General features: G+C 66.4%; 53 protein-coding genes and 1 tRNA gene (2 of these 54 running past the window's edge). 31 read left to right on the forward strand and 23 right to left on the reverse strand.

Annotated features, from left to right (window positions below; translation table 11 throughout):
• Positions 1-34, reverse strand: partial view of an ABC transporter permease gene (locus LH390_RS00770; RefSeq protein ID WP_227281063.1) — the start only. It extends 728 nt beyond the left edge of the window; the window shows 34 of its 762 coding nt (coding positions 1-34); it begins with the start codon at positions 32-34; its stop codon lies off the left edge, out of view.
• A complete protein-coding gene (locus tag LH390_RS00775) occupies positions 31-1,098 on the reverse strand; it encodes an ATP-binding cassette domain-containing protein (protein WP_227324336.1) in 1,068 nt (355 codons plus the stop codon). The genes LH390_RS00770 and LH390_RS00775 overlap by 4 nt, the downstream gene beginning before the upstream one ends.
• A gap of 335 nt (positions 1,099-1,433) precedes the next feature.
• Here LH390_RS00775 and LH390_RS00780 point away from each other — a divergent pair, with 335 nt between their 5' ends.
• Complete coding sequence (locus tag LH390_RS00780) at positions 1,434-3,203, forward strand: ABC transporter ATP-binding protein (protein WP_227281061.1); 1,770 nt, start codon at positions 1,434-1,436, stop codon at positions 3,201-3,203.
• Positions 3,204-3,277: 74 nt separating this feature from the next.
• Entirely contained in the window at positions 3,278-4,927 is a 1,650-nt protein-coding gene (locus tag LH390_RS00785; RefSeq protein WP_227281060.1) for an ABC transporter ATP-binding protein, read from the forward strand.
• Here the strand turns inward: LH390_RS00785 and LH390_RS00790 are convergent, their stop codons facing one another.
• The 4 genes from LH390_RS00790 to leuA all read right to left on the reverse strand — a co-directional run bounded on the left by LH390_RS00790 (position 4,928) and on the right by leuA (position 9,902).
• A complete protein-coding gene (locus LH390_RS00790) occupies positions 4,928-6,406 on the reverse strand; it encodes an ABC transporter ATP-binding protein (protein ID WP_227281059.1) in 1,479 nt (492 codons plus the stop codon).
• Positions 6,403-7,149, reverse strand: coding sequence for an energy-coupling factor transporter transmembrane component T (locus LH390_RS00795; RefSeq protein WP_227281058.1), 747 nt, complete (start codon positions 7,147-7,149; stop codon positions 6,403-6,405). The genes LH390_RS00790 and LH390_RS00795 overlap by 4 nt, the downstream gene beginning before the upstream one ends.
• Positions 7,149-7,775 (reverse strand): MptD family putative ECF transporter S component, encoded by a 627-nt coding sequence (locus tag LH390_RS00800; RefSeq protein ID WP_227281057.1) that lies wholly within the window; start codon positions 7,773-7,775, stop codon positions 7,149-7,151. Before LH390_RS00800 ends, LH390_RS00795 begins: the two co-directional genes overlap by 1 nt.
• A gap of 285 nt (positions 7,776-8,060) precedes the next feature.
• Complete coding sequence (gene leuA, locus LH390_RS00805) at positions 8,061-9,902, reverse strand: 2-isopropylmalate synthase (RefSeq protein ID WP_227337379.1); 1,842 nt, start codon at positions 9,900-9,902, stop codon at positions 8,061-8,063.
• A gap of 241 nt (positions 9,903-10,143) precedes the next feature.
• On the opposite strand from leuA, the gene LH390_RS00810 reads away from it, so the two are divergent.
• A complete protein-coding gene (locus tag LH390_RS00810) occupies positions 10,144-11,340 on the forward strand; it encodes a hypothetical protein (RefSeq protein WP_227288244.1) in 1,197 nt (398 codons plus the stop codon).
• Positions 11,341-11,409: 69 nt separating this feature from the next.
• Here LH390_RS00810 and LH390_RS00815 read toward each other — a convergent pair whose 3' ends face one another.
• Positions 11,410-12,264 (reverse strand): DMT family transporter, encoded by an 855-nt coding sequence (locus LH390_RS00815; RefSeq protein ID WP_227281054.1) that lies wholly within the window; start codon positions 12,262-12,264, stop codon positions 11,410-11,412.
• Between the two features lie 238 nt (positions 12,265-12,502).
• Between LH390_RS00815 and LH390_RS00820 the strand changes: the two genes are divergently transcribed.
• A complete protein-coding gene (locus LH390_RS00820; RefSeq protein ID WP_227281053.1) occupies positions 12,503-13,768 on the forward strand; it encodes an aspartate kinase in 1,266 nt (421 codons plus the stop codon).
• Positions 13,769-13,828: 60 nt separating this feature from the next.
• Positions 13,829-14,860 carry an aspartate-semialdehyde dehydrogenase gene (locus LH390_RS00825; RefSeq protein WP_227281052.1) on the forward strand — a complete coding sequence of 344 codons (1,032 nt, stop codon included), beginning with the start codon at positions 13,829-13,831 and terminating at the stop codon, positions 14,858-14,860.
• A gap of 18 nt (positions 14,861-14,878) precedes the next feature.
• On the opposite strand, the gene LH390_RS00830 is transcribed toward LH390_RS00825, so the two are convergent.
• Positions 14,879-15,424 carry an RNA polymerase sigma factor gene (locus LH390_RS00830; RefSeq protein WP_227281051.1) on the reverse strand — a complete coding sequence of 182 codons (546 nt, stop codon included), beginning with the start codon at positions 15,422-15,424 and terminating at the stop codon, positions 14,879-14,881.
• A gap of 171 nt (positions 15,425-15,595) precedes the next feature.
• Here LH390_RS00830 and LH390_RS00835 point away from each other — a divergent pair, with 171 nt between their 5' ends.
• The 4 genes from LH390_RS00835 (at position 15,596) to LH390_RS00850 (ending at position 18,945) form a co-directional block, all read left to right on the forward strand.
• Entirely contained in the window at positions 15,596-17,152 is a 1,557-nt protein-coding gene (locus tag LH390_RS00835) for a catalase (protein ID WP_227281050.1), read from the forward strand.
• Positions 17,153-17,317: 165 nt separating this feature from the next.
• Positions 17,318-17,734, forward strand: a complete 417-nt coding sequence (locus LH390_RS00840; protein ID WP_227281049.1) for an Ohr family peroxiredoxin — start codon at positions 17,318-17,320, stop codon at positions 17,732-17,734.
• Positions 17,735-18,109: 375 nt separating this feature from the next.
• Positions 18,110-18,664 carry a hypothetical protein gene (locus tag LH390_RS00845; RefSeq protein ID WP_227288245.1) on the forward strand — a complete coding sequence of 185 codons (555 nt, stop codon included), beginning with the start codon at positions 18,110-18,112 and terminating at the stop codon, positions 18,662-18,664.
• A complete protein-coding gene (locus tag LH390_RS00850) occupies positions 18,664-18,945 on the forward strand; it encodes a hypothetical protein (protein ID WP_227281047.1) in 282 nt (93 codons plus the stop codon). Before LH390_RS00845 ends, LH390_RS00850 begins: the two co-directional genes overlap by 1 nt.
• 36 nt (positions 18,946-18,981) lie before the next feature.
• Here the strand turns inward: LH390_RS00850 and LH390_RS00855 are convergent, their stop codons facing one another.
• Genes LH390_RS00855 through LH390_RS00880 form a run of 6 tightly spaced genes read right to left on the reverse strand, consistent with a single transcriptional unit; the run spans position 18,982 to position 25,177 of the window.
• On the reverse strand, positions 18,982-19,296 hold the full coding sequence (locus tag LH390_RS00855; RefSeq protein ID WP_227281046.1) for a Na+/H+ antiporter subunit G: 315 nt from the start codon (positions 19,294-19,296) through the stop codon (positions 18,982-18,984).
• A 5-nt stretch (positions 19,297-19,301) separates the two neighbouring features.
• On the reverse strand, positions 19,302-19,574 hold the full coding sequence (locus LH390_RS00860) for a cation:proton antiporter (protein WP_227281045.1): 273 nt from the start codon (positions 19,572-19,574) through the stop codon (positions 19,302-19,304).
• Positions 19,575-19,580: 6 nt separating this feature from the next.
• Positions 19,581-19,997: a monovalent cation/H+ antiporter subunit E gene (locus LH390_RS00865; RefSeq protein WP_227281044.1), complete on the reverse strand. Its 417-nt coding sequence runs from the start codon at positions 19,995-19,997 to the stop codon at positions 19,581-19,583.
• Between the two features lie 4 nt (positions 19,998-20,001).
• Positions 20,002-21,525, reverse strand: a complete 1,524-nt coding sequence (locus LH390_RS00870) for a monovalent cation/H+ antiporter subunit D family protein (protein ID WP_227281043.1) — start codon at positions 21,523-21,525, stop codon at positions 20,002-20,004.
• Complete coding sequence (locus LH390_RS00875; protein ID WP_227281042.1) at positions 21,525-21,995, reverse strand: cation:proton antiporter subunit C; 471 nt, start codon at positions 21,993-21,995, stop codon at positions 21,525-21,527. Before LH390_RS00875 ends, LH390_RS00870 begins: the two co-directional genes overlap by 1 nt.
• A complete protein-coding gene (locus tag LH390_RS00880) occupies positions 21,992-25,177 on the reverse strand; it encodes a DUF4040 family protein (RefSeq protein ID WP_227281041.1) in 3,186 nt (1,061 codons plus the stop codon). The genes LH390_RS00875 and LH390_RS00880 overlap by 4 nt, the downstream gene beginning before the upstream one ends.
• A 133-nt stretch (positions 25,178-25,310) precedes the next feature.
• Here LH390_RS00880 and LH390_RS00885 point away from each other — a divergent pair, with 133 nt between their 5' ends.
• A complete protein-coding gene (locus LH390_RS00885) occupies positions 25,311-26,852 on the forward strand; it encodes a YhgE/Pip domain-containing protein (RefSeq protein ID WP_227281040.1) in 1,542 nt (513 codons plus the stop codon).
• A 53-nt stretch (positions 26,853-26,905) separates the two neighbouring features.
• Here LH390_RS00885 and LH390_RS00890 read toward each other — a convergent pair.
• A tRNA-Pro gene (locus LH390_RS00890) sits at positions 26,906-26,982 on the reverse strand.
• A 64-nt stretch (positions 26,983-27,046) separates the two neighbouring features.
• Positions 27,047-27,943, reverse strand: coding sequence for a metallophosphoesterase (locus tag LH390_RS00895; protein ID WP_274709836.1), 897 nt, complete (start codon positions 27,941-27,943; stop codon positions 27,047-27,049).
• 80 nt (positions 27,944-28,023) lie between these two features.
• Between LH390_RS00895 and LH390_RS00900 the strand changes: the two genes are divergently transcribed.
• Complete coding sequence (locus LH390_RS00900; protein WP_227281039.1) at positions 28,024-28,491, forward strand: GatB/YqeY domain-containing protein; 468 nt, start codon at positions 28,024-28,026, stop codon at positions 28,489-28,491.
• On the opposite strand, the gene LH390_RS00905 is transcribed toward LH390_RS00900, so the two are convergent.
• Complete coding sequence (locus LH390_RS00905; RefSeq protein ID WP_227337380.1) at positions 28,488-31,451, reverse strand: FAD-binding and (Fe-S)-binding domain-containing protein; 2,964 nt, start codon at positions 31,449-31,451, stop codon at positions 28,488-28,490. The genes LH390_RS00900 and LH390_RS00905 overlap by 4 nt on opposite strands.
• 663 nt (positions 31,452-32,114) lie before the next feature.
• Here LH390_RS00905 and LH390_RS11700 point away from each other — a divergent pair.
• Both LH390_RS11700 and LH390_RS00910 read left to right on the forward strand, forming a co-directional pair.
• On the forward strand, positions 32,115-32,354 hold the full coding sequence (locus LH390_RS11700; RefSeq protein ID WP_487249689.1) for a hypothetical protein: 240 nt from the start codon (positions 32,115-32,117) through the stop codon (positions 32,352-32,354).
• A gap of 327 nt (positions 32,355-32,681) precedes the next feature.
• Positions 32,682-33,110, forward strand: coding sequence for a hypothetical protein (locus tag LH390_RS00910; protein ID WP_227281037.1), 429 nt, complete (start codon positions 32,682-32,684; stop codon positions 33,108-33,110).
• Between the two features lie 595 nt (positions 33,111-33,705).
• Here LH390_RS00910 and LH390_RS00915 read toward each other — a convergent pair.
• A complete protein-coding gene (locus tag LH390_RS00915) occupies positions 33,706-36,096 on the reverse strand; it encodes a transglycosylase domain-containing protein (RefSeq protein ID WP_227281036.1) in 2,391 nt (796 codons plus the stop codon).
• A gap of 294 nt (positions 36,097-36,390) precedes the next feature.
• On the opposite strand from LH390_RS00915, the gene LH390_RS00920 reads away from it, so the two are divergent.
• The 4 genes from LH390_RS00920 to LH390_RS00935 all read left to right on the forward strand — a co-directional run bounded on the left by LH390_RS00920 (position 36,391) and on the right by LH390_RS00935 (position 38,323).
• Entirely contained in the window at positions 36,391-36,744 is a 354-nt protein-coding gene (locus LH390_RS00920) for a WhiB family transcriptional regulator (RefSeq protein WP_269961697.1), read from the forward strand.
• A 43-nt stretch (positions 36,745-36,787) separates the two neighbouring features.
• Positions 36,788-36,949 (forward strand): Sp36 family protein, encoded by a 162-nt coding sequence (gene sp36, locus LH390_RS00925; protein ID WP_227281035.1) that lies wholly within the window; start codon positions 36,788-36,790, stop codon positions 36,947-36,949.
• Complete coding sequence (locus LH390_RS00930) at positions 36,946-37,416, forward strand: RidA family protein (RefSeq protein WP_227281034.1); 471 nt, start codon at positions 36,946-36,948, stop codon at positions 37,414-37,416. The genes sp36 and LH390_RS00930 overlap by 4 nt, the downstream gene beginning before the upstream one ends.
• Positions 37,417-37,480: 64 nt before the next feature.
• On the forward strand, positions 37,481-38,323 hold the full coding sequence (locus LH390_RS00935) for an MBL fold metallo-hydrolase (protein ID WP_227281033.1): 843 nt from the start codon (positions 37,481-37,483) through the stop codon (positions 38,321-38,323).
• Between the two features lie 93 nt (positions 38,324-38,416).
• On the opposite strand, the gene glxR is transcribed toward LH390_RS00935, so the two are convergent.
• Positions 38,417-39,100 (reverse strand): CRP-like cAMP-activated global transcriptional regulator GlxR, encoded by a 684-nt coding sequence (gene glxR / locus LH390_RS00940; RefSeq protein ID WP_227281032.1) that lies wholly within the window; start codon positions 39,098-39,100, stop codon positions 38,417-38,419.
• Positions 39,101-39,424: 324 nt separating this feature from the next.
• Between glxR and nth the strand changes: the two genes are divergently transcribed.
• The 4 genes from nth (at position 39,425) to LH390_RS00960 (ending at position 42,975) form a co-directional block, all read left to right on the forward strand.
• Positions 39,425-40,165 (forward strand): endonuclease III, encoded by a 741-nt coding sequence (gene nth, locus LH390_RS00945; protein ID WP_227281031.1) that lies wholly within the window; start codon positions 39,425-39,427, stop codon positions 40,163-40,165.
• On the forward strand, positions 40,165-40,869 hold the full coding sequence (locus tag LH390_RS00950) for a TlpA family protein disulfide reductase (RefSeq protein ID WP_227281030.1): 705 nt from the start codon (positions 40,165-40,167) through the stop codon (positions 40,867-40,869). Before nth ends, LH390_RS00950 begins: the two co-directional genes overlap by 1 nt.
• The gene (locus LH390_RS00955) at positions 40,869-41,639 is read left to right on the forward strand and encodes an NUDIX hydrolase (protein WP_399524761.1); all 771 of its coding nucleotides are present in this window, start codon (positions 40,869-40,871) and stop codon (positions 41,637-41,639) included. The genes LH390_RS00950 and LH390_RS00955 overlap by 1 nt, the downstream gene beginning before the upstream one ends.
• Positions 41,640-41,787: 148 nt before the next feature.
• Positions 41,788-42,975, forward strand: a complete 1,188-nt coding sequence (locus LH390_RS00960) for a MarP family serine protease (protein ID WP_227281028.1) — start codon at positions 41,788-41,790, stop codon at positions 42,973-42,975.
• Positions 42,976-43,071: 96 nt separating this feature from the next.
• Here the strand turns inward: LH390_RS00960 and LH390_RS00965 are convergent, their stop codons facing one another.
• Together LH390_RS00965 and LH390_RS00970 are read right to left on the reverse strand one after the other, a co-directional pair.
• Positions 43,072-44,043, reverse strand: coding sequence for an alpha/beta fold hydrolase (locus tag LH390_RS00965; RefSeq protein ID WP_227281027.1), 972 nt, complete (start codon positions 44,041-44,043; stop codon positions 43,072-43,074).
• Between the two features lie 177 nt (positions 44,044-44,220).
• Complete coding sequence (locus LH390_RS00970; protein ID WP_399524714.1) at positions 44,221-44,742, reverse strand: phage holin family protein; 522 nt, start codon at positions 44,740-44,742, stop codon at positions 44,221-44,223.
• A gap of 129 nt (positions 44,743-44,871) precedes the next feature.
• Between LH390_RS00970 and LH390_RS00975 the strand changes: the two genes are divergently transcribed.
• The 8 genes from LH390_RS00975 (at position 44,872) to LH390_RS01010 (ending at position 50,685) form a co-directional block, all read left to right on the forward strand.
• Positions 44,872-45,576: a hypothetical protein gene (locus LH390_RS00975; protein ID WP_227281025.1), complete on the forward strand. Its 705-nt coding sequence runs from the start codon at positions 44,872-44,874 to the stop codon at positions 45,574-45,576.
• A 423-nt stretch (positions 45,577-45,999) separates the two neighbouring features.
• Positions 46,000-47,175, forward strand: coding sequence for a septum site-determining protein Ssd (ssd, locus tag LH390_RS00980; RefSeq protein ID WP_227281024.1), 1,176 nt, complete (start codon positions 46,000-46,002; stop codon positions 47,173-47,175).
• Positions 47,172-48,398 carry a TadA family conjugal transfer-associated ATPase gene (locus tag LH390_RS00985; protein ID WP_227281023.1) on the forward strand — a complete coding sequence of 409 codons (1,227 nt, stop codon included), beginning with the start codon at positions 47,172-47,174 and terminating at the stop codon, positions 48,396-48,398. Before ssd ends, LH390_RS00985 begins: the two co-directional genes overlap by 4 nt.
• A complete protein-coding gene (locus LH390_RS00990) occupies positions 48,395-49,174 on the forward strand; it encodes a type II secretion protein F (protein ID WP_227281022.1) in 780 nt (259 codons plus the stop codon). Before LH390_RS00985 ends, LH390_RS00990 begins: the two co-directional genes overlap by 4 nt.
• Positions 49,171-49,752, forward strand: coding sequence for a type II secretion system F family protein (locus LH390_RS00995; RefSeq protein WP_227281021.1), 582 nt, complete (start codon positions 49,171-49,173; stop codon positions 49,750-49,752). The genes LH390_RS00990 and LH390_RS00995 overlap by 4 nt, the downstream gene beginning before the upstream one ends.
• Positions 49,753-49,842: 90 nt before the next feature.
• Positions 49,843-50,073, forward strand: coding sequence for a DUF4244 domain-containing protein (locus LH390_RS01000; RefSeq protein WP_227281020.1), 231 nt, complete (start codon positions 49,843-49,845; stop codon positions 50,071-50,073).
• Entirely contained in the window at positions 50,048-50,368 is a 321-nt protein-coding gene (locus LH390_RS01005; RefSeq protein ID WP_227288246.1) for a hypothetical protein, read from the forward strand. Before LH390_RS01000 ends, LH390_RS01005 begins: the two co-directional genes overlap by 26 nt.
• Positions 50,365-50,685 carry an Rv3654c family TadE-like protein gene (locus tag LH390_RS01010; protein WP_227281018.1) on the forward strand — a complete coding sequence of 107 codons (321 nt, stop codon included), beginning with the start codon at positions 50,365-50,367 and terminating at the stop codon, positions 50,683-50,685. The genes LH390_RS01005 and LH390_RS01010 overlap by 4 nt, the downstream gene beginning before the upstream one ends.
• Here LH390_RS01010 and LH390_RS01015 read toward each other — a convergent pair.
• The gene (locus LH390_RS01015; RefSeq protein WP_227281017.1) at positions 50,682-53,177 is read right to left on the reverse strand and encodes a DEAD/DEAH box helicase; all 2,496 of its coding nucleotides are present in this window, start codon (positions 53,175-53,177) and stop codon (positions 50,682-50,684) included. The two genes, LH390_RS01010 and LH390_RS01015, sit on opposite strands and share 4 nt — an antisense overlap.
• 229 nt (positions 53,178-53,406) lie before the next feature.
• Between LH390_RS01015 and LH390_RS01020 the strand changes: the two genes are divergently transcribed.
• The gene (locus LH390_RS01020) at positions 53,407-53,610 is read left to right on the forward strand and encodes a cold-shock protein (protein ID WP_227281016.1); all 204 of its coding nucleotides are present in this window, start codon (positions 53,407-53,409) and stop codon (positions 53,608-53,610) included.
• 139 nt (positions 53,611-53,749) lie between these two features.
• Here LH390_RS01020 and LH390_RS01025 read toward each other — a convergent pair whose 3' ends face one another.
• Positions 53,750-54,376, reverse strand: a complete 627-nt coding sequence (locus tag LH390_RS01025; RefSeq protein WP_227281015.1) for a DedA family protein — start codon at positions 54,374-54,376, stop codon at positions 53,750-53,752.
• Between the two features lie 537 nt (positions 54,377-54,913).
• On the opposite strand from LH390_RS01025, the gene topA reads away from it, so the two are divergent.
• Positions 54,914-57,092, forward strand: the 5' portion of a protein-coding gene (topA, locus tag LH390_RS01030; protein ID WP_227326835.1) for a type I DNA topoisomerase. 803 nt of this gene lie beyond the right edge of the window; the window shows 2,179 of its 2,982 coding nt (coding positions 1-2,179); its start codon is at positions 54,914-54,916; its stop codon lies off the right edge, out of view.

Genomic DNA, 57,092 nt, shown 5'->3' on the forward strand with positions numbered 1-57,092 from the left:
GCCAGGCGGCAGCGACGGCGCTCCACGGGCTCACCGGGAGCCCCCAGCGTCGGCAGGCGAATTGCCACCTGCGGCGGCGATGTCCCCGCTGCCAGCGATGGCAAAGTAGACGTCGTCAAGCGTGGGCGGGACAAGCGAGACATCGGTGATGGCATCATCCTCGCCGTCCCACAGCTCGAGGGCGCGCACGAGGGTGCGGTGGCCGTCGGGAGCATCCACCCGCACAGCGACGCCCTCGCGGCGCGCCGCCATGCCGTGCTCACCCGCCATGGCCTCTAGGCGCTCGGCGTCTTCTGGGGAGGCCATGGTGATCAGGCACACCGTGGTGCCGTAGCGCTCCTTGAGCTCGCCCGGGGTGCCCTCGTCGAGGACCCGGCCGCCGGCGAGCACGGCGACGCGGTCGGCGAGCTGGTCGGCTTCATCCAGATACTGGGTGGTCAGCAGGATCGATGTGCCATCAGCCGCGAGGTTGCGCACCGTGTCCCACACGGAGTTGCGGGCCGCAGGATCCAGGCCGGTCGTCGGCTCATCAAGAAACAGCAGGGCAGGAGGCACGGTCAGCGACGCGGCGATGTCCAGGCGCCGGCGCATGCCGCCGGAGTATTCAGACACCAGGCGCCCGCCGGCCGCGACGAGGTCGAACCGCTCCAACAGGGCATCGGCGCGCGCCCCCGCGTCGCGGGCCCGCAGCCCAGCAAGACGGCCGAAGTACACGAGGTTTTCCTGCCCGGTCAGCTCCTCATCGACCGCCGCATACTGGCCGGTCAGCGCGATGGCGGAGCGCACTCCGGCAGGCTCATCGGCCAGGTTGTGGCCGTCCACGATCACGGTGCCGTCGGAGGCGGGCAGCAGGGTAGAAAGCACGTTGACCAGCGTGGTCTTGCCGGCGCCATTAGCGCCGAGTACCGCGAGGATCCCGCCGCGGGGGATATCTAGATCAACGCCGCGCAGGATCTCTGCGCGCGTCTTTTTCTTCCCCAGGTGGCACCGCAGTCCCCGGACCGTGAGGACCAGGTTGGGTTCGTCGTCGGTGGCCGGTACCGGCGCGACGCTGCTCGTGGGGGCGTCTCTGTGTGTGAGATGTCGTGCGTCTTTCATCTTTTACCTCTGGTAGCCAGTCAGCACTATGCACGGGAAAATGTGCACCGCCGCCCGCCCGTCCGCCAGAGGAGCTCACCTGCGACAGGACAGGAGCACGGTCGCGCGCATCTGGTGGCAGCAATGGCGTCGGTGGCGTCGGGGCTGCGGTCAACAAATCCTATCATGATTAAGTAATACGGGTTAGTAGAACCTAAAAGAGGCGTAGGCTTGCCTCGGAATCATCGTGGTGGACAGCACCCGGAACGGGGGCTGTCCTGCATCCGCGCAATCCGTGCTCGCAGATCGAGTTAGGGATCCGACCCAGCCGATTGTTGTACCCCACCGAGGACCCCATGGCCGACACACAACAACGCCCCACATCCTTCTGGCAGATCTCGCAGCCTGCCCACGCACAGATCGCCCTGTCAATAGTGCTCGCGATTCTTGCGGCCGTGCTTTCGCTTGCCCCGGTCGTGGTGCTGGTGGAACTGGTGCGCACCGTCATGCCCGCCCTCGACGGGCAGCCTATTAACGCCCAGCGGCTGTGGCTGCTCGTTGCGGCACTGGCGCTTGCCACTGTTGTGCACGGCGAGGCCACCGTGACAAGCCTCCAGATCAGCCATAAGGCCGACGGCCTGCTGGGCCAGCACCTGCGCCAGCGGCAGATCACCACGCTGGGACGCCTGCCGCTGTCCTGGTTTACCCGCACCCCCTCGGGCACGGTCAAGACCTATGTGGAAGATGACGTCACCAAGATCCACCAGCTCATCGCCCACGCGCCGCATGACTATTCCGCCGGAATCCTCGTGCCGCTGCTCAGCTTGGGCTACATGTTTTTCGTGGACTGGCGCATCGGCCTGCTCGGCCTGATCCCGCTGCTGCTGGCCGTGGCAACGATGCCGCTGATGATGCGCCAGTTTGAACAAAAGGCGGAGAAGTTCACCACCAGCCAGAAGCAACTCGATGCTGCGGTGGTGGAACTCGTGCGCGGCATCCCGGTGATCAAGGTGTTCGTGCCGCAGGGCTTTGACCAAAGCATGTTTCTTGAACGCTCGAGGCGCTTTGGCCGGTTCTACCGCGATTGGGTGCGCTCCACGGTCCACCCCACCGCGTTGATGAAGATCTTTACCTCCACCGGCTTTGGGCTGCTCGTGGTGGCGGTGGCCAGCCCTTGGCTGATCACGTCGGTAGGGCTCCCGGTGTCTGACGTGTTGGCGGCGTTCCTGCTGATCAACAACATTGCCGCGCCGCTTGTGATGCTCTCGCGCACGAACATCATGTTCAGCGAGGCCAAGGCCGCCGCCGCGGAGCTGACCGAGTTCTTTAATATCCCGGTCCTGCCGCCGGCAGCGGGTGACACTGAACCCGCCGACGCCGGAATTGAGCTAGAGCAGGTGGGCTTTTCTTATGTGCCGGGCATCCCGGTGCTCAGGGGCATCAGTGAAAAGCTCACGCCCGGCAGTATTACTGCGGTGGTGGGACCATCTGGCTCTGGCAAGTCCACGCTGGCGTCCCTGATTCCTCGGCTGCTTGATCCCACGGAGGGGGCGGTGCGCATTGGTGGCGTTCCCAGTACCCAGCTGCGGCCCGATCAGCTCTATGGCCGGGTCGGATTTGTTTTCCAGGACGCCTATGTGATGCGCATGAGCGTGCGCGACAACATTCGGCTGGCGCACCCGCAGGCCTCCGATGAGGACGTTATCCGTGCGGCGCGTGCCGCCCAGATCCATGAGCGCATCATGCATCTGCCGCGCGGCTATGACTCCGTGGTGGGCGAGGACGCGCAGCTGTCCGGCGGTGAGCAGCAACGCCTGGCCATCGCCCGATCCATCCTGCTCGACGCGCCGATTCTGGTGTTGGACGAGGCCACCGCCTTCGCCGACCCGGATTCTGAGGCCGCGATCCAACAGGCCATCACCCAACTTGTGGAGGGGCGCACCCTGGTGGTGATCGCCCACCGGCTGCATACCATCACCGGAGCGGACACAATACTCATGTTGGAACGCGGTGAAGTCACCGAATCGGGCACCCACGATCAGCTGGTTGCCGCAGGTCAGGGCTATGCCACGATGTGGGCGCGCTACCAAGCGGCGCAGGCGGGCATCCGCGGGGAGGAAGACTAGTGATTCGCACACTCTATGCACTCGGTAGTCCCGCTAATCGACGCCGCCTAATTCTGGTTCTCACTCTCATTGCGGTGTCAGCTCTCGCCCTGGCCATCGGACTGATCCTCATCGCCTTGTTCCTGGATACGTTGTTTAGCGCGGGGCCGGCGCAGGCGGCGGGGTGGCTGCCGTGGATCGTGGCGGCGGTGCTCATCTACGCTGCCGTTGATTGGCCCACCGAGGTCATCGCCCAGGATCTGGGCCATGATTACGTGCTGCGCATCCATGAGCTCATCGCCGAGCGCACCGTGGAGCTGCCCCTGGGCTTTTTTGATGAGGATCGCTCCGGGCAGATCGGCGTCACGGCGACCAGTGGCGCGCTCTTTGCCGCGAACGCGCCGGCGATGATGCTGCGGCCGATGATGCACGGCGCCGCGGCGGCGGGCCTGGCCAGTGTGTTCCTCATCGCCGTGGACTGGCGGTTGGGCCTGGCAGCCGTGGGGGTGGCCGCCGTGGTGTGGGTGACCTACCACCGGCTGATGGCGCAGTACCGCATCGCGGAACGGCACAAGGGTGAGCGCAACGAACACGGTGCTGCCCAGGTGTTGGAGTTCGCGCAAGTGCAGCCGGTGCTGCGTGCGGCGGGGCCAGATTCCTTGGGTGAGCGTGCCATCCGCGCCGCCATCCGCGAGCAGTTCACCGCGCAGCGCCATACCCAAAAGACAGGCGAGATGATCATGGGCCGACTGGCCACGATCATCATGATCGGCACCGTGGTTATCGACGCGCTGGCCACCGTCTTGCTCTTGCACCACTGGTTGGAGGTGGGCACCTACATCGGCGTCATCGTGCTGGTGTTCATCCTCGCCCGCGTCGCCATGGCCGGCCTGCCCTATGGCGAAGGGCTCCAGGCGGCCCGCAATACGCTCGCTGAGATCCAAAAGATCCTCGACGCGCACGTGCTGCCGGAGCCGCACACCCCGCAGCACCCCAAGGACAACGGCATTGAGCTAGACGGCGTGGGCTTTGGCTACGCGCCCGATACCCCGGTGGTCGGGGGCGTGAGCTTCACGGTTCCACCCGGTACCACCACCGCGCTGGTTGGACCCAGCGGCTGCGGCAAAACCACGCTGCTTAAGCTGGTCGCCCGCTTCTACGACGTGGACCGCGGCGCCGTGCGCATCGGTGGGGTAGACGTGCGTGACCTGGGCACCCGTGCGGTTCTTGACTCGCTGGCCATGGTGTTCCAGGACGTCTACCTCTTTGAAGCCACGCTCTATGAGAACATCCGCTTAGGCCGCCACGATGCCACCCGTCAGGAGGTGCTTCGGGCCGCGGAGCTGGCCGGCGTCACCGAGATTGCCGCTGGCCTGCCCGACGGCTTTGACACGCTGATCAGCGAAGGCGGATCCAACCTGTCTGGCGGTGAGCGCCAGCGCGTGTCCATCGCCCGCGCGCTGCTCAAGGACGCGCCGATCGTGCTGCTTGACGAGGCCACCAGTTCCCTCGACGTCAACAACGAACACCTGGTGATGCGCGGTATGCAGGCGCTATCCCACAAGCGCACCACCATTGTCATCGCCCATCGGCTGCACACCATCCGGGATGCGGACCAGATCGTGGTGATGAGCCCGAACGGCAGCGTCGAGGCGATCGGTAGCCACGACGAGCTGATGGAAAGCTCGCCGCGCTACCGGGGCTTTTGGGGAGAAAAGACCGACGCCAACAGCTGGAGGCTGTAGCTACTCGTCTTGGCCGCGCAAGAACCGCACCGTGCGTTCGAGCGCCGCGCTGGTGCAGGTCTCGGCAGCGGCCAGCTTGCCTGCCGTCACGTGCAGGAGGCAGTCGCAGCAGCGGGCCAAAAGCTCCACGTCGTGGGTGACCACCAGGACGGAGGCGCCCTGGTTAGCCAAGGTAGCTAAGAGCTGGGCTACCTGATCCATGCGGCGCAGGTCGAGCCCGCTGGTGGGTTCGTCGAAAACGATCACCTCGCGCTGGCTGAGTACCGCGGAGGCAATGGCGACGCGCTGGCGCTCACCGCCAGACAGGGACATTGGGTGCCGATCGCGCTGATCGGCCAGGTCTAGCGCGCCAAGTACCTCGGCCAGTCGAGCATCATCTGCCGCAGGCTTCCCACCGGTACCGATCATCACGTCCGCGTCGACGCTCTCCCCGAACAGCTGGTGGTTGACATCCTGCATCACCAGGTAGGAGTGGCGCAGCCGGTGCCGCGGCGAGGCCAGGGTCTGTTCCCCGATCCGCACGGTGCCCCGTGCTCGTGGCTCGATACCCGTCAGTGCGCGAACAAAGGTGGACTTACCGGCGCCATTGCGCCCAACCACCCCGATCACCTGGCCCCGTGGTAGCTGCGCATGTCTGATGTCCAGGGCAGGAGCACTGGCCTGTGGGTACGTCAGGCGCAGGTTGTTCAGCGTCAGGGTGTCCTCCACGGCCCGGGGTTGACGATGGACCTCGGGCACCACCCGTGTGGAGCGCAGCCCCAGGTGGTGCAGCTCATCGTCGCTCAGGGCCCGGAACTGCTCGCCGGTGAGGTCGTGGGCGATGGCACCGTGGCTTAAGACCAGGACCCGGTCGGCCAGATCCGCCAGGTACGAGAGCCGATGCTCAGCCACCAGGATGGTCCGGCCCTGGGCCTTCCACCGGGCGATAACCTCGTGGAGCTCATCGACGGCCGCCAGGTCGAGGTTTGCCGATGGCTCGTCGAGCAGCAGCACATCAGGGTGCATCGCCGCCACGGAGGCGCACGCCACCTTCTGCTTCTGCCCGCCCGAGAGCGCAAACAGGCTCCGGTCGAGCAGGTCCGTCATGTGGAAGTCCGCGCTCACCGCGCCGATTCGCCGCCGGATCTCCGTAGGCGCTACGCCCAGGTTCTCGCAGCCAAACGCCAGCTCGCTGCTGACCTCCAGGGTGAAGAACTGTGACTTGGGGTTTTGGAAAACCGAACCGACGCGCTCGGCGATCTGTTGTGGGGGAGCGTGCGTGATGGGGGCGTCGTTAAGCAGAACCTCCCCAGAGATGTGGGCCTGACCGAAAGCGAAAGCCACCCCATTGATCAGGCGAAGCATGCTGGATTTTCCGCAGCCGGACTCGCCGCACACCACCACCAGCTGCCCCGCGGCAATAGACACAGACAGATCGCGGAGCACCGGCTCGGCGTCGTCCTCGCCGTAGCGCATCGACACGTCGCGCAACTCAATCATAAGTGCATCACCCCACCGGCGATCAGCAGGATCACGGCCACAGCCAGAACCACGATGACTACCGCATCACCTGCGCGGAAGCCGATGTCGCACAGCGTAGTGCGCCGGTGCGCCGAGCCCAGCCCACGGGTGACCGCAGACATAGCGAGCTCGTTGCCAATGCCCACCACCGAGACCAACAGCGGCACAAACCGATACTCCAGCATGGCAACGGGATTGCGCACACCAGAAATACCCCGCATCCGCATCGCGGTGCGGATATCGCGGTACTCCTCGGCGATGGTGGGGAAAAACCGGAAAATAATGGACGCAGGGATAGCCAACGCATCAGGACAGTGAATACGCTGCATCGCGGCGACGAACTCGCTGGCAGAGACCGTGCGAAGCAGGTACCAGCAGCACGTGATACCGGGGACGATCAGCGATACACCGCCGCACCACGTGGCGCAGATATCCACGATGAGCGGGCGGTCCGGCCACCCCCGCACCACCAGCACGGGAAGCCCCGCCAGCACCGCGAACGTCACCGCGTAGCGCACGGCTGGCGCAACCAGACCCGAAGCGAGGAAGAGCGCGCCGGGAACGGCGATGAGCAGCCACCGCCCAGCCTGCCCCAGCGTGCTGCCCGAGCCAAAAGAAGAAAGCAGCACCGTAGACACCGCAAGAATGACGAGCACCGTGGTGCGCGGATCCAGATGCAGCCCGACGCCGCGGTGCCCGGCCCCAGGCATCGTGGGCGACATCAGGCGATGCCCGCCCGCTGAAAGTGCTTGGTAAAGATGCGCCGGCCCAGCAGCCCGCCGAGGATGCCGCAGACGAACGTGACGCCAACGATGATCCCGAACAGCCAGCTCATCTGTCCAAGAGAACCCAGACCGTCGGCGAAGCTGGACCCGTACTTGGCCTGCATATCGCTACTGTCTAGGTACTGCTGCGTGGTGAAAAATAACGGGATGTAGGACGCGGTGGGGCTCACAGCCATGAACGCGTAGGCCAGCACGCTGTGGGCAGCGCTGCGGTAGGTGCCCGCGCGCAGCACCAACTCGGCGATGACCGCCATCACCAGGCTCATCACCAACGGCCACACGCCTAGCCCCAGCAGCAGGCTGGCAATGCCACTGAGCGCCAGAAAAATAAAGACCATGCCTGGCTTGTGCACCTTGGCCAGGAACAGCATCATCGGGATGCCCAGGACAAGCGCCTGGATGCTGGTGATCATGACGTAGGTGATGGGGGTGATTCCGATGAACGCGATGGCGACGCCGGCCACCATGTTGATGACAAAAAAGATGCCAATGGTCATCAGATCGGGGATGGTCAGCCGCTGCATCCGCGCCGCGCCGGGGGTGGTGTCAGCAGTGGTAGGCATGATGGTTCCTTTCGGCGAATGCTGCGTGCGTGCAGCCGAGCAGGCCACGCCAGGGGCGCTCCAATGAGGTTAGGGTACTCTGCGCTACGCAAGGGGACAATGGCTAGCGCTGTTCGGATAGCCCCGCTTACGCGCGGGGCGCCCCGTAGCCCCCGTCGCCCCAATCCCCCGACAAGACCCCCGACAAGACCCCCAGAACAGCCGAAAGCCCGGCGCCGCAGCGCGCCGGGCTCGGTGCTACGAGTGGGGCTCGGCGCTAGGGGGCGCGGCCGAGTCCAGGGCTGGTTAGCGCCCTTGCGGGACCCCGCTATCGGTGGCCACTGCGCGGTTGATCGCGGAGTTGACGGCGCGGATGGATGCCGCGGTGGTGGAGGAGGCAATGCCCACGCCCCACGCGGAGGTGCCGTTGACAAAGGCGCGCACGTAGCAGGCAGCGTCGGCGTCGTCGCCGGCGGTCAGGGCGTGCTGCGAGTAGTCCTGTACCTCTACGTCGACGCCCAGGGATTCCAGGGCGTTGGTGTAGGCGGCGACGGGGCCGTTTCCGGTGCCGGTGATCTGGCGAGCTTCGCCCTTGAAGGTGACCTCCACGGTGGCGGTGACGTCGCCGGAGTCTGCGGCGGGGTTGTCCACGGAGATGTGCTCCAGGTTTAAGGGGCTGTCCGGCTCCAGGTATTCCTGGGCGAAGATGTCCCACATGCTCTTGGAGCTGACTTCGCCGCCTTCGGCGTCGGTGACGGCTTGGATGGCTTGGGAGAATTCGACCTGGATCGGCCGCGGCAGGTGCATGCCGTGGTCGGTCTTCATGATGTAAGCCACGCCACCCTTGCCGGATTGGGAGTTGACGCGGATGACGGCCTCGTAGTCGCGGCCCACGTCCTTGGGGTCGATGGGCAGGTAGGGCACTTCCCAGGTGGTGTCGCGCAGGTCTTCCCAATCGACGTCGGTGTTGGTGGCGCCGGGGCGCACCTGGGCGGCCATGGCGTCGAGTCCCTTGTTGATGGCGTCTTGGTGGGATCCGGAGAATGCGGTGAAGACCAGGTCGCCGCCGTAGGGGTGGCGTTCCGGGACGCGCAGCTGGTTGCAGTATTCCACGGTGGCGCGGATGCTGGGCAGGTCGGAGAAGTCGATCTGCGGGTCGATGCCCTGGGTCAGCAGGTTGAGTCCCAAGGTGACCAGGTCGACGTTGCCGGTGCGTTCTCCGTTGCCAAACAGGCAGCCTTCGATGCGGTCGGCGCCGGCCAGGAAGCCCAGTTCGGCGGTGGCGATGCCGGTGCCGCGGTCATTGTGGGGGTGCAGGGACAGCACGATGGAGTCGCGGCGTTCCAGGTTGCGGTCCATCCATTCGATGGTGTCCGCGTAGACGTTGGGGGTGATCATCTCCACGGTGGAGGGCAGGTTGATGATCATGGGGCGCTGCGGGGTGGGCTCCATGATGGCGGTGACGGCGTCGCAGACTTCCTTGGCGTAGGCGACCTCGGTGCCGGTGTAGGACTCCGGGGAGTATTCCCAGCGCCAGTTGGTGTCCGGGTAGTCGGCGGCGATGTCCTTGATCAGGTGGGCGGCGTCGGTGGCCAGCTTCTTGATGGCTGCCTTGTCCTTGCGGAAGACCACCTTGCGTTGCAGGATCGACGTGGAGTTGTAGAAGTGGACGATGACGTTGCGCGCGCCTTCGCAGGCTTCGAAGGTCCGCCGGATCAGGTGCTCGCGCGCCTGGACCAGGACCTGGATGGTCACGTCGTCGGGGATCATGTCGCGTTCGATGATCTCGCGCACAAAGTCAAAGTCAGTTTGGGAGGCGGACGGGAAGCCGACCTCGATTTCCTTGTAGCCCATGCACACCAGCAGCTGGAACATGCGCCGCTTGCGCTCGGGGCTCATCGGGTCGATCAGTGCTTGGTTGCCGTCGCGCAGGTCGACGGCGCACCACTGGGGGGCGCGCTCGAAGCGGCGGTCGGGCCAGGTGCGGTCCGGCAGCTGGAAGTCTTCTACTTCCTGGACGTAGGAGGGGTAGCGCCCGGCGGGCATGGAGGAGGCGCGCTGGGTGTTCCAGGCGGGCTGGTCTGCCGGCGGCTGGCCTGCGGGGGTGCGGATTTCGGAGGGGGCGCTGATGTGATCAGAAGGAGACATGGGATAACCGTGAACCTTTGCGTGTGATGCGGGTATGGGGGTAGGCCTCGACCGGCGTCACAACAACCTCCGCGGCGGGGCGCCGGCCGACCGTGGGGTGTGACGGATTGTGGCCTTAAGGGTTCGGGATCCCGCCGCGGCGAAGAAGAAGGAGGTTCTCGCACGCGAACATGGTGGACAGTGTAACCCATCACACATCCGTCGCGCATGTTCTTCCCGCTTGGACCTCCCGTGGTTTAGCATGACCCAGGTGAATGCCGCACCGGAGAGCCTGCCTGCCCAGGGGGGCGTCGATACGCGCCCCGTAGCGCCCGCCATCGATGCTTATCGACGCCCCCTCCCCCCGCAATCCATCTGGCTTGCGGCAGTGCTCATCTTCCTGATCACCCTGCTCACGCGCATTATTGTGCTGGCAGTCATGGCCCACGCCAACGATGCCAGCGTGGCGCATCAGCTCACCCGCTGGGACGCCGGGCACTACGATCGCATCGCCCGGCGCGGCTACTTCGACGGCCCGGATATTTCCCAGCGCGCCCCCGAGCGCACCCTGCTGGCCTTCTTCCCCGCGCTGCCCATGATCATGCGCGCCGGGCACGCGGTGCTGGGCCTAGACACGGTCACCGTGGCGCTGCTGTTCAACGCCGTGATGACCGTGGCGCTCATCGCCGCGGCCATGGCCATCGCGGTGCGGATGGGCGCGGGCCTGCGGGGCCGACTAGCCGCCGGCATCCTCGTGTCCGCCGCGCCGATGACCCTGACCTACACCATGCCGTACACGGAGGCCGCCTTCGGTGCGATCGCCTTCTGGGCGGTGGTGGCCATGATGGACCGCCGCTGGTGGCTCGCCGGGCTGCTGACCTTTGTGTGCGGATTCTTCCGCCTGACTGCCGTGGACCTGTGGCTGGTGCTGGCGGTGGTCGTGGCGGTGACGGCGCGCCGGGATTGGCGAGCGTGGGTGGCGGTGGCGCTCTCCCCACTGTCCATCGTGGGCTTTTTGGGGTGGGCCTCTGCGCGGACCGCGGACTACGGCGGCTACTTTGGCATTCAGAAAGAGGGCTGGCATTCCGGCTTTGACCTGGGGGTGGCCACGGTGAAGTTCTGCTGGAAGACGCTGACCACGGGCAATGAGGTGGGCTATCTGCTCAGCGTGGGGGTCATGCTCCTCGCCGCCGGATCGGTGGCGCTGACCATCGGGCGGGCCCCGCTGCCGGTGTGGCTCTTCGGCGCCGCGATCACCGCCAACGTGTTGCTATCTGACGGCATCATGCATTCGCGCCCCCGGCTGCTGCTGCCCGCCGTGATTCTGCTCATCCCGCTGGCCGTGCGCCGGGTGCGCACCACCGGGTGGACGTTCTATTGGGCGTTCATGGTCGGCTGGGTGGCCTTCGGGGCGTGGTTTTCTGCCTACATGATGGTGGTGTTCAAGTGGGCGATTTAGCCTGGAGCGCCGACCGCTAGTGCACCTGCCGCGAGTGCGCCTGGCGGCTAGCGCTCCTGGCGGCTAGCGCTAGTGCACCCCGCGGCTGGACAGCACGATGGTGGACACGATCATCACCACGAGGGCGGCGCCCATGGCCAACCACCCCAGCACGGAGCTGACCTGGAAGCTCTCGCCCAGGACCACGTAGCCCAGGGAGAAGGCGACAATGGGCTCGGTGATTGTCATAGCGGGCAGGGAGTTCTTCAGCGCCCCGGCATTAAACGAATACTGCTGCACGATGGTGCCCAGCGTTGCCCCGGCGATGAGCCCGTAGGTCTCCCAGTTGGTGATCAGCCCCCAGAACCCGGCGTGCACGAACACGTCCACCACGGCCTTAGACAGCACGGCCACGTAGCCGAATAGGGCGCCGGTGACCACGCCGAGGAGCAGGGCCTTTTCTCGGCGGATCTGTAGCTGCGCGAGGCGCTCTAGGCCGATGAGCACCACGGCGCCGACGAGCAGTGCGGGCACCCAGCGCTCTAGCGGGGGGTGGGGGTTTCCGGCCTGGGGCTGGCCCACCACCACGAGCACCGCGACGGCGGCGGTGAGCAGGCCTGCCCACCGCATCTCAATGCGGGAGATGCGCCGGCCGTCGGCGTAGGCGGACAGCGGCAGGGTGAACATTAGGGAAAGCACCAGGATGGGTTGGACCACCAGCAGGGTGCCAAAGGCTAAGGCGATGACCTGGAGTCCATAGCCCAGCAGTGCGGTTCCGGTGCCGGCCCACCACAGGGGGCGGCTGATGGCGTTCCAGAAGGGTGAGCCTTTCAAGGAACCGTCGGCGGGGGCGTCTTCGGCGATGCGGTGGCGCACCACGGTTCCCCAGGCGATGGTGAGGGCCGAAGACAGTGCGAAGGCGATGGCTAGAACATTGCTGTGCACTTCCGCCACTTTACTGGCGGGGGCTACCTATTTATCGCGCGGCCCGCATCTGTGTGTGGGCGCCCGTGTGCGCGGTGCGCGGGTGTTGGTGACATACCCTGCGTGGTTCTGCATGTCGATAGGTATTGTAGAGAGGGCCGAAACGCGCCGCGTGCGCGGCGCCCGCCTCCCGCGGGGTGTGACTTCGGTACGCGCATGACCCCGCGTGAATCCCGATACGAAAGGCAGCTGGTCACCGGTGGCACTGATCGTCCAAAAATATGGCGGCTCCTCTTTGGAGACCGCAGCAAGAATCCGCAATGTCGCGGAGAGAATCGTGGCCACCAAGAAGAAGGGCAATGACGTTGTCGTCGTGTGCTCCGCTATGGGGGATACCACCGATGACCTGCTGGATCTGGCGGCCCAGGTGTCCCCGGTCCCGCCGGCCCGGGAGATGGACATGCTGTTGACCGCCGGGGAGCGGATCTCTAACGCCCTGGTGGCCATGGCCATCGATTCCTTGGGCGCCAAGGCGCAGTCTTTCACCGGCTCCCAGGCGGGGGTGCTCACCACGGAGCGCCACGGCAACGCCCGGATTGTTGATGTCACCCCGGGCCGGGTGCAGGAGGCCCTGGATAAGGGGCGGATCTGCATCGTGGCCGGCTTCCAGGGCGTGAATAAGGAGTCGCGCGATGTGACCACCCTGGGCCGCGGCGGTTCGGACACCACGGCGGTGGCCTTGGCGGCGGCGCTGGGGGCGGATGTGTGTGAAATTTATTCAGACGTGGACGGGGTGTACACCGCCGATCCGCGGATCGTTCCTAACGCGTGCAAGCTGGACAAGATCTCTTTTGAGGAGATGCTGGAGCTGGCGGCCGTTGGTTCGAAGATCTTGGTGTTGCGCAGCGTGGAGTACGCTCGGGCTTTCGATGTGCCGCTGCGCGTGCGTTCGTCTTATAGCAATGATCCCGGCACGCTGGTGGCCGGGTCGATGGAGGATATTCCTGTGGAAGAAGCAGTTCTCACTGGCGTGGCCACCGACATGTCGGAGGCGAAGATCACCGTGCTTGGTATCCCGGATAATCCGGGTGAGGCGGCGAAGGTGTTCCGGGTGCTGGCGGACGCGGAGATCAATATTGACATGGTGTTGCAGAATGTGTCCTCCCTGGAGGACAACACCACGGATATCACGTTTACGTGCCCGCGCTCTGATGGTCCGCGCGCGATGGAGATGATGAAGAAGCTCCAGGCGGAGGGCCAGTGGGCCAACGTGCTCTATGACGACCAGATTGGCAAGGTCTCCCTGGTGGGTGCGGGGATGAAGTCCCACCCCGGGGTGACTGCGGATTTCGCGGAGGCGTTGCGCGATGTGGGGATCAACATCGAATTGATCACCACCTCGGAGATTCGTATTTCTGTGCTCATCCGCGAAAGTGACATTGATAACGCGGCGCGCGCGTTGCATGAAAAGTTTGAATTGGGCGGCGATGACATCGCCACCGTCTACGCTGGTACGGGCCGCTAAGGGCGCCGTTATTCGCGCCGCTATGCGGCGGTGAAAAATCCTCTAGGAGTTGATGTTCTCATGACCACCATCGCAGTTGTCGGGGCCACCGGTCAGGTGGGCCGCGTGATGCGTTCCATCCTTGAAGAGCGTAATTTCCCGGCTGACCGGGTGCGTTTCTTCGCGTCGGCGCGGTCGGCCGGCACTCACCTTACTTTCCGCGATCAGGACGTGGAGGTGGAAGATCTGGCGGCTGTGACGCCGGAGTCCGTCGCGGACGTGGATATTGCCTTGTTCTCTGCGGGCGGGTCGACGTCGAAGCAGTGGGCGCCGGTGTTTGCGGCCGCGGGGGCCACCGTGGTGGATAACTCTTCGGCGTGGCGCAAGGATGACCAGGTGCCGCTGATTGTCAGCGAGGTCAACCCGCAGGAGGCGCGCGAGTTGCCCCGCGGGATCATCGCCAACCCGAACTGCACCACCATGGCCGCCATGCCGGTGCTGAAGGTGCTGCATGACGCGGCCGGGCTGACCCGCCTGCATGTGGCGTCTTACCAGGCGGTGTCTGGTTCTGGTCTGGCGGGCGTGGAGGCGCTGGCTAAGCAGGTGGCGGAGATCGGGGACCGCAACGTGGAGCTGGCCCATGATGGGTCCTTGCTGGCCCCGGAGGATCTGGGCCCGTACGTGGCGCCGATTGCCTACAACGCGCTGCCGATGGCGGGTGCGTATGTGGATGATGGGTCGTTGGAGACCGACGAGGAGCAGAAGCTGCGCAATGAGTCGCGCAAGATTCTGGGCATCCCGGAACTGAAGGTTGCGGGCACGTGCGTGCGGGTGCCGGTGTTTACGGGCCACACGATGGTGGTGCATGCGGAGTTTTCCGGTGAGATCACCGTGGAGCAGGCCACGGCCTTGCTTAACGACGCCCCCGGCGTCACCGTTGTTGACGTGCCCACCCCGCTGGCTGCGGCGGGCAAGGATGATTCCCTGGTGGGCCGCATCCGCCAGGACCAGTCCGTGGACGGCAACCATGGCCTGGTGTTCGTGGTGGCCAGCGATAACCTGCGCAAGGGCGCGGCGCTGAACACCATCCAGATTGCGGAGCTGCTGGTCTAGGACCAGGGCGAGCGCTCGCTATTGGGCGAGCAGATCGGCGCGGGCGCGCGCGACGCGGGAGCGGATTGTTCCCACGCGCACGCCCGCGATTTTTGCTGCTTCCTCATAGGTGTGCCCGAGGACCTGGGTGAGGATGAGTGCCTCGCGGCGTTCGGGAGGCAGGGCGTCGATACGCGAGCGCACGTCGATCCATTCGGACCAGGTGGCCTCGGTGGAGTCGGTAGAGGCGCGGGTGGCGGCGGCGTCCTCATATTCGGTGGCGGATTTGCGGGGGCGGGCCATGTCGTGGCGGATGTTGTCTACCCAGACGCGCCGGGCGATGGCCAGCAGCCAGGTGCGGGCGGGTGCGGCGGCGGCGAAGCGGGGTAGTGCGGTGATGACGCGCAGGTAGGTTTCTTGGGTGAGGTCGTCGGCGAGGTCGGGGTCGCCGAGGTGCGCGAGGAGGCGCCAGACGTCGTTTTGGGTGGCGCGGATGAACTCCGTGAGCGCGCGGCGGTCGCCACGGCCGGCCTTGAGGGCCAGGTCGGTGACGCGGGCGTCGTCGCGCTCGGAGTGGTGTTTCACGTACCGAAACGTTACCAGTAGTGCTTTTTTACGTTATTAGCTGGGAAAATACGTAGCGTACGTCGAAAGAATGAGTTGGGTGACCTTCCTTGCTGAAAATCTAGTGGGGACTTAGGCTCGTTGGCAAGAGCTATTAATCGATCCGGGCTAATTAAGGGAGGCTATCAAACCATGGCTCAGAACCAGCCCAAGACCACAGACGAGATCCTGGCGCACGGTCGCACAGACACCATCGCGGAGAACACTCGCCGCGAAAACGGCGCCCCCGTGCCCTCCGAGCACTTCTCCGTCACCGCAGGCCCGCAGGGGCCCACCATCCTCAATGACATCCAGCTCATTGAAAAGCTCGCCCACTTCAACCGCGAGCGCGTCCCGGAGCGCAACCCCCACGCCAAGGGCAACGGCGCCTTCGGCGAGCTGCACATCACCGAAGATGTGTCCAAGTACACCAAGGCGGCGCTGTTCCAAAAGGGCACCGTCACCCCCATGGCCATCCGTTTCTCCACGGTCGCCGGCGAGCAGGGCTCCCCGGACACCTGGCGCGACGTTCACGGCTTTGCCCTGCGCTTCTACACCACCGAGGGCAACTATGACATCGTGGGCAACAACACGCCCACCTTCTTCCTGCGCGATGCGATGAAGTTCCCGGACTTCATCCACTCCCAGAAGCGCCTCGGCGGCTCCGGCCTGCGCGACGCGGACATGCAGTGGGACTTCTGGACCCGCACCCCGGAGACCGCCCACCAGGTCACCTACCTCATGGGCGACCGCGGCACCCCGCGCTCCGAGCGTGAGATGAACGGCTACGGCTCCCACACCTTCCAGTGGATCAATGAGGAAGGCACCCCGTTCTGGGTGAAGTACCACTTCATCTCCCGGCAGGGCGTGCACAACTTCACCGACGCGGAGGCCGAGGAGATGGCCGGCAAGAACGCCGACCACCTGCGCGAGGACCTCTACAACGCCATCGAGGCCGGCGACTACCCCATCTGGGACGTCAAGGTGCAGATCATGCCCGTCGACGAGGCCGAGGGCTACCGCTTCAACCCCTTCGACCTGACCAAGACCTGGTCGCTGAAGGACTACCCGCGCCACGACGTCGGCTACTTTGTGCTCAACCGCAACCCGGAGAACTTCTTCGCCCAGATTGAGCAGCTAGCGCTCGACCCGGCCAACCTGGTGCCCGGCGTGGGCCTGTCGCCCGACAAGATGCTCATGGGCCGCGTCTTCGCCTACGCGGACGCCCAGCGCTACCGCATCGGGCCGAACTACCGCCACCTGCCCGTCAACCAGCCGCTGACCCCGCGCAACACCCAGCAGCACGAAGGCCCCATGGCCTACCTGTTCAACGCGCCGGATCACCCCACCTACGCGCCGAACAAGTCGCAGGTGCAGGACGGCTACCTGGACAATGGGGAGACCTCCGCGGTGCACAAGCACGGCAACGCCGATGACGTCTACATGGCCGTGGACGCCCACGGCAACGACCTCACCCGCGGCGCCTACATCCAGCACCCGGAAGATGATGACTTCGGCCAGCCCGGCACCCTCTACCGCGAGGTCTACGACGACGCGGCCAAGGCCCGCCTGGTGGACAACATCACCAACGCCATGAACGGCGTGTCCCCGGAGACCGAGGAGCGCTGCTACTGGTACTGGGGCCAGGTCGATGAAGAGCTCGGCCGCCGCGTCAAGGAAGAGTTCAAGCGCAAGCAGGCCGCCAAGTAGCACAGTGCTTATCGACGCCGCCCCTTCCGCGGCGCCGAGCGCACCGAGCGCACCGAGCGCACCGTCCTGATCCTCCCCGCCGCCGCTGTGCGCGCGGGGAGTTTTTCATGACTACGGTGGGGTGGTGTCATAAGCCCCCACAATCTCGTGTGAAGGAGTACAACAATGGCAGATCGCATCTACGCACAGAAGGTCACCTCCACCGGCGCAGGCCGGGACGGACATGTGAAGGGCGAGGGCGGCATCGACTTTGATGTGCGCCCGCCGAAGGCCGGCACCGGCGTCAACCCGGAGTCCCTGTTTGCCGCAGCCTGGGCGGCCTGCTTCAACGGCGCGCTGCGCAAGATGATGGAAGACGCCGGCGTGGACACGGAGAAGTTCTCCCCCGAGGTTGACGCTGAGGTCGCCCTGAACAACGACCCCTCCGGCGTGGGCTTCCGCCTCTCCGGCGTGGTCACCGCCCGCTTTGCCAACCAGGACGAGCTGGACAACGCCGAGGAACTGGTTGCCAAGGCCCACGACTTCTGCCCGTTCTCCAAGGCCGTGCGCGGCGAGTTCGACGCCGAAGCGAAGCTGGGCTAGCGCACCAGCGCCAACTAGCACTGACAAGGCCCCTGCGGAACAGGTCACACGCCGCGGGGGCCTTTCGGCATGACGGTGCCTGCTTCTGGTCCATTGTGATAGCTGCCCTGGGCGCATAGCCAGGCCCATCTCCAGTGTTGCCAAGGAAAGATTCTGTTCGTCCGCTAGCCACGTTGAGGCACTGGCGGCCAGTTGGGGTAATCATGCGGGCAATAGTTGCCACCGCGCAGCCGGGGAAAAGCGGATCTAAAGTTCAGCGATGCACCATAGCTGTATGGGTGGACGCATGTGCTGCCAGGTGGCACATGAAGCTTGGAAAGCGAAATTTGTCTCCCTCGAACCCTGATATTTTTAAGGGCACCGAGCCGGGGCTTTGTGCTTCCGGTGATCTTAAAAGGACAAGGTGCGCCTGTGAGAAAAAGAGCCCTTAAGGGCTGCATAGTTTTAACGCTCATCATTGCGATTTCCTCCACAGCAACAGCAGCTCCTGTGTGTAACCCTCCCGAGAATCGCGGCCTGTTGTGTTCGTCTCAACCACAATTTGATAGGGGCCACACTCGCCTGACCCGGCAAGACATCGTCTGGGCGGAGGCTGTCATTGATCACGATCTCGTTTCGGCGCTGGCCGGTGTGGAGATCCCGTACCAGGATGAATCTGATAGCCGAGCGGTCCCGCTGGTGGCGGCTGTAGCGGTGGCCGTGGTGGGCTGGTGCGTGAATGGGGCGCTGTCTTCGGTGGCGCCCTCGGCAATTCAGGAGATGGTTTCACAGGCCACTGCGGGTAAAATTGCCCCACCTGATTGGGTTATGAATGCCATTTTCGGCTGTGCAGGAGGTCCCGTATTGGGGGCATTGACTACACAGGCTATGAGGGTGAAGTTTGCTTCCGCTGTGTTGGCCTTTGTTATAAAGATAAGGAACATTGGCTAGTGGTATATCCCAGTGTTATTCTGGCCCTATCTGCGGCTTATTCCTTCTGTGCCTTCCTCGCGGCTGGTCCGGGCGTTGCACGGCACCGACTGGTAGCCCGGCGTAGCTGGCCGGCCGCGGGTGGTTTCCTGGCTGCCGGCCTGTTCTACTGCCTGTCGGTGGCTCTGCTGTTCATGGATCAGACCGCGGCGGCAGCCGTGGTGGGACTGTGCGGATTGGCCCTGTGTGGCCTGGCGTATGCCGTGGGCAGGAGGAAAACCGGGGGTGCTATCTGGCGGTGATCAGCTAGGGTCCCGCGGGGACCTCAGGGCGCGGCGCTACTGCTTGTGGTCCTCCACGCTGACTCCGTAGACGGCGCGGCCCATGTAGAAGCTGCCCACCGCGGCGATGACCCACAGGCCCGCGATGGCCAGCACGGCGCGCAGGAAGTTGTGCAGGTCAAAGCCGGCGGTGGTCCAGTCGCGCAGCAGCTTGGCGGCGATGAGCAGCGGCAGGGCCACGGACGTGGTGGGGCCGAGCAGGTTGACTCGGGTGAGCGGGCCGGGGGCGCGCCACAGGGCCACGGCGGTGGCCACGATGAGCACTGTGGCCACCACGACGATGGCGCTGATGATGATTTCTGCGATGGTCATGGGTTTTACCTCCGGCCTTGAGAGACCATGCGGGACATGGACAGGGTGGGCAGCACGCCGCCGGCGATGCCGGTGAGGATGGCTATTTCATAGGCGATGGAGGACTGGTTATCCAGGCACCACAACAGGTAGAGCGCCAGCATGGAGTAGAAGATGAGGTCGGAGAGGATGGCGCGGGTCATAAAGTCGCCGGTGACCAGGATGAGCACCAGCCCGGAGACTAAGGTGCCCAGGATGACCACGGCTGCCACGGTGAGCACGAGTGCAAAGGGTGTCATGGTCTTTTAAGCCTCCGTGCCGGGTTGTTCGGACAGTTCGTAGAAGCGCGGGTCCAGGGTGTCGTGATCGCCCTGGCCGGGCACGCCATAGTCGATGTCGCGCACGTGGGGGGCCAGCCGGGCCTCCATGTCTGCCAGGCCTGCGATGACATCGGCGGGGTCTGCGCCCTGCACAGCCTGGACTAGCAGGGTGCGCGGCTGCCCGGGCTCGGTGGCCTCGCGCAGCCCCAGCGAGAGTGTGCCGGGGGTGACGGTGATCGAGGTGGAGAACCAGAAAATGTGCCAGTCACTGGTCACGCGCAGCGGGTAGTGGATGACTATGGGGGCGAAGCCGGAGTCGCGGCGCAGGGCGGCCCACGCGAGGGTGAAGCCGGCGACGAAGATCTCTTTGATCAGCCAGGGAACGTAGATCAGGGTGTTCATGGGATCAGGAACCTGCCTTCAAGGAAGTCATGTCCGGCACGCCGATGGGGTTGTCGCCCAGGATGGCGTGTTGATACGCGTCAACGTTGGTGAGGGCCGCGGTGGCGGTGTGCAGGGCGTCGAGAAGCGGACCGGCAGCGAGAAACATCCCCACCGAGACCACAATGAGTACCCCGGCGGGCGCGATCAGGCTGGCGCGCACGTGGAGGGTTTCAGGGACGTGCTGCATCGGCCGGCCCCAGAACACCTCGCGCCACACGCGCAGCATGGTCAGCAGGGCGGCGAAGCTGGCCAGCACGATGGTGCCAATGACAATCCAGGCCGCAGGCGACTGGGTGCGCGCAATCTCCACGACCACGGCCACCTTGCCCCACAGGCCGGAAAACGGCGGGAAGCCCACCACGGAGAAGGACCCGGCGGCGAAGATGGCCGCCAGCCAGGGGTCGCGGCGCGCCAGGCCGGACAGCTTGCGGATCATGCCCGTGCCGTAGGTTTCTTCGATCGCCCCGGAGGCGAGCACCAGGGAACCCACGGTGACCATGTGGTGGACGGTGTAGAGCAACCCGGCGGCCAGCGCCCGGGTGGGATCCCCGCTGGTAAACGCCAGCATCACCAGGATGAACGGCATGCCGTTGACCATCTGGTAGGCCAGGACGCGGCGGATGGTGTTTTCTGCCAGGCCCGCAAACCCGCCGATGAGCATGGAGGCGACCATGATAACGATGATCAGCGTGTTCCAGCGGTCTTCCAGGCCAAAGACGACCACGTAGATGCGGTAGAGCATGTACACGGCGATCTTGGTGTGCAGCGCAGAGAATAGGCCCATCACTGCTCCGGAGGTGCCCGGGTAGGTGCGCGGCAGCCACGTGTGGACGGGGAAGACGCCCGCCTTGGCGCCGATGCCCACCACGACGACCCCGGCGGCCACCACGGCGGGCCCGCCGCCGGCGGCGACGTCGCGCAGGGCGCCCAAGTTCACGGTGCCCACGATGCCGTAGAGGAACGCCACCCCCACCACCAGCAGCGTGGAGGCGGCCAGGTTGACCAGCACGAACGTCCGGGCGGCGGACAGGCGCGCCCACGTGCCGGTCATGGCGATCAGCCCGTAGGACGGCAGCAGCATGACCTCGATGAACACAAAGAAGTTGAACAGGTCAGCGGTCAGCAGCGCGCCGTAGACGCCGGTGATGAGCATGAGCGTGAGCGCCGGGTAGAACCGGGCGCGGGTCTCCCCGGAGGCCGTGGCAAACCAGTTGGCCACGAGCGCCACCAGGGAGGTGGTGATCATCATCACCCCGGTCAGCGGGTCCGCGGCGAAGGGGATGGCCACACCACCGGCGAACATGCCCACGTTGTGGGCGATCGTGCCGTGGTCGGCGGTATAGCTAAACAGTGTCACGCCCACGGCCAGCCCGGCGGCGGGGATGAGCAGGTGGAGCAGGTCGCGGGCCCACTTCCAGGGGGCGAGTGCGGCCAGTGCGGAAGAGACCAAGGGCACGGCGACGAAGACGGGAAGCAGGACCTCCATTAGTGGCGCGCCTCCTTCTGTGCGATCGTGCGGGCGGCGGCGTCGGTACGCGCGCGCTGCGCGGTGGAGTAGTCGGCGCGGGTCTGTACCGCCCGGCCCAGCGTGGAACTGGTGCGTGCGGCCGGGTCGGCAGGGGCGTCGGCCCGGGTGCGCGAGCTGGTGTGGTCCGTGGTGAAGGTGTCCTCGCTGGGGCCCACCGCGGCCATGGTCAGCAGGATCGTCGCCGTGGCCATGGAGATGACAATGGCGGTCAGCACGAAGGCCTGCGGCAGCGGGTCGGCGGCGTCGGCCATGTCGGCGCGATCCGGGAAGACCTCCCCGCGCCAGGCACCCACGCCGGTGGCCAGCAGCATGAGGTTGGCGGCGTGGCCAAACAGCTGCATGCCCAGCACCAGGCGCACCATGCCGCGCTGCTGGACCAAGTACACCCCGCCGGCAACCAGGATGGCAATGGTCAAGGCCATAATCATCGTGCGTCCTCCTCGGTGTTGGTGTTCGCGCTTGTCGACGCCCCATCGCTTCCGCTCCCGCGCGCACCTGCGGGGCGCTCTGCGGGGTGCGCGGCGGGCTGCTCTGTGGGGTCCGCGGCGTCGTGCTGCTCGTAGTGCTCCGTGGCTTCGGGGAACTCCGTATCCGAGTCCTCGCTTAAGGCGTCTTGGTGCCAGGCCAGCAGCAGGCCTGAGGCCGCCGAGGCGTTCGCCGCGGCCCGGTCCGGCCCAAAGTCAGCCTCCCCGCGCGGGTTGGGATTCAGCGGCTCCGGGAACGGAATGTCCACTGCCTCCGGGTCGTCCACGGGCACCGGGGCGGTGGCCGGAAGCGGGCCATCGGTGCGGTAATACTCCAGCTCCTCCGGGTGGGTCACGCCGGGCTTGAGGTAGCCGCCCAGCGAGTTGACCGCGGAGGTCAGCATGCCCAGCACCGCCAGGTAGATGCCGCCGTCGAAGATGGCGGAGGTGGTGACGTGTTCGCCGAAGATGTGCCCGTAGATCGGGGTGAGGAAGGAGCCCTGGGTCAGACCCACAAAGCCCGCCGACAGGGCGGTGACAATGCCAATGCCGGTGAGCAGGTACGGGGTGGAGGGGCGGAAGACAATCGCGTCGCGGCCCTTGGCCATATAGGCCATCATCACGCCGGTGCCGGCAATGAGCGCGGCGACGAAGCCGCCGCCTGGATCCGCATGGCCGCGCATGAACGCCAGCAGGGACAGCAGCGCCATGAGCGGAACCACCAACACCAGCCCCTTCTTCAGCGGCAGGGAGTTCAGCTGCGACTGCCCAAACGGGCGCGGGCGGGTGCCCTTGGCAAAGGGCTCGCGCGGGAAGGACGCCACCACAGACCCGATGACAATGGCCGCCATGCCCAGCACCGACAGCTCGCCCAAGGTATCCAGCGCACGGAACTCCACGATGATGGTGGCCACCACGTTTTGCCCGCCGGTGATGTCCGGGCCGTTGTCAATGTAATACTGCGCCAGCTCGGATCGGCCGTGCCGGCCCAGCAGCGCGAACACGCCGCCAAAGGCTGTCGCCCCCGCGGCTAAGGCCACCACCGCGGAGCGCACCTTGCGCCGGGTGGGCACCGGGTGGAAGTGCGGTGGGTGGTAGCGGATGACCAGCATGAGGATGACCACGGTCAAGGACTCCACCAGGAACTGGGTCAGGGCCACGTCCGGGGCGCCGAGCAGCAGCATCTGCAAGGTGATGCCCACGCCGGTGGTGCCAATGAGCACGGCCGCCGTGATGCGGTGGCGCGTGGCGCACAGCCCCACCACGGAGATGCCCACGATGAGCAGTGGGCCCAGATCCAGCGGGTTGTCCAGGCCGTCTGCGCGTGGGGCCAGGGCCACGCCGTCGACGCCCGGGCCGCTAAGCAGCGCGGCGGCGCCGATGGCGATGACGCACAGGAACGGCCAGATCAGGTGGCGCGAGGGGTTAAGCGAATCCGCGGGCGCGCCCAGCAGGCGGCCCAGTGCGGTCGCGCCGCGTTGCAGCCCAGCCAGCAGCGCGTTGCCGCTGGTAGGCAGCAGTTCGCGCTCCTCCAGGGCCGGCCAGAGCCGGCCGCGCAGCCACAGGCCCGCCACGCCTACGGCCAGCACCACCAGGGAGATGGCCAGCGGCACCGTCCACCCATGCCACAGGGCCAGATGGGTGTGGGCGCTGTGCGGGTCCGCGGTGATCGCGCCCACGATGCGGTCGACCGGCTGGTCAAACAGCCCGGCGCACAGGCCCAACGGCAGGGACAACACCCCGGGAAGCGCGGCGGGAAGCCACAGGGCCAGCGGGGCCTCGTGCACATCCGGGTTATTGCGCGCCGGGTTGTCGGAGCCGTCCAGGAAGGCGCCGAAGACGAACTTGGCCGAATAGGTAAAGGTGGCCAGCGCGCCGAAGCCGGCGGCCAGCAGCAGCGCCCAGGTGGCGCCCGTGCTCAGGGGGCCGGACTGACCGGCCTCGAAGGCGGTGAGCATGCCCTCCTTGGAGATGAAGCCGAACAACGGGGGCACGGCCGCCATGGATAGCGCGCCGATGACCACGGAGCCGAATGTCCAGGGCATCTTGCGCCAGATCTTGCCCAGGCGGCGAATATCGCGGGTGCCGTTTTCATGGTCGATGACGCCGATGAGCATAAACAGCGAGGACTTAAACAACGCGTGGGCTGCGGTGTGGACTACCGCGGCGCCCAGGGCAAAGGGGGTGCCAATGCCGATCGTCGCTACGATCCAGCCCAAGTGGGAGACGGTGGAATAGGCGGTCAGCTTCTTCAAATCCGTCTTTTGCACCGCAAATACGGCGGACATGATCGCGGTGACAATACCCACCGTGATCAGCACGCCATTCCACACCGCCACGTCGTGGAACACCGTGGAAAAGCGCAGCAGCACATAAATGCCAGCCTTGACCACCGCCGCGGCGTGCAGGAACGCAGAGACCGGGGTGGCGGCGGCCATGGCCTCCGGCAGCCAGAAGTGGAAGGGCAGCTGCGCGGACTTGGTAAACGCGGAGGTGGCGATGAGCAGCGCCACGCACACCGTCAGCGCATGATTGTCCCCCCACACCGGGCTGGCCAGCATGGTGGTGAGGTTCGTCGTGCCGGTGTAGACCGCGGAGATGCTCAGCGCGACCAGGAAGGTCAGCCCGCCAATGAAGGTGAGGATCAGGGTGCGCTGGGAGCCGGCCTCACCGGAGGATCCCGAACGGGCGATGAGCAAGAAGGACGCAATGGAGACCAGCTCCCAGCTGATGAACAGCACCACGGCGTCGTCGGCAAGCACCAACAGCACAACGGCCAACGTGAAGGCCGTCATGATGAGGTAGAAACTAGTGGTGCCCTCGCGGCGGGGGAGATAGGCGGCGGAATAGACAAACACCACCGCCCCAATGCTTAACGCAAGAAGCGTAAAAAACGCCCCCAACGCATCGGCCCGCAAAGAGAACTCAATATCCATTCCGGGGGCTAAAAAGTCACGAACCCACGTCACGCTGAGCGTCAACGGGCGGCCGTCAAGGATCTCCGGAAGTCGGCGGCCCAGTACCACGGCGGCGGCGACGAAGGCCGCTGCGAGCGGCCACCCGGCTTGACGGTCACACACCCGGACCAGCGGCGCAGCACACAGCACCGCGCCCGCCACGAGCGCAACGACGATGAGAAGCGTCACGAGTCACTCACACTTTCATCCGTTGAAGCAGAACACTTTTGACAAAAAACCAGACTTGATTCACGTTAGCAGGCCACATAAGCCGGTGTGCCTCCGCCGGTCAGACCCCCGCGGTCCGATACATTGCACAATTATGAGCTCCCGCGCCGAAGAACCCCGCACTCGCACTGGAACTGGCACGCGCAGTGGAACCTCCCCGCGCAGCGTCCGCCACGGGCTGCTCGCTGCGCTGGCATGCGTCCCGCTCCTCGTGGGCGCCGCCGTGGCCGCCACCTCCGGGCCGCAGCCGGCAGAAAGCCTCTCAGCGGATGGCGCGCAGCTGGTGGCCCCCATCGCCGGGGACAGCGCCGCGGCCAGCGCAGTGGAGGCCGGGGGTGTGGCGGGCGGGGGCGTGACCGCCGCGGCGGGGGTGTCCGATCTGCGGCGCGCCGCCATCGATGCCGGCACCAACGCCAGCTTCTTAGCCTCCGGCACCGCCCAGCTCACCGACGGCACCGGCAAGCTGCGCAGTGGCGGCGACCAGCTCGCCGCCGGCGTCACGGAGCTCAACGACGGCTCCACCCGCCTTGCCGACGGCATGACCAAACTCCAGGCGGCCACCGGGCAGCTGGGCGCCGGTGCGACCCGGCTCGCCGATAGCGTCGGCGGGGCGATCGATAGCATCGCCACCCTCGGCGTAATCAAGGGACAGCTTGCCGACGCCGCCGCGAACCTGGACAAGGACCTCGCCGCCTCCCGCGACCCCAAGGCCGCCGACCTGCGCGCCCAGCTCGACGGCTTCCGCACCCAGCTGGACAACGCCCCCCTCGACGGGGAGATCGCCCACCAACTCACCGAACTCAAAGACGGCTCCCGCGAGCTGGCCAACCAGCTCGCCGTGCCCGGCTACGGCTTCCACGACGGCATCTACACCGCCACCGACGGCGCGAAGAAACTCTCCGGCGGCCTGCACGACCTGCACGACGGCGTGGGCCACGCCCGCGACGGCCTGGCCCAGCTTGATGACGGCGCCCGCCGCCTCGACGCCATGGCCAAGGACAACCGCACCCGCGTACAAAGCATCCAGCGATCCATCCCGGGAGCCAGCCCCGTGGCCGACGCCGATTCCGCCTCCACCCCCGCCGCCTTGAGCCCCCAGCTTGGCCTGCTCATCCTCGCGCTGAGCGGTGCTGCCGCCGCAGCCGCCGGAGTTCTTGCGTATCGACGCCGCCGCGCCGACGCCGCCATCACCGCCCTCTGCGCGGCGGCGCTCGCCCCAGTACTGGCCGCCATCTTTGGTGAGGGGCTGGGCGCACACCCCGGCGTGCTCGCAGGTGTGACGGGGGTGGCGGCGCTGCTCGTCGCCGCCACCGGTGCGCTCAGCGCCCTGATCACGGCGCGGGCCGGACGCTGGGCCCTGCCCATCATCGCGGCAGGCCAGCTGCTCCAGCTGGCGGTGGCGAGCTGGCTGTGGACCACGCCGGAGCCCGCGGTGGGGGTGCGCGCCCTGGCCGGTGCCCTCCCGCTGCACTGGGCGAGCCTGTCTACCAGCGCGTTTGTTCACTCGGGCACGGATGCGGCGCGGTGGGTCGGGGTGCTGCTCCTGGCCGCCACGGCGGTGGTGGGGGCAACGGCAGTCCTGCTGGGCGGCGCGCGGCGACGCGGCTCAGTGGCACCTGCCCCGGCGCCGCGCTAAATCTGGGCGCAGCACAAAACCCCAGAGCCGTGAAGCTCCGGGGTTTGTTTATATGGTCGGGATAACAGGATTTGAACCTGCGACCTCCTCGTCCCGAACGAGGCGCGCTACCAAGCTGCGCCATATCCCGTGGTGCGCACCATACCTTAGTTGACGTGGCGCGTGTCCTGCAAAAGAGCAGGTCACGCGGGTTGCTAGGTGGGTCGTTCCGTGAGGGTGAGCAGCGCGGCGGACGGCCGGCAAAACAGCCTGATCGGGGCGTACTTTGAGGTCCCTAACCCGTTACTCACGCTCATGATCATCCGCCCAAAGTGGTGCACACCGGAGGCACGCTGCGGGTCGATGCCGCAATTAGTAATGATCGCCCGCCCGCCCGGCAGGCACACCTGGCCGCCGTGCGTGTGGCCGGACAAGGACAGCATGTAGCCGTCGGCGGCAAAGCGCGACAGCACGCGCGGTTCGGGGGAGTGCAGCAGCGCGAGCGTAAGGTCAGCGTCCGGGTGCGGGGGCCCGGCAATCGCGTCATAATCATCGAGGTCGTGGTGGGGGTCATCCACCCCGGCGGCGGCGATGCGCACCGGGCCGACCGGAAACTCATGGCGCGCCTGGTTGGCGTCGAGCCAGCCGTGCTCCACAAAGGCAGCCCGCATGCCCTGCCACGGCAGGTCCACATAGCTGGGTTCGCGGCGCGCCCCGGTGAGATACTTCAGGGGGTTGACCGGCCGCGGCGCCCAATAATCATTGGTGCCAAAAACAAACAACCCTGGCCGCCGCAGCAGCGGGCCCAAGGCGCGCAGCACGTCCGGGACGGCGCGCTGGTCAGACAGGTTATCGCCGGTGTTGACCACCAGGTGGGGGCGCAGGGCGTCCAGCCCGGAAACAAAATCAATCTTTGCCTGCTGGCCCGGGATCATGTGCAGGTCAGACAGGTGAAGGATGCGGAACTCCTCCTCGCCGCGCAGAGTGCCGGGCGCCAGGATGGGCAGGTGGTAGCGGTGGAGTTCAAAGTGCGTCAGTTCGGTGTACCCCCAGGCGGCCAGGGCCCCTCCGGCGGTGGCTGCGGTCGCGCCCACGGCGCCGAGGGTGGTCAGGGATTTCTTCACGCGAGGATGCACGCATTCAACCTTACCGCCCGAACCCCCACCCGGAACTGCGGGTAGGTTGAGAAAGCATGAGCGATGTCAGGGCGCAGCTGCGCGAGGATTTGAAGTCAGCCATGAAGGCTAAGGACAAGCAACGCACCGGCACTATTCGCATGCTCTTGGCGGCGGTGCAGGAGGAAGAAACCAAGGGTTCCAAGCACGAGCTCTCCGAGGCCGACCTCATCCAGGTGGTCGCCCGCGAGATTAAGAAGCGCCGCGAATCTGCCCAGGTGTACGCGGATAACGGCCGCCAGGAACTCGCGGACGCGGAGCTGGCGGAGGTGGCTGTGCTGGAGGATTACCAGCCCACCCAGCTCAGCGACGAGGAGCTGTCCACGCTTGTCGACGCCGCCGTCGCCCAGGTGCGCACGGACACCGGGGAGGACGTCTCCATGAAGCACATGGGGCAGGTCATGAAGGCGGCCCAAGCCGCAGCAGCAGGGCGTGCCGATGGCAAGCGCCTGTCCACCGCGGTGCGCGAGCGGCTGCAGAGCTAGGCCGTCGCGGCGTCGAGAAGCATAAGGACGTGGGTGTAGTCATGTCCCGTGGCCTGGGTCAGGCCGATCTCGCAGGTGCGGTTGGCGGAGACGAAGGCGTCGATGGGGCGCTGCGCATGTTGCTCCGCTAGCCCAGCGCGCTCGTCGCGGGTGGCTGATTCCAACAGCTCGGGGTGCAGCATGCCGCGATCACCCGCGCTCCCGCAGCAGGCCGCTCCCTGGGGAACAAAGGCCTCGGCGCTCACCGCCTGAGCGGTCTCCACGAGCGTGTCCACCAGCCCCATGTGTTGCAGGGAACAGTTGGGGTGGATGGCCACGCGCCCCGCAGGTCGCGTGATAGTCAGGCGGGGCAGGAGCTCGTCGTGTGCCCACTGGACGGCATCGATGACGCGGATGCGAGCAAAACGCTCGGCGAGGGCGGGATCCAGCTGCCCAGGAATGTCCGCGATGACGGCGTGCGTGCAACTCGCGGCGTCGACAATAATTGGCTTTTCGCCCTCCTGAGACCACCGCAGAAAGTCCTGCGCGAGCCGCTGCGCCATGAGCTTTTTGGCCGGAAGGTACCCCTTGGAGCTAAACGGCGTGCCACAGCACGTGCCGGCGACATCCTCGGGGATGTATACCGGCTTTCCCGCGCGCTCAGAAAGACTGACCACCACCTGCGCCAGGTTCGGGCCGGCACCATCGTGTCCAAACATCCGATTAACGCACGCGGGAAAGTAGATTGCCGCAGCCCCGTGTGCCTGCGTGCGAGGCACACGCCCAGGAGCCGCCGGCGGGAGACCATTTTCCGCGGAAGGAACAAGATCCGGCGAAACCAGGCTTCGAGCAGCGTTAGTCACCCCGGTGACCACGGCCGAACTAGCAGCCTTTCCCAAAACAGTGCGAGCAGCCTCAGCGGCAGACAACCCCGCCCGCACAGACCTTTCCACCTTTCCCCAATTGCGGGCCACAGCCACCGCCACCCGGTTAGCCACCTCGGTGGCCTCCAACGCCCGGAACTGCTTCATCACAGCGCCGGTGTCGATGGAAATCGGGCACGCCACAGAACAGGTCGCATCAGCTGCGCACAGGTCAATGGCGTCATACCCATAATCCGCATAAAGGGCGTCGAGCACCGGAGATTCCTCCGGTTGGCGCGCCATTTCTCGCCGCACAACAATGCGCTGCCGGGGAGTAAAAGACACGTGACGCGACGGACAGATGCTCTCGCAGAAACCGCACTCGATACAGTCATCAGCCTCCTGTTCAATGTGCGGATAGCTCTTGAAATTCCGCAGGTGCGCCTCCGGATCATCGGTGAGCTTCACCCCCGGGTTGAAAATTTCATGCGGGTCAAGCAGGTTTTTCAGCCGCCAAAATAGGTCAAGAATGCGCGGACCCCATTCTCGCCCGACATAGGGGGCCATGTTCTTCCCCGTGCCGTGCTCCGCTTTCAGCGAGCCGTCATACTTATCCAGGGTGAGGGCAACGAAGTCTTCGATGAAGTCCGCATAGCCGCTGCGTTCGGCGGGATCCTCAAAATTGGGAGTCAGGAAAAAGTGGAGGTTGCCAAACGCGGCATGCCCCATGACCAGCGGCGGCTGCCCGTGCTTTTCCAGCAATGCCATAAGGTCAGCTGCGGCGGCGCCGATCTCCTCCGGGGGATAACAGGCGTCTTCAGTGATAAGAGCCGACCCCTCTGGGCGGGTCTTGGAAAAGAGGGGGAGGAGCCCGCTACGAATCTGCCAGGCCTGATCCATGGAGGTCTTGTCGTAGCGGAAATCCAACGGGGCGGTCAGCGGGGCGTCGGCAAGCACCTCCCGGACGCTGGCCACGCGGTCAGACAGCTCGTTCTCATCGCGCCCGGAGACCTCCACGAGCAAGGCGGCATCCTTATCGCTGAGCTGGGCCCACGAAGCATCCGCCCCCGGAAAATTCCCCACCGCCTCACGCAGGACAGGGGAGACCAGGAGCTCACAGGCGCTGGCGCCGGCCTTGACCAGGTCCGCGACATACCCAGCCGCGCCAGCAAGGTCTGGCAGTAAGACCCACACCACCGCGCGCTTCCTGGGCAACTCCAGCGTGCGCAGGCGGGCCTCATCAATGAAAACGAGCGTGCCCTCCGAACCCACCGCTAGGCGCGCGAGAATCCGGGCAGGCGACTCCTCATCCAGGAATGCATCGAGCCGCAACCCGTTGGTATTCCGGATGGAAAACTTGCGCCGCAACCTGGCCACGAGCGCAGCGTCCGCGCGGATCTCGTCCCGCAAGGCGATCAGACCTGCGTAGACGTCAGGATCCGTCTCCGCGAGCCGGGCATCCGCATCCGCCTCGGCGGTATCCACGACGGTGCCCGAGGCGAGTACCAAGCGTGCGGACTCTAAGCTGCGGTAGCTATCGTCTTTCGGAGCGCAGCGCATCCCACCCGAATTGTTAGACAGAATTCCACCGATGGTGGCCACGGAATCGCTAGCCGGGTCAGGCCCAAAACGTCGCCCGTGGCGCGCCAACACCGCCTGGACATTGCGCAACACCTCTCCTGGGCGAACCCGGACCGTGGTGCCTTCTACACTCAAACCACGGAAATGGTGCCGAATGTCTACCAGGATATCCTTGGTTTGCACCTGGCCATTGAGGGAAGAGCCCCCACCGCGAAAGGTCAGGTGACGCCCGTGGGTGCGGGCGTAGGTGATCAGAGCGCTGACGTCCCCAGCGGTGGCCGGGCGGACCACCACCTGGGGCAATTCGCGGTAGGGCGAAGCATCAGAGGCATAACGCACAATGTCGATCGCCCGGTACAGCATCTTGTCCTCGCCGAGAAGTGTGATGAGCTCGCTGCGCAGCGGCTCTGGCGTACCAGCCGCCATCTCAGGGGGCATCCGGTCAGGAAAATCCGGCTGTGCTGTGCCTGTGGCCGTGCCTTCGGCGCGGCCGGGACGGCCAATTCGTGTGGGGTCTTTTTCAGCCAAGCGCTTCATGTCCCGATCATAGGGCCGGGCAGGACGGCATGTATGGGAGTCTGGGGAGGAAGTTCTCGGGGCTGAGGCGTGTGTGGTGTATCCCTGGGTGCCTATGCCTAGTCGCGTCGCGAAGGCCCACGAGTGCCAGCACTCGTGCGTCGTATGGCCTCTGAACTACACAAAAGGGCGCGCCAACAGGAACGACGTCGCTGGGGGCTTCTTTGTGCTCGAGCGTGGTGGTAAGTGCCGTGCCGTGCCGATGGCGTTTGTGCAGGCCAGCGTCAAGGCACATCTGAGCGAGGAAAGAACCAGAAGTGCGATGAATTTTGGAGAGAATCCGGAGCGTGAAATGGAATGCAGTGGCTACTGGAAAGGTTTCCATATCAATGATGGTTGACGAGGGTTATCACCTCGGCTAACGTGGGTGGCGCTCCATTCCTTAACCTCCTGCCAGGGGTTTGGCGGGAAGATTGGTGGCCGCAGATGCGTGCTATGTTACCTGTCGCTGTGATGGCAACTCTCCTAGCCGTTTACCCTGCCCCGCCTGGGCTTGCTGATGAAGGGGCTCCCGTTTATACAGGGGATGCTTATTCGGTTGTTGAACTGGCTCAAGGGGAGTCCGTTACCATTCCTCGTGGCTACGACGTCGGACTTATAGAGGAAAAGCCTTCTCAGGGCCGGATGTCCCGTTCTTCCAATACGGCTCCAGATTGCATTCAAGCTCGGATGGAAAAATTCGCAGTCCAGGTCTATAACAACTGTGTCTCTGATATGCGAGTCAAAGTTATCATGACCGCTAATACATCTCCGATACTGGGCGCTAAAGATAGCGCCTGCAAGACTATTGCCGCTGGTACTAGGGCAAATGTCAGGTGGATTATTCGTGTAAATGAGAAAGTGGATAGGGTAGAACTGTGTTAAAAACAATGGCAAAGCTCCGCCGTCAAGGAGCTATCGTTGCTACAGCTTTGTTGCTCACATGTGCTGGCATATCCCCAGCTAATGCCGGTGTAGTAAAAAATGAGCTTGGCATGTATACCGTGAAGTGTCAAGTTGTCAGCCATGGGCCAGGAAATCCGATTGTTGGACTGGTGTACGGAAATCATAAAAATCATGCCAAAAAAGCCGAAGAAGACGCAAATCAGTATGTAGGCAAATTTGGGTCAAATGTCCACAAGAGGCATTGCTATACGCAGCCGAGGTACAAAAACTCGGGGACCTTCACTGTGAATGGAGATCCGATCTAAATTGGGCGATAAACTTTGTTTGTTTACTACCTATTTCATCGCTCGTGAGTCTGATCTTGTGCGATGTCATAAGCGGTATCTCGAGAGGATTGAACAGGCTCGTGACGTTACGAAGATCTTATTCGTAACTGATTGGATTAAGGGTGAGGGGGATGAAGTAATTTTTGAAGTAATGATGCAGGATTTACGTAGGGATGTACGAGATTTTGGTCAGCATCCGCTCGATGAATCCGAGTGGGGATTGTATAGCCTTTCTTGTGTGGCGCTGGATGTAGATGAGCCTGTTATGGAAGGTGAAGTTGTATCCCGTCTAGTTTTGGACTTGGCGTTGGATGGAGAATCTGTCCCTAGAAGTTTTAATAGTCGAGTACTGTCGATTGATTTATCGGACGATGGGCGGGGCGCTCGATTAGGTGAAATGTCCTTTTGATAGGAGCTTGTCAAGCTGATCCAACTACCAGGTTGCTGTCAACGGCCAGTGCCCGCATGGGTGTGTTGTTCGAATGATGAGTAGCACCTGCTTGGTTCAGCTATTCCTGGTGGGTGTCTGCATCAGCGATGCTATCCGAGGAGTCAGATACGCTATTGTTGTGTGGGTGGCTTCTTGCTCATGACCGCTCTCCTAGAGGGGATGCGAAACTGGTTAAGGCTGAATCGGGCTGTCGCGACGGAGCGATCTTCTGCTAGATCAGTCCGGGGAGACAAACAGAAAAGCGCACCCCTTGGTCTCCACACCGAGTGGCTTTAGCACTATCTCTGCGGTCCCCGTGGGAAAGGCGTGGTACAGGACAAGAACCCCGCAAACGCCTTTCCAGTTGGCAGGAACACCCACGCTAGGGCAAGTCTTCTGGCAGCACTGGTTTCCAACCGTGATGAAATCCCAACGTCTCCTCTTGAGCATGGCGCAGTACCTTGGTGGCGCTGCGTGTCCGAGACGCCTGAGGCCGCGAAGTGAAGGGACGCCGCATCCTTCCAGCCCACCCGGAGGAGGACGGCAGTTTGCCTCAGTGCACTAGCTAGTCGAGCTACAGCCCCAGCTGGTCGCGCAGGCGGCTGGTCAGGTCTTCGAGCTCCTGGGTGTCAATATCGGGTAGGGGACTGTCCGGGGTGGGGGTGGGGCGTTGGCTGGGCCGCGGGGTGGGTGCGGGGGCTGGGCGGGTGCCGTCGGAAATCTCCAGGGTCACGCGGGCACCGCGGCGATCGATGCCGGTTTCCGGTACGGCGCGGACCACGGTGTCTTTGGGGGCGCCGTTGCCGCGCACGCGGCGCGAATCCACGATGTAGCCCTTGGCCTCGAGGATGGCCCGGGCGTCGGCCTCATAGCGGCCGTTGACGGAGTCGAGGGTGGCCTGGAGGGTGCCGCGATCGTAGTCCGCGTTGTAGGTGCCCAGATTGCCGCCGGAGATCGCCGGGGTGGCGGAGGCGAAGGAGAACCAGGTACTCGCTGGTTCGTTGCCGCCGTAGAGGCTGCCTTCGGCGCATTGTTGGACGGGCCCGGTGCACAGCGGGGAGTTCTGGGTGCCGTCGTTGTAAATGTAGGGTGCGCCGGCGCCACCGGAGTTGAAGCCGAGGAACGCGGCGGACAGGTGGGACTCGGTGGTACCGGTCTTCGCGGCGACGGGGGTGTGCCAGTTGGCTGCCTTGGCTGCGCGTTCGGCGGTGCCAAACTCGGCGTCCCCGGACAGGCCTTGCATGAGCGCGCCGGCTACCTGGGGGTCCAGCACGTCTTCGCAGGCGGGTCGCTCCAGGGGGACTTCTTGGCCCTTGGAGTCAGTGACCTTGAGAATCGGGTTGGGCTCGCACCAGCGCCCACCGGAGGCGATGCTGGCGCCCACGTTGGACAGTTCCAGGGCGTTGACGGCGGTGGGCCCTAGGGTGAAGGAGCCCAGGTTGTGGTCCTTCATGTAGTCGGCGATGGAGTCTTGGCCGTCGAAGCTTCCGGGCTCGGCATAGGAGCGCAGCCCCAACCCCACGGCGAGGTCGACGACCGATGCGACGCCCACCTTCTCAATGAGCTGCACAAAGCTGGTGTTGGGGGAGTAGGCCAGCGCATCGCGGAGGGTCATCTGGGGTTTGTAGTTGCCGGAGTTTTCCACGCAGTAGTGGCCGGGCGGGCAGCCTTCGGCGCCGCCTTCGCCCATCCCGGCTGCCTCATAGCGGGTGGGAACTTCGAGCATGGTGTTGAGCCCGATTCCGCTGTTGAGGGCCGCGGCGGCGGTAAACAGCTTGAAGATGGACCCGGCGCCGTTGCCCACCATGGAGGAGGGCTGGGGCAGCATGGTTTCCCCGGCGTCGAGGTTCAGCCCGTAGTTGCGCGAGGACGTCATGGCCAGAATCTCGCGGGAATCGGAGCCGGGTTTGACCACGTTGAGCACCTGGGCGACCCCGGGGGTGCCGGGATTGACGGTGCTGGTCACCGCGTTGTGGGCGGCGTCTTGGACCACGGGATCCAAGGTGGTGGTGATGGTGTAGGACCCCTTCTTAATCTGCTCCAGGGGCAGGCCCTTGGATTCCAGGTAGGTCAGGGCGTAATCGCACATGAAGCCGCGATCTCCGGCGGCGATGCACCCGTTGGGCAGGCCGTCGGGTTTGGGGATGACACCTAGGGGCTCTGATTTGAAGGCTTGCGCCGCGTTGGGGTCCACGACTCCCCGGTCCACCATGGCGTCGATAACGGTGTTGCGCCGGTGGACCACGCCTTCGGCGTTGGTGTATGGGTCAAAGGCGGAGGAGGATTGGACGATGCCGGCGAGCATGGCGGCCTGGGGCACGGTCAGCTCCGCGGCGGGGCGGCCAAAGTACATCTGTGAGGCGGCCTCGACGCCGTAGCTGCCATTACCAAAGGGCACAAGGTTGAGGTACCTGGTCAAAATGGCGTCTTTGGGCAGGAGCTTTTCCAGGTCGGCAGCCATGCGCATTTCGCGCAGCTTGCGGGGGATGGACTTTTCGGTGGCGGTGGCGCGGGCGCTGTCATCGTCGGCGTTGACCAGGAGGAGGAAGTTCTTCACGTACTGCTGGTCGAGTGTGGAGGCGCCTTGGGCAGCGCCGCCGGACAGGATGTTGGTCACCAGGGCGCGCAGGGTGCCTTGGATGTCTACGCCGTCGTGTTCGTAGAAGCGGCGGTCCTCGATGGAGACGATGGCGTCTTTCATGATCGGGGAGATCGCCTCGCTGGGCACCTCGTAGCGGCGTTGGTTGTACAGCCAGGCGATGGGGGTGCCGGTGGCGTCGGTGACGGTGGTGACTCCGGGGGCAGTGCCGTCGGTGAGGTCGGCAAGGTTGGAGACCATGGTGGTGTTTGTCCGTGCCACGGCTATTCCGCCGACGGCGGCGGCGGGGGCCAGCGCGGCGGCGGCGATAACCCCGGTGACCACGGTGGCACCGAGCAGGGTCAGCACAGATTTTGCGATAGACACCTGCTTAACCCTACTTCACCTGGCCGGCTGTGAGGAGTATCCCACCGGGGGGTATCAACCATCTACTACCCCTGTTTGTGTGATTATTTCGCTTCTTTGACCATCCTGTGAATACACTTACAGCCACGACATATTAGGCAGTGGGTCCCGGTGCGCTGGCACGCCGGTGTGTGGCCCGCGCCGCCCTGGTCAGCCCCGTTGTTCGCCTGGTGTACTGGCCTGGTCTGGCGTGGAACGTGCTTGGTGCGCTTGCTGCGGTCGGTGACGGTTTTGAGTATCTGGATGGTGAGTGTCATGACAGCGTCTCTGGTCAATGAATCGCAGTCGGGTTTCCAGGAGAGCACCTCTCTTCGCTCGCCCTCCGAGGTTGTGCGGGATCGTGACGGTTGGGTCACGCGTGCGAAGTGCCGGGGTATTGACCCGGACGCCCTGTTTGTGCGTGGTGCGGAGCAGCGTAAGGCTGCCGCTTTTTGTAAGGGCTGCCCGGTGATGGGAGTGTGCCGTGCGGATGCGCTGGATAACCATGTGGAGTTCGGAGTGTGGGGTGGCCTGACGGAACGGCAGCGCCGCGCCCTGTTGCGCAAGAATCCGCACATTTCTAGCTGGGCTGATTACTTGGCGGGGGGCGGGGAGCTCATCGGTATTTAGCGTCCGGGCCTGGTGCGGGTGCGTGGACGCTACAGTTGTGGGCATGAAGAAATGGGAATACGCCACCGTGCCGCTACTGACGCATGCGACCAAGCAGATTTTGGACACCTGGGGTGAAGACGGCTGGGAGCTGGTCACCGTCACCCCGGGGCCTAACCCGGAAAACGTTGTTGCCTACCTCAAGCGTGAGGTGGTGGGGCAGTGAGCGTCTCTGAGCGGCTAGCACAGCTGGGTATTGAGCTGCCCTCGGTGGCGGCCCCGGTGGCCAGCTACGTACCCGCCGTGGTGGTGGGCAATCAGGTGTGGACCTCCGGGCAGCTGCCCTTCGTCTCTGGTGAGCTTCCTGCTACCGGCCAGGTGGGCGCGCAGGTCAGCGCCGACGATGCCGCAGGGTTGGCCCGCACGGCTACCCTCAATGCGCTTGCGGCTATCGACGCCGCCGTGGGCATCGATGCGGTCACCCGCGTGCTCAAGGTGGTGGGTTTTGTGTCTTCGGCGCCGGATTTCCACGGGCAGCCGGCGGTGATCAATGGTGCGTCGGATCTGTTGGGGGAGATCTTCGGGGAGGCTGGCGCCCACGCGCGCAGCGCGGTGGGGGTGGCGGAGCTTCCGGTGGACTCTCCGGTGGAAGTTGAGCTGGTTGTGGAGTTTGATCCGGCGGCTGCGCGGTAGCGCGCTGGGGTGGTGCGCGTGATTCGAGTTCGCGGGCACCGCCTTCGGCGCTAAGCTGAGTGGCATGCAGCATCCTGCCTATAGCCAGCTCCGGCCGGTGACAGAGTCCGCAGCCGTCGTGTTGTGCCCCAACCCCAGTTACGCTGCCCTGGAGGGCACGAACTCGTGGGTGATCAGACATCCGGAGGACGAATCCTGCATTGTCATTGATCCGGGTCCGGAAGATGAGGGCCATCTCAACGTCTTGCACGCCAAGGGCGGGCACGTGGCCATGACGCTGCTGACCCACCGGCATCATGACCACGCTGATGGCGCGCACCGTTTCCGGCAGCTCACCGGTGCCCCGGTGCGGGCGGTGGATCCCACGCACTGCCACGGCGGCGGCGAGCCCCTACGTGACGGGGAGATCATCACCGTGGACGGCGTGACCCCAAGCGTCGAGGTGGTGTTCACCCCGGGCCACACGGCTGATTGTGCAAGCTTTTTCATCTGGTCGGGCACGCCGGGCGAGTCCACGCTGGAGGGTATTGCTACGGGCGATACCATCGCGGGGCGTCACACGACCATGATCTCTGAGACGGATGGCAATTTGGGGGACTATCTGGCGTCTTTGGAGATGCTCGAGGAGCGCGGCCGGGGGGTGCGGCTGCTTCCGGGACACGGCCCGGATCGGGAGGACACCGGGCTGCTGGCCCACAAGTACATTGAGCGCCGCCGCTACCGGCTTGAGCAGATTCAGCGGGCGTGGCGCGAGTACGGGCGCGATATTGACCTGCACACGCTCATCAATGTCATGTATGACGACGTGGATCCGGTGCTGCGTGGCGCGGCGGAGCAGTCCACCCGGGTGGCGTTGCGCTACCTGGAGGAGCAGCCGGACGCCGGCCTCGACAGCGCGCAGAGCTAAGCGCGCACAGCTAAGCGCGCAGTGACGTTCGCCCCGCGCAGTCCCGGATCGGGTTGTGCTGTGCGGGGCGCGGGGGCGTCGATAAGCGGGGGGCTAGCGGGCGCGCCGGGCCAGGTGCTCGGTGTCGATGATGAGCACCGACTTGCCGTCGAGGTGAATCCACCCGCGATGGGCGAAGGTGGCCAGCGCCTTGTTGACGGTCTCCCGGGAGGCACCCACCAGCTGGGCGATCTCCTCCTGGGTCAGGTCGTGGTTGACGCGCAGCGCGCCGCCCTCCTGCTCGCCGAAGCGGTTGGCTAGCTGCAACAGCGTCTTGGCCACGCGGCCGGGAACGTCGGTGAAGATGAGGTCCGCTAGGGACGCGTTGGTGCGGCGCAGACGGCGGGCGAGCACGCGCAGCAGCTGCTGGGCGATCTCCGGGTGGTTGCCCACCCACTCCTGAAGCTTGGCGGAGTCCATGGTGGCGGCGCGAACCTCGGTGACGCACACGGCTGAAGAGGTGCGCGGGCCGGGATCGAAGATGGACAGCTCGCCGAACATGTCGGAGGGGCCCATGACGGTGAGCAGGTTTTCGCGGCCGTCATTGGCGTGGCGGGCAAGCTTGACTTTGCCGGAGGTGATGATGAACAACCGGTCGCCGGGCTCGCCTTCCTCGAAGATGATGGTTCCCCGGGGGTAGCGGACGGTTTCCAGTTCGTTGATCAGATTGTTGACGGCGGTGGGGCTGACCCCCTGGAAAATTCCTGCGCGGGACAGGATCTCCTGAACACCTTCCACAATGTCTCCTTGGTTGTCTAAAGTGACGCCGAGCACCAGAGACCGGAGAAGCTATACGGCAACAAATAACTATATGATGCATTCCGGCAAAAGGTGTGCGGCGTGTGGCTGCCCTGAACTGTTGGATGTTCTGCTGCGCAACACAGTGAGTCGCACACCACCCTACGTGCAAGCGATCACTATTGCATAACGCCATAAGGGTTTCTCACACAGGGTTGCTTTCTTGTGTCTGTGCGGGCGAAGTACAGGCGTGCGCTGTGCAGCTTCTGGCGCTCATCCTGGACGGTGCTGGATATTGCGCCGGATAATGGCAGACTAGGCCCCATGCAATCCTCCACTGCCTTACGCGCGCGGCGTATCGACGCCACCTTGGAGGACGTGTTCCCGGATGCGCGCTGTGAACTGAACTTCTCCACCCCCCTCGAACTGGCCGTGGCAACGATCCTTTCCGCCCAGTGCACGGACGCGCGAGTCAATCAGGTAACCCCCGAACTTTTTGCCCGCTACCCCAACGCCGCCGCCTACGCCGCGGCCGTTGAAGAAGACATTGCGCAGATAATTCGACCCACCGGACTGTTTCGATCTAAAGCCCATCATCTAGTAGGTATGGGGCATGAATTGATGCGCAATTTTGATGGCCAGATACCGCGCGGCCTGACGAAGTTGACCAGCCTGCCCGGCGTGGGCCGCAAGACAGCGCTCGTGGTGCGCGGCAACGCCTTTGGCCTGCCCGCCTTGGCCGTGGACACCCACGTGGCGCGGGTGGCGCGCCGACTGGGGCTCAGCGCTGGCACCACCCCGCTGGCGGTGGAGAAGGACCTGTGCGCGCAGGTAGCGCCGCAGCGGTGGACGGGCCTGTCCCACCGGCTGATCTTCCTCGGGCGGCGCTTTTGTCGGGCGCGGCGGCCCGACTGTGCGCACTGCCCGGTGGCGGCGCAGTGCGCGACGGCGCAGGGCGCGGCGGAGCAGGGCGCAGCAGTGCAACGCGCGACGGCGCAGGGCGCACAGGAGAATCAGGCGGCAGGGCAACCTGCGGCACGGCAATCGAGTGGAGGTCAGCGGTGATGGCACACGAGTCTTCGGATACCCCGTCCCAGCCGCAGGCGGAGTCGGCGCCGCCCGCAGCGCCCCTGCCGCCCGCGACGGCGAGTGCGTCAGGTCTGGGTTCGCGGCGCACCCGCTTCGTGGTGATCGGCTACGTGTGCGTGGTGGTCGTCGTGGTGGCCGTGCTGGCGCTGGTGGTGCCGCGGATGCTGACGTTGCCGGATAGTCCCGCCGCCACGGGTGGCGCGCCCGGGGTTGGCAGTGGGGTGGCAAGCCAGGAGGAGTCGTGGGATGTTGCGGCGCAGCCGGCGTGCCCGGGTTCGAGCATCGCGGGCGTGGGGTTAGGGTGCCTGGGGCCGCAGGGAGTCGGTGGGGAGGCGTCTGCGGGGAAGGTGGCGGTGGTCAACGTGTGGGCGTGGTGGTGCCAGCCGTGCCGGGCGGAGTTGCCCGTCATGGAGGAGTTTGCGCGGCAGCATCCGGAGTGGACGGTGGTGGGCGTTCACGCGGATGTCCACGGTGCCGCGGGTGCGGATTTGCTCACTGATTTGGGGGTGGCGTTGCCGAGTTTTCAGGATCCGGATGGTTCTTTTGCTGCCGCGTTGGGGCTTCCTAAGGTGGTGCCGGTGACGCTCGTTGTGCGCGATGGGAAGGTGCTGGCCACGCTGCCGCGCACGTTTGCCAGCCCGGCGGAGTTGGAGCAGGCGGTTCGGGGGGCGTTGTCGTGATCCCGGGCCCGCCCGCCGATAGCCCCGGCGCGAACATTTACCCGCGGCCCGATGAGGCCCCGCAGTGGTTGCGCACGCTTATCGACGCCGCCCGCGCCGGCACCCTGACCAGCACCGTCACCCGACAGCTGGGGCCTGCCGGCCGGTTTGCGGCCGCGCGCCGCCGCCGCCAGGCCGCCGTCCTCATGGCGCTGTCGGGCGACCCTGCGGCCACGGAGCTGCCGGAGGACGCGGGCCTGCTGCTGACCCACCGCACCCCTACCATGCGCGCCCACGCGGGCCAGGTGGCTTTCCCCGGTGGGCGCATCGACGCCGCCGACGTCAGCGCCATTGATGCGGCCCTGCGGGAGGCGTGGGAGGAGACCGGCCTGGATCGCCATGATGTCACCCCCCTGGCGCAGCTTGACCGGGTGGCTATCCGGGCGTCGGGGGCGCCGGTGCATCCCGTCCTGGCGTACCGGCATCGCCTCGGCGAGGTGGGTGTGGCCAGCCCGCTGGAAAACGATGACGTCTTCGTGGCTCCCTTGGCCGATCTGGCGGACCCCAGGCAGCGCCTGGAGGTGGGGCTGCGCGGCTGGTCCGGGCCCGCATTTTGGGTGCGCGACTACCTCGTGTGGGGCTTTACGGGGGCGCTGATCGATGGTCTCCTGCGCGCCGGGGGCTGGGAGCGCCCCTGGGATGCGGAGACGGTGCTTGATCTGCGTGCGGCGTTGGACAGATCGCGCAACAATGAGGCGCCCGGGGGCGGGGCGATGTGGGACGCCCACTGAGCCCCTTTTCTGCGGGATGGTGATGGGGGCGGCGTCGATAAGCGGGGCGGGGGTGATACCGGCGATGCAGCGGGATGTTTGGGGCGCTGAGACCGGTACGCTGTCACGGGAGTGCGCCTGACTAAGCCGGAGGAGTGCAGTAGTGGACATGAGCCTGATCGTCGACGCCATCGTGGCCGTCGTGGTGATCGTCGCCGCCGTCGGTGGGTGGCGCCAAGGGGCACTCACGTCTGTGCTAGCCGCCGTGGGTGTGGTCGCAGGCCTCCTCGTTGCCGCCGGGGGAGCCCCCCTGGTGATGCAACTCACAGATTCGGTGGCGCTGCGCTTCGCGCTATGCGTCGCGGTGGTCATCCTGCTGGTCGCCGTGGGAAACCTAGTCGGCGGGCTCATCGGATCGACGCTGCGCCACCGCATCAAAATGCGCTCCTCCCTGAAGCTGGACTCCGCGGTGGGGTCCTTCTTCCAGGCCGTCGCCGCGCTGCTGGTCATGTGGCTGGTATCCATCCCGCTGGCCACCGGCCTGTCCGGCGCCGCCGCCGCGGGACTTCAAGGATCCCGCATCCTCGGCGCCATGGACGAGCTGAGTCCGCCTATTGCCAAGCAGGTGCCCTCCAAGGTCGCCGCGATGCTCAACGAGTCCGGCCTGCCGCCGCTGATCTCCCCATTTGCGCGCCAGACCGCACCGGAAGTCGCCGCCCCCAACATCACCGTCAGCGACCACGCCCTGGTGGAACGCACCCGCCCCGGCGTCATCCACGTCATGGGCGACGCCCTGGGCTGCCGCCGGCGACTCATGGGCTCCGGATTCGTCGCCGCACCGGACTACGTGGTCACCAACGCCCACGTTGTGGCGGGCACGGACCGGGTGCGCCTGGACACGGTGCTGGGGGTGCGCGACTCCGACGTCGTCTACTACAACCCCGAACTTGATATTGCGGTGCTCCACAGCCCCGGGCTGGGCCTGCCGGCGCTGCCCTGGGCACAAGACGAGGCCACCACGGGCCAAGACGCCGTGGTCATGGGATTCCCCCAATCCGGCCCCTTTGAAGCTGCCCCGGCGCGCGTGCGCAACTCGCTGACCATCGCCGGGCCGGACATCTACGCCACCGGCCGCTACGAGCGCCAGGCCTACACCGTGCGCGGCTCCATCCGAGAAGGCAACTCGGGCGGCCCGATGCTCAACATGGACGGCGAGGTCCTCGGGGTGGTCTTCGGCGCCTCCGTGGACCACACGGACACCGGCTATGCGCTGACCGCCCGGGAGGTACAAAACCGGATTGGCGATGTCACCGACCTGACCCAGCCGGTGGATACGCAGGGCTGCGTGGCGCGCTAGGAGCTGCGCCTGCGGTTGCGGCTGCGGCCAAGACGGCGGCTAAGGCTGCGGCTAAGGCTGTGAGAGCGCCGGTGCCCGCGCCGCGCGAGGTGTGTCTTAGTCGCGGCTGGTGTGCCTGGCGGTCACGCGCGCCAGAAACGCCCCCAGGGTCTCCAGGAAGGCCTGAGGATCCTCCAGGTAGGGAAGCTCCCGGGTGCCGGGAATGGAGGCCTCAGTCAGCGTCACTCCGGGCGCCATCCGGGCCTGGTAGGCCCGGCTGAATACGCGCCACCGGCGCGCCGGGGGACAGATGCTCAGTACGGGGACGGGCGTGGGGTCCTCGCCAGCCCAGCGCACCGGCAGGCGCCGGGCCACCAGGCGCACGGCTCGCAGGCGCGCCTGCTGCGTTGAGCCGATGCGCCGTGCCGCGGTGCGCAGTCGCAGGGTCTCGGCGTAGGTGGTGGTGCGGCGGGCGCGGGGCGTGGTGGCGGCGGCGAGGTGGCGTCGGCACGCGGCTTCGGTGTCGATGAGCGCGGCGGCGAGTCGGCGGCTCGGCAGCGCGGCGGCAAGCGTCATCCAGAGGCGGCGGCGCAGCAGCCACGGGTGGGCCCGCAGCGCCGCGCGCATGTCCGCCGGGTGGGCGCCGGCGATGCTGACAATCGCATCCACCCGCTGGGGGTAGGCGCTGGCCAGGCACCAGGCGATGGCGGCGCCGGCATCGGTGCCCACCACGGTGCCGGACTCGTGGCCCAGGGAGCGGATGAGCCCCACAATGTCGCCAACGGCCGAGCGGATGTCATAGCCAAAGGAGCTGGGCGGCTTGTCAGACATGCCGTAGCCGCGCAGATCCACCGCCGCGACGTGGTACCCCTGCGCCGCCAGCGGGGCGAGGACGAGCCGATAATCACACCACCCGCCGAAAGCGCCGTGGATGAGCACCACCAACGGGTCGCCGGGGTCGCCGGCGTGGGCGACGTGGAGGCGGACGCCGCGGGTGTATACCAGCTCATGGTCCCAAGGGCCGTCGAGCTCAACCACCTTGGGCGAGGCCGGCGCCCAATCGGCGGGGCGCTCGCTGGGGTGTGGCACGGCGAAAATCCTCCTGGGCTGGTCGGTGGCGGGTCGGTGGCGGGTTGCGGGTTGGTGGCTGGTTGGCGGGGCCGGCGCGTGGTGGACAGACAGGCCGGTCTCCCGGGCGGGACCGCTGCGGGGTCCGTGGGGGAGACCGGAAGATAAAGCAAGCCCGGCGCGGGCCGGGCGGTGCGGCTAGCTGAACATGCCGCGTTCGGAGGACTCCAGCTTCTTTTGGGCGGAGCCGGGAACAAGGTTCTTCAGTTCCTTGGCCGACTCGATGGTCTTCTTCGGGGCGCCGATCTTCTTGACCTTCTTAAAGCCCACCAGGGCCAGCACGCCGGCGGCGACGATCATCACCAGGAAGACGATGAGGTAGGCGGCCCAGCGGTCCAGCCAGATCGCCAGGACCTCGGCCAGGGCGATGAAGAAGAAGAAGGAGCTGTACAGGGCGATGACCCCGGCCACGCCGAACAGTCCGCCGCCGATGGCCCCCTTCTTGGCCTCCGTGGCAAGCTCGGTCTTAGCCAGCTCGATCTCGGAGCGCACCAGCGTGGACATCTGCGAGGTGGCGTTGCTGACCAGGGTGCCAATGGACTGGTTGCCCGTGGAGGCGTCAACGTCGCTCAAGGGAATCGAGTTGACCTTTGGGGCGAAGTTTTGCGCGGTGTCCGTGTACAGACCGTCCTTGTTGCTCGCGGTGCTCACGTGGTTCATCCTCCAAGGATTAAATGATTCTGGTGTATCGGTGTCGGTGTCGGGGTTATCCTTCGACATTCTCCCACACAGTGTAGTTGCCGCCCATCCTGCCACGAATGGTCGCCATAAGAGCGTTACGGTGGTGCCATGACTGGTTTCGGCTGGGAGGAGTTGGGCGCGCGTGCGGAGCTGGGCGCTGTGGCGCAGGCGGCGGCGGACGCCATTGCGGCTGTTCATCGCCGCCCGGTGAGCCTGCGCAAGCCGGAGCTCACCGGCGCGGAATCCGTGCTGCGGGGTGCGCGCATGAGTGCGCTTATCGACGCCCCCTCCTCCCGCAGCCTCGACCCGGACGATCCCGGTGTGCGCCGCGCCATCGATGTCTATTCGGTCTTGGCCCCCAGCGTGGCGCAGCAGACCGCCCGCGCGTTGACGCGCTCGCCCATGCAGGTGCTGGCGCGCATGGATGTGCTCGCCGGGGGTCCGGGTAGGCCCTTAAGCGATTTTGCCGCGCAGCGTGTGCTGCGCCTGGGCCAGCTCATCAGCGATACCCGGCCGCGGGGTCGCCTGGGTGATGCGCTGATCCCCCAGGTGGTGCACGCGGAGATCCTGGTGGCGCGCCCCTTTGGCGCGCGCAGCGGGCTTATCGCGCGGGCGGCGTGCCGGGCGATGGCGGTGGCTAGCGGCTTCGACCCGCGGGGCCTGGCCGTCCCGGAGACGTACCTCAACCGCAACCGGGCGGCGTACCTGGAGGCGCAGGCCGGGGCGGAGACGGTAGGCCTGATCCGGTTGGTTGTGCAGGCCTGGGCGGCAGGGGCGCAGGAGGCGGAGGGCATCGCCCGGGCGGCGGGCTGAGGGCACGCCGTCACGGGGGCTGGGCTGGGGTTGTGGCAAGGAAAAGTGCAGGTCAACGCGGTGATTGAAAAATGTTTGGCGGTGGGCTTGCCACGGTGGGAGAAGGTGTGTCATAATCGTCCGTGCAAGGCCCCGATATACTGTGTGGCCTGCCCCGGTCCACCCCCCCCGAGACCGGGTTACTGACGGCCCGCGCACACCCCCCCCCGAGGCGCGGGCCGTCCCTTATGTCCGGATACTTTTGCGGCGCCACTGTGCTGTGTGTTCATGCGTGTCAGTATCGCCGGTCTATGCCGCGGAGCTGTGCCGTACGTTCGAGTTATCCACAGCGCGGTAGTGACGCGTCACCAAAATGGGCAGTTATCCACAGCCGGAGGCCACGGGCCTAGCTGAGTCGGCGGACGGCCATGAGACTCAAGACCCATGAGGTCATCAACACTGAGCGCACAGGCCGCCCGGCTGGACAGTCGGCCGAGCCACCCCGTCCTGGTGGTCTGCGCCGACCCCGCCATCCACCCGGAGGCCAGCCACATCGCCGCAGCCTGCGGTCACGGAACGGTGTCCACCCTGGAGCCGGCCACCATCGCTCGCCTGTGGGAGCGGGCCACCGCGGTGCTCGTGGACGCCCCGGGGACGCAGGCCTGGCTGGCCGCCGGCACTGCGCCGCGCCCCGGGGTGTTTTTCCTCGCCGCAGAACCCGGGCCGGTTGCTGATTCCCAGGTGGTTGCCGCGCGGGCAGAAGCCGGCTTTGTCCTGCCCGCGCAGGCCGCGGAGGTGCTGCGCGCCATCGCTGCTGCTCAACAAGCGACACGCCAGGCCACCCCGACCCAGCGAGAGGGGCTGAGCCAGGGCACTGCACGCGGTAGCGCCCGCCTGGGCCAGCCCTCCCACCAGCCAGTTATCGGGGTGTGCGGGGTAGTCGGTGGTGCGGGGGCGAGTACCACGGCCGCGGCCCTGGCCGTTGCCGCGGGTTCGGGGGCCGTGCTCGTTGACGCGGACGCCCATTCCGGGGGCGTGGACCTTTTCTTAGGCCTTGAAGATAGCCCCGGGGCCCGCTGGCCGGACGTTCATCTTGCGGCCGGATCCACCCCGTGTGCGGACCTGCTGGCCGCGTTGCCTACTACCCGGGCCGGGGTCTGCGTGCTGTCTGCGGCGCGCTCGACGGTAGACACCGGGTACCGGTTGCGGGCCGCGGAACTGCGCGGGGCCATTGCCACCCTGCGGGGTGGACACGGCCCGGTGATCGTGGATATTAATGCCCGCGGTGAGCTCGCCGAGGCGGCGTGCGAGGAGTGCGATCACCTCATCGTGATTGTGCCCCCAGAGATTCGCGCCGGGGCGGCGGCCGCGCGCACCCTAGCGCGGATGCGCACCGGGCAGGCCCGTCTGCACCTGGTGCTGCGCGCCCGGGGCTGGAGCGGACTGGGGGTCCACGACGTAGAACGGCTGACAGACGTTGCCGTGACCGGCCAGATTCGGACGCACCCCAAGGTGGCCAAGCTGGTGGAGACCACAGGGTTGGCCGGCCGACTTCCGGCGGGACTGGGCAAGGATCTGCGCCCGCTGCTGGCCGCCTGCTGTGGACAGGGGCAGCCATGACCGCCGCAGCGACAACCCGGCATGATGCCTTGGTGCACGCGGTCCAGGCCCGGCTGGCCCGCAGCGCGGGAAGCGCCGCACTGGATGCAGACGCGCTGGCCAACCTGGTCCGAGAAGAAGCCGGAGTGATCAGTGACTTGGACATGGTCGAGGTGCTGCGCCAGTTGCGCCACGAGTCTCATGGGACGGGCGCCCTCGAACCGCTGCTGAGCATGCCGGGGGTGACGGACGTGCTTGTCAACGGACCGGACTCCATCTGGTTTGACCGTGGCTGCGGTCTTGAGCGGGCGACGTCGATAAGCCTCGGCGATGATGCCGCGGTGCGCAGGCTGGCCACGCGCTTGGCGCACAGCTGCGGAACCCGGCTCGATGATGCGCAGCCCTTCGCCGGTGGCAGGCTGCTGCGTGAGGACGGCTCTACCGTACGCATGCACGCCGTGCTCGCGCCGCCGTCTGAGTCGGGCACCTGCCTGAGCCTGCGCGTGCTGCGCCAGGCCACCCTCAGCGTGGCCGGTTTGGTCGAACGGGGCACACTCAGCCCCGCGCTGGCGGCCATCCTTCAGGCGATGGTCGCGCGCAGGTGGTCCTTCCTCATCGTCGGCGGCACGGGATCGGGAAAGACGACCCTGCTGTCCGCGCTGTTGTCCCTGGTACCGGACACGGAACGCATCCTGTGCATCGAGGACACCCCGGAGCTTGCCCCGCGCCACCCGCACGTGGTCAACCTGGTGGGACGGCCCGCCAACGTGGAGGGTCACGGCCAGATCACCCTGTCCATGCTGTTGCGCCAAGGGCTGCGGATGCGCCCGGATCGCATCGTGGTCGGGGAGATCCGCGGCGCGGAGATCGTGGATCTGCTTGCCGCCTTGAACACGGGCCATGACGGCGGGGCCGGAACGGCGCACGCGAACTCCATCGCCGAGGTCCCCGCCCGGATTGAGGCGCTGGCCGCGCTGGGCGGATTGGAACGCACCGCCGCGCACAGCCAGCTCGCCGCGGCGGTGCGCGTCATCCTGGTCATGCGCCGGGGTGCCGATGCCAAGCGCCGCCTGGCCCAGGTAGGGACCGTGCGCCGCGGCGCGGACGGGCTCGTGGAGACCACCGTGGTCTGGGACGTCGATGCGGGGCCACAGCCCGGCTTTGCGCCGCTGTGTCACGCCTTGGGCGTGCCGGAGAGCCTGCCGGAGGACCCGGAGCTGTGTGCCGCGAAGGAGCCGCAATGATGGGCGCGTGGGGGTGGACGTGTGCCCTGGCATTGGGAGCCGGCGCGCTGGCGGTGGGCACGGTGGTGCGTCCGGCGTGGCGGATCCTGCCCGCCGGCATGGCGCTGATTCCGGGGCGCCACGGCTGGGTGCTGGTCGCCTGCCTAGTCGGCGGGCTTGCGCTGTGGGCCCAGCAGGCCTCAGGCGTCATCGCCGTCGGGATGGGGGTGGCCACGGCGGTACGCCTGGTCGCCCGGATGCGGGCGCAGCGTGCGCTGGCTCGGCGTCGGGCGGCGTTGGCGCACCTGCTGGGCCTGTTGGTCACCCAGCTGGAGGCCGGCACGGATCCCGGCCGGGCGGTCGCGCAGCTGGCCCGCCATGCCCAGGAACCCCACGCGGCGAGCCTGATTCCGGAGCTGCGCGCCCTGGCGGCCACGGAAGGCGCGCAGCACACCGACGCCCTGCTTGCTCCCATCGCCGCGGTGTGGGCGGCCTCCCGGGAGCATGGGGTGCCGTTGGCCGGGCTGCTCAGCCAGGCGCAGGCGCGTCTCGACGCCGCCGTACGCCAGCGCAGCTCCACCGCCGCCGCGCTGACGGGCCCCACCTCCACCGCGGTGATCCTCTCCGCGCTGCCCGTCGCGGGGCTGGGTTTGGGCGCGGCCATGGGGGCGCACCCGGTGCGGGTGTTGACCTCCGGCGGCCTGGGCGGCCTGCTGCTGGTCGTGGGGATGGCCCTGCTGTGTGCCGGGGTGTTGTGGTCCCAGGCCATCATTGCGCGGGCGGGGGTGATCGCATGACTCTGGCATTGCTGCTGGCCAGTGTCGCGTGCCTGCTCGGTGATCCCTGTGCTGTCCGACGACTCGGCGATCTCCCGCGGGCTCGCGACGGCCCGCCGCCCGCCCGGCGGTTCCGGTCGCGCCGCACCAATTGGCAGTTGCTGTCCGCGGAGATCAGCGCGGATGTGGATCTCTACGCCGCCTGCGTGGAGGCCGGGTTAAGCACTGCGACGGCGGCGCGCGTTGTAGCCGGATGTTGCCGCAGCCCGCGGGTCCGTGCGGTGTGGGCCACGGTGGCCGCCTTGGCGGCTATCGGGGTTCCCGCCCAGCGTGCCTGGGAGGCGGCGGCCGGGGTGCCGGGGCTTGAGCAATTGGCCCAACTGGTCTCTAGCTCACAGCAGTCCGGTGCCCGCGTGGTCGAGGGGGCGCGGCGCATCGCCCAGTCGTTGCGCCAAGACAGCGCTGATAGTGCCACCGCGCGTGCCGAGCGCGCCGGGGTGCTCATCGCCATGCCGCTGACCCTGTGTTTCCTGCCCGCCTTTCTGATCCTGGGGCTTGCCCCGGTGATCATCAGCCTCGCCGCGGAGCTGTTGGCCTAGCTCGTCATCGCTGGGCGCGATACAGCGCCGCAGGCGCAATCTCTGAGTAGTCATTCATCAGTTCTCGAGCTCAAAAGGAGAGTTCACACCATGTTCCACAGCACTTTTTCTACCCGCCTGTTCACCGCCGCCACGCGCGCCCATGCCCGGCTGCGGGAACGCCTGGACACCGATTCCGGGCTGTCGACCATCGAGTACGCCATGGGCACGTTGGCCGCCGCAGCGCTAGCCGCCGTGTTGTATGCGGTGGTCAATAGCTCGGCGGTGTCGAGCGCCATCCAGAACATCATCACCGATGCGCTCAACAACATCCCGGGATAGCGGCGAGTCCGGCTCGGTGACCATTGAGGCCGCGCTCTCCCTCGCGGTGCTTATCACCGTGTTTGCCGCCATCGTCGCGGGAATGGCCACGGTGGCTGCCCACATTGCGGCTATCGACGCCGCCGGGGCCGCCGCGCGCGCCGCCGCCATCGGGGTGTCAGCACCACCAGATGGTCGGGCCACGGTGTCGATCACCCAGCACGATGGGTGGGTGCGTGCGCAGGCCACCGTCGGCTCGCCCCTCGGGGCGCGCACCGCCACCGCGGTTTTCCCGCAGGAGGTGGCGGCCCCGTGAGGCCTCGACGCCATGAGGAGGGTTCAGCCACCGTGGCGGCCGCCGGCATGGTTGTGGCGCTGGTGAGCCTGCTGGGGGTGATCGTCGGGGCGGCCAGCCAGGTTGTCGCGGCGCATCGGGCCCAGGTGGCCGCAGACATGGCCGCGGTCGCTGGCGCTTGGGAGGCCTTCGGCAGCGGCGCGGCCTGCCAGGAGGCCAGCCGGGTCGCGGCGGCCAATGGGGCGCAGATGCGCTCCTGCGCGCGGGAGGGAGCAGACGTGGTGGTCACGGCGACGGTGGGGCGTCGGCACGCCACCTCCAGGGCGGGCCCGCTCTAGGCGGGGGCGCCCACCATGGTGACCAGGGCGCCCAGCAGGGTGATCGCACCCTGCTTGTCCAACGGCTGGTTGCCGTTGCCGCACTTGGGGGACTGGACGCAGGACGGGCAGCCCGCTTCGCAGGGGCAGGAGCGGACCGCCTCGAATGTGGCGGTGATCCAGGCGGAAAACTCGGCGTAGCCCAGGTCGGCGAAGCCGCTGCCGCCGGGGTGGCCGTCATAGACAAACACGGTGGGCAGTCCGGTGTCGGCGTGCAAGGCGGTGGAGACTCCGCCGAGGTCCCAGCGGTCGCACGTGGCCAGGAGGGGCAGCATGCCAATGGCGGCGTGCTCGGCGGCGTGCAGGGTGCCCGGGACCGCGGCGTCGGAAATGCCCATGGCCCGCAGCGCCAGGGGGTCAATGGTGTAGGCCACGGCCCGGGTGGTCAGCTGGTCCGGCGGCAGATCCAGGGGGGTGTGGTCGAGGACGGTGCCATCGGATAGCCGGGTGATATACCCAGTGACGCGGCGGGTGACCTGCACGTCCACGTTGGCTACCCACAACCCTGGCGAGGGGTTCCACAGGTGTTCGGGGTCCGGTCCGCCCAGGATGCGGATGTCGGTGTCTGAGGTGGCGGTGGTGGAGTAGTCGGGACGCTCCGGGTGCACCAGCGCCACGCCGTCGTCGAGGTCGAGCTCGTCGACGACATAGCTGGTGGATTGGTGCAGGTAGACGGCGCCTTCGAAGAGCTGTGAGGTGGCGCGCGCGGCGTCGATAGTGCCCAGCAGCCGCCCGTCGGTGGCATCGCAGATGAGGACCTCCGCGCCGCTGCCGCCGCGCAGGTTGACGGCCGCGTGCGCGGTCTCTGGGGTGAGGTAGCCGGGGCCGAAGGGGTCGTCCGGGTCGTCTGCCCGGGCGTCGCGGGCCCCGGCGTGCAGGGCCACCGGAAACCAGCCGGTGGGGCGCCGGCGCAGCAGCCCTTCTGCGGCGAGATCTGCAACCACGTCCGTGGCACCCAAGGCGGCCACCTCGGCGAAGGCTAAGGGGCGCTCAACGGCCGCGCAGTAGAGGTGTCCGCGCAAAACATAGGGGTTGTGCGGGTTGAATACGGTGCGTTCGAGGGGCCGGCCGAGCAGGGCCTGCGGGTGGTGGAGGAGGTAGGTGTCCAGTGGGTCGTCGCGGCCGACAAAGACCACCAGGCTGGATTGGCCGCGCCGCCCGGCGCGCCCGGCTTGCTGCCAGAAGGAGGCCACGGTGCCGGGGAAGCCGGCGACGATGACCGCGTCGAGGGACCCGACGTCAATGCCCAGCTCCAGGGCGTTGGTGGTGGCCACCCCGAGGAGGGTGCCGTCATCGAGTTCGCGTTCGAGTCGGCGGCGGTCCTCGGCGAGGTAGCCGGCGCGATAGGAAGCCACCCGGCTGGCCAGGTCGGGGCGCCCGGCGAGGCGGAGTTCTTCCGCGGCGCGTAGGGCCACGGTTTCCGCGCCGTGGCGGGAGCGCACGAAGGTCAGTGTGCGGGCGCCCTGGCTGATCAGGTCGGCCATGAGTTCGCCGGCTTCCGTGTTGGCGGCGCGGCGGATGGGTTCACCGGCGGCGTCTTCGCGTCCTTCCAGGAAGCCGGGTTCCCACAGCATGACGGTGCGGGTGCCAGTGGGGGCGGTGTCCGTGGTGACGGTGGCAATCGGCTCGTCGTCGGTGGCCCCGATGAGGCGGGCGGCGTGCGCGCCGGGGTCGGCGGCGGTGGCGGAGGCGAGGATGAAGGTGGGGTGTGATCCGTAGGCGGCGGCGATGCGGCGTAGTCGGGCGATGACTAGGGCGACGTTGGCGCCGAAGATGCCGCGGTAGGTGTGGCATTCGTCGATGATGACGTAGCGCAGGTGGCGCAGGAGCCGCACCCAGCGCGGGTGGTGGGCGAGCAGGGAGGTGTGCACCATGTCTGGATTGCTAAAAACAAAACGGGAGCGCTCGCGAATGCCCGATCTGGCCTCGGTGGGGGTATCGCCGTCGTAGGGGGCCGGGTGGATGTCGGCGAGCTCGGGCACGGTGCGTGTGAGGCGTTGGACGGTGGCTAGTTGGTCTGATCCTAGAGCCTTGGTGGGGGTGAGGTAGAGGGCGCAGTCGTGGGTGGTGGTGGCTAGTCGGGAGAGCACGGGCATGAGGTAGCCCAGCGATTTCCCGGAAGACGTGCCGGTAGCTATCACCACATGCTGGCCATTCCATGCGTAGGTGGCGCAGGTTACCTGGTGCGCGTAGGGGCGCTGGATGCCTGCGTCATCCGTCCAGTAGTCGCGCAGTCCGTCGGGTAGCCAGTCGGGCCAGTCGGCGTAGGCGGCGGGCCGCGGCGGGATTGTTTCGGCGTGGGTGCATGTCGCAGTGGGGTGGCGGTAGTGGAGCAGGGCCCCCAATTCGTGGCCAATTTCGACAGGGGCAACCTGTGTGTGACCGCGATCGGGGGTAGGGGCCTGAGGGGACTGCTCCCCGTGACCTGCTTGTTTTCCGGAGTTGATGGACATCTAAGGCCCGATACTATCGCTGCGAACGGATTCGTGACACACTGTTGTTAGGTCGCAGTTTTCTGTGCGCAGTGTCAAGGCGCTCGCAAGAGATCTACCGCGGGCGTCCAGGGCGTCGTCGCTGTTTGTCAGCTAGTCGTTTTCTGGGAGTTCGGTGCGGCCGCACCACCCGTGGCGGGGGGTAAATCGACTCCCGCCACTTTCCAACCCAAGAAAAGGTGTGCAAAAAATGGCACAGGGAACTGTCAAGTGGTTCAACGCGGAGAAGGGCTTCGGCTTCATTGCTCCCGAGGACGGCTCTGCCGACGTGTTCGTTCACTACTCCGAGATCCAGGGCAGCGGCTTCCGCAGCCTGGAGGAGAACCAGCGCGTTGAGTTCGAGATCGGCGAGGGCGCCAAGGGCCCCCAGGCCCAGCAGGTCCGCGCTCTCTAGGACCCTCCTAGGGCAGTAACCCCCGCCCCGCCCGCAGGTTGACCTGCGCGGTGGGCGGGGGTTTTTGCTTGCCGACGCCCCGTGCGCACCGTAGGCACAGCGTGGGTGCGGGAGGGAAAGGGGCGTCGATAAGCGATGATCAGGCCGCGGAGGTGGCGGTGATGACCTCGTGGTAATCGGAGAAGCGGGCGCGCAGCCGGTCGATGAGGATGCCCACGGCAAAGCCCATGATGATGCCCAGCGCCATGCCCACCAGGGGATAGTCCTGGACCACCCAGCCGCCGAGGTAGCCGATGAGGCTGGCCTGCAACGCCCACACGGTCACGCCGATGGTGTCAAAGAGGAAGAAGCGCCACCAGGAGTAGCGGGTGGCCCCCAGCATGATGGTGAGCACCCAGCGTGCCCAGGGGATGAACCGGGCGATGATGATGGACAGCCCCGCGCGCCGGCGCATGGAGTGGTTGACCCAGCGGGCGGCGCGGGCGAGCTTACTGCGCGGGTTTGCGTTGCGGATGATGTGAACGAAGCGAGTGCCCAGGGCGTAGCAAATATTATCCCCGATGATCGCCGCGATCATGCCCACCGCGATGACCCCGCGCAGGCTGGGCCGCCCGGTGGCCCCCGCCCAGGCGCCGGCCATGGAGAGCAACGATTCGCCGGGGAAGATAGGGCAGAGGCAGTCAAGGATGATGAACGCCCCGCAAATGGGGTAGAACATCGCGTGGGTTACAAACAGCTCGATGAGGCTGGTGAGCTGATCTGCCATCGATTGTCCTTTGCTGGTGGTTTCTTTTCTGGTGGGTGCTTGCCGGCGCGGGGGCGTCGAAAAGCTTTGGGGAACAGGTTTCTGACTAGCCTAGACTGCGTGCTTGCGCACAGCCTGTGGGGGCGGTAGCGCGGCGCTGATTTTTTGCGCCCACTGCCCCCGGTGGCCCCCGCGGGTGCGCTGTTTGGGGGCAGCGAAGGGGCAGTAAGCGGGCGGGGAGGCGGCGGGTATCTGCCGCAGCCCATGCAAGCGGAGCATTAAATACTGTGTACGGTGTAGCAGTAGTGGGACCGCCGCGTCCTCGATTCGCTGCACCCAGGACGCCGTGTTCATGCAGTGAGACGCCCCTTAAAGGTGTGGCGGCGTGGTGCGTGGGACGCGCGTGGGTGCCGTGTTTGGTAGGAATTGCGGGTGGCGGTCAGCGCCCCCGCACCCGCGGCACACCGGTGACACATCCGTGGCACGCCGGTGGCGCACCAGTGGTACGACGGCAGCACGACGGTAGATCGCAAAGACGAAGAAAAGGACGGGTTTCCCGTGGCAGCAGCTCAGGGATCGGGTAAGAAGCGCCTGGTCATCGTGGAGTCGGCGACGAAGGCGAAGAAGATCCAGCCCTACCTCGGCGATGATTACATCGTGGAGGCCTCGGTGGGTCATATCCGTGACCTGCCGCGTGGTGCCGCGGACGTGCCCGCGAAATACAAGAAGGAACCCTGGGCGCGGCTGGGCGTGGACACCGAGCACGGCTTTACCCCGCTGTACGTGGTCAGCCCCGAAAAGAAGAAGAAGGTTGCGGACCTGCGCCGCAAGCTCAAAGAGGTAGACGAACTCTATCTAGCCACAGACCCCGACCGGGAAGGCGAGGCCATCGCCTGGCACCTGCTGGAGGTACTCAAGCCCAAGGTGCCGGTGCGCCGCATGGTGTTCAACGAGATCACTAAGCCCGCCATCATCGAGGCCGCCAACAACACCCGCGAGCTGGACGCCAACCTGGTCGACGCCCAGGAAACGCGCCGCATCCTCGACCGCCTCTACGGCTATGAGGTTTCCCCGGTGCTGTGGAAGAAGGTCATGCCGCGGCTGTCGGCGGGCCGGGTGCAGTCCGTGGCCACGCGCGTGATCGTGGAGCGCGAGCGCGAGCGCATGGCGTTCGTCTCCGCCCAGTACTGGGACGTGACCGCGGAGCTGGATACGGGGGCCGGGGCGGCGTCGGCAAGCGGTGCGCCAGCGGACGGTGCGTCGGCAGGCGGGGCGTCGGCAAGCGATGCGGATAACCCGTGGACCTTCAGCGCGCGGCTGACGGGGCTCAATGGGCGTCGAGTAGCGCAGGGACGCGACTTCACCGACCGTGGCGAGCTGAAGGATGCCGCCGCGGTCACGGTGATCGATGAAGCCGGCGCGACGCGGCTGGCCGAAGGGCTGCGTGGCCGCGAACTGGCCGTCACCGCGGTGGAGGACAAGCCCTACACCCGCCGGCCCTACCCGCCGTTTATGACCTCCACGCTGCAACAGGAGGCCGGCCGCAAGCTGCACTTCACCTCGGAGCGCACCATGCGCATCGCGCAGCGGCTCTACGAAAACGGCCACATCACCTACATGCGTACGGACTCCACCTCCCTGTCCGCCCAGGGTATCGACGCCGCCCGCGCCCAGGCCGCGGAACTCTACGGGCAGGCATTCGTGGCGGACGCCCCGCGCCGCTATGACCGCAAGGTGAAAAACTCGCAGGAAGCCCACGAGGCCATCCGTCCGGCGGGCGAACACTTTGCCACCCCCGGCGCCCTGCGCGGACAACTGGACACCGAAGAATACAAGCTCTACGAGCTGATCTGGCAGCGCACCGTCGCCTCCCAGATGGCGGACGCCAAGGGCACCTCGCTGAAGGTGACCATCGCCGGCACGGCCGCCACCGGGGATGAGGCGGAATTCTCCGCCACCGGGCGCACCATCACCTTCCCCGGCTTCCTGCGCGCCTACGTGGAGGTCTCCCAACTGTCCGACGGCCGCTCCATGGCAGACAACGCCGAGCGCCGGCTGCCGCAGCTGCGCCAGGGCCAGCGCTTGGCTACTCAGGACGTGACCGCGGACGGGCACTCCACCAACCCGCCTGCCCGCTACACGGAGGCCAGCCTGGTCAAGAAGATGGAAGAGCTGGGCATTGGGCGCCCGTCCACCTACGCGGCGATCATCAAGACCATCCAGGACCGCGGCTACGTCATGTCCCGCGGCAACGCGCTCGTGCCCTCCTGGGTGGCCTTCGCGGTGGTCGGCCTGCTGGAAAACAACTTTGACTCCCTGGTGGACTATGACTTCACCTCCTCCATGGAGGACGAACTCGATGAGATCGCCGCCGGGGACCAGGACGGCACCCAGTGGCTCACCAGCTTCTACTTCGGCGACGCCAACGCCCCCGACGACCTCGCCGACGCCATCGCCCGGCGCGGCGGCCTGAAAACCCTCGTGGGCGAAAACCTCGAACACATCGACGCCCGCCAAGTCAACAGCCTGCACCTCTTCGACGACGAGAACGGCCGCCCCGTCGTCGTGCGCGTCGGCCGCTACGGGCCCTACATCGAACGCCAAGTCGGCGTCGGCGCTGACGGCGAACCCGAATACCAGCGCGCCAACCTGCCCGAATCCACCACCCCGGACGAGCTGACCCTCCAGGCCGCGGAAAAGCTGTTCGCCACCCCGCAGTCGGGGCGCGAACTGGGCA

This window comes from Corynebacterium uberis (assembly GCF_020616335.1).
Lineage (GTDB): Bacteria > Actinomycetota > Actinomycetes > Mycobacteriales > Mycobacteriaceae > Corynebacterium > Corynebacterium uberis.

Coding starts and splice junctions, on each gene's coding strand:
- LH390_RS00775 (WP_227324336.1), bottom strand. CDS start 1,098: ATGAAAGACGCACGACATCTCACACACAGAGACGCCCCCACGAGCAGC.
- LH390_RS00780 (WP_227281061.1), top strand. CDS start 1,434: ATGGCCGACACACAACAACGCCCCACATCCTTCTGGCAGATCTCGCAG.
- LH390_RS00790 (WP_227281059.1), bottom strand. CDS start 6,406: ATGATTGAGTTGCGCGACGTGTCGATGCGCTACGGCGAGGACGACGCC.
- LH390_RS00795 (WP_227281058.1), bottom strand. CDS start 7,149: ATGTCGCCCACGATGCCTGGGGCCGGGCACCGCGGCGTCGGGCTGCAT.
- LH390_RS00800 (WP_227281057.1), bottom strand. CDS start 7,775: ATGCCTACCACTGCTGACACCACCCCCGGCGCGGCGCGGATGCAGCGG.
- leuA (WP_227337379.1), bottom strand. CDS start 9,902: ATGTCTCCTTCTGATCACATCAGCGCCCCCTCCGAAATCCGCACCCCC.
- LH390_RS00810 (WP_227288244.1), top strand. CDS start 10,144: ATGACCCAGGTGAATGCCGCACCGGAGAGCCTGCCTGCCCAGGGGGGC.
- LH390_RS00825 (WP_227281052.1), top strand. CDS start 13,829: ATGACCACCATCGCAGTTGTCGGGGCCACCGGTCAGGTGGGCCGCGTG.
- LH390_RS00835 (WP_227281050.1), top strand. CDS start 15,596: ATGGCTCAGAACCAGCCCAAGACCACAGACGAGATCCTGGCGCACGGT.
- LH390_RS00840 (WP_227281049.1), top strand. CDS start 17,318: ATGGCAGATCGCATCTACGCACAGAAGGTCACCTCCACCGGCGCAGGC.
- LH390_RS00855 (WP_227281046.1), bottom strand. CDS start 19,296: ATGACCATCGCAGAAATCATCATCAGCGCCATCGTCGTGGTGGCCACA.
- LH390_RS00860 (WP_227281045.1), bottom strand. CDS start 19,574: ATGACACCCTTTGCACTCGTGCTCACCGTGGCAGCCGTGGTCATCCTG.
- LH390_RS00865 (WP_227281044.1), bottom strand. CDS start 19,997: ATGAACACCCTGATCTACGTTCCCTGGCTGATCAAAGAGATCTTCGTC.
- LH390_RS00870 (WP_227281043.1), bottom strand. CDS start 21,525: ATGGAGGTCCTGCTTCCCGTCTTCGTCGCCGTGCCCTTGGTCTCTTCC.
- LH390_RS00875 (WP_227281042.1), bottom strand. CDS start 21,995: ATGATTATGGCCTTGACCATTGCCATCCTGGTTGCCGGCGGGGTGTAC.
- LH390_RS00885 (WP_227281040.1), top strand. CDS start 25,311: ATGAGCTCCCGCGCCGAAGAACCCCGCACTCGCACTGGAACTGGCACG.
- LH390_RS00900 (WP_227281039.1), top strand. CDS start 28,024: ATGAGCGATGTCAGGGCGCAGCTGCGCGAGGATTTGAAGTCAGCCATG.
- LH390_RS00905 (WP_227337380.1), bottom strand. CDS start 31,451: ATGAAGCGCTTGGCTGAAAAAGACCCCACACGAATTGGCCGTCCCGGC.
- LH390_RS11700 (WP_487249689.1), top strand. CDS start 32,115: ATGTCCCGTTCTTCCAATACGGCTCCAGATTGCATTCAAGCTCGGATG.
- LH390_RS00920 (WP_269961697.1), top strand. CDS start 36,391: ATGACAGCGTCTCTGGTCAATGAATCGCAGTCGGGTTTCCAGGAGAGC.
- sp36 (WP_227281035.1), top strand. CDS start 36,788: ATGAAGAAATGGGAATACGCCACCGTGCCGCTACTGACGCATGCGACC.
- LH390_RS00935 (WP_227281033.1), top strand. CDS start 37,481: ATGCAGCATCCTGCCTATAGCCAGCTCCGGCCGGTGACAGAGTCCGCA.
- nth (WP_227281031.1), top strand. CDS start 39,425: ATGCAATCCTCCACTGCCTTACGCGCGCGGCGTATCGACGCCACCTTG.
- LH390_RS00950 (WP_227281030.1), top strand. CDS start 40,165: ATGGCACACGAGTCTTCGGATACCCCGTCCCAGCCGCAGGCGGAGTCG.
- LH390_RS00960 (WP_227281028.1), top strand. CDS start 41,788: ATGAGCCTGATCGTCGACGCCATCGTGGCCGTCGTGGTGATCGTCGCC.
- LH390_RS00970 (WP_399524714.1), bottom strand. CDS start 44,742: ATGAACCACGTGAGCACCGCGAGCAACAAGGACGGTCTGTACACGGAC.
- LH390_RS00975 (WP_227281025.1), top strand. CDS start 44,872: ATGACTGGTTTCGGCTGGGAGGAGTTGGGCGCGCGTGCGGAGCTGGGC.
- ssd (WP_227281024.1), top strand. CDS start 46,000: ATGAGGTCATCAACACTGAGCGCACAGGCCGCCCGGCTGGACAGTCGG.
- LH390_RS00985 (WP_227281023.1), top strand. CDS start 47,172: ATGACCGCCGCAGCGACAACCCGGCATGATGCCTTGGTGCACGCGGTC.
- LH390_RS00990 (WP_227281022.1), top strand. CDS start 48,395: ATGATGGGCGCGTGGGGGTGGACGTGTGCCCTGGCATTGGGAGCCGGC.
- LH390_RS00995 (WP_227281021.1), top strand. CDS start 49,171: ATGACTCTGGCATTGCTGCTGGCCAGTGTCGCGTGCCTGCTCGGTGAT.
- LH390_RS01000 (WP_227281020.1), top strand. CDS start 49,843: ATGTTCCACAGCACTTTTTCTACCCGCCTGTTCACCGCCGCCACGCGC.
- LH390_RS01005 (WP_227288246.1), top strand. CDS start 50,048: ATGCGCTCAACAACATCCCGGGATAGCGGCGAGTCCGGCTCGGTGACC.
- LH390_RS01015 (WP_227281017.1), bottom strand. CDS start 53,177: ATGTCCATCAACTCCGGAAAACAAGCAGGTCACGGGGAGCAGTCCCCT.
- LH390_RS01020 (WP_227281016.1), top strand. CDS start 53,407: ATGGCACAGGGAACTGTCAAGTGGTTCAACGCGGAGAAGGGCTTCGGC.
- LH390_RS01025 (WP_227281015.1), bottom strand. CDS start 54,376: ATGGCAGATCAGCTCACCAGCCTCATCGAGCTGTTTGTAACCCACGCG.